57 protein-coding genes, 2 tRNA genes, 1 pseudogene and 1 riboswitch (2 of these 61 only partly in view) are annotated in these 53,572 nt (G+C 67.7%); of the genes and pseudogenes, 22 read left to right on the top strand and 38 right to left on the bottom strand.

Translation table 11 applies throughout. From position 1 onward, the window contains the following. A protein-coding gene (gene rpiA, locus QY917_RS04530) for a ribose-5-phosphate isomerase RpiA (RefSeq protein WP_123676316.1) crosses the window boundary here: on the bottom strand, positions 1–181 show its 5' end (the start). 509 nt of this gene lie to the left of the window's left edge; the window shows 181 of its 690 coding nt (coding positions 1–181); it begins with the start codon at positions 179–181; its stop codon lies beyond the left edge, outside the window. A 35-nt stretch (positions 182–216) separates the two neighbouring features. On the opposite strand from rpiA, the gene QY917_RS04525 reads away from it, so the two are divergent. Continuing rightward, positions 217–1,272 carry a quinone-dependent dihydroorotate dehydrogenase gene (locus QY917_RS04525; protein ID WP_123676317.1) on the top strand — a complete coding sequence of 352 codons (1,056 nt, stop codon included), beginning with the start codon at positions 217–219 and terminating at the stop codon, positions 1,270–1,272. A gap of 57 nt (positions 1,273–1,329) precedes the next feature. Here the strand turns inward: QY917_RS04525 and QY917_RS04520 are convergent, their stop codons facing one another. The 16 genes from QY917_RS04520 to uvrB form a co-directional block, all read right to left on the bottom strand. Beyond that, positions 1,330–1,653, bottom strand: coding sequence for a hypothetical protein (locus QY917_RS04520; protein ID WP_015913198.1), 324 nt, complete (start codon positions 1,651–1,653; stop codon positions 1,330–1,332). Further along, positions 1,650–2,045, bottom strand: coding sequence for a phage holin family protein (locus QY917_RS04515; protein WP_123676318.1), 396 nt, complete (start codon positions 2,043–2,045; stop codon positions 1,650–1,652). The genes QY917_RS04520 and QY917_RS04515 overlap by 4 nt, the downstream gene beginning before the upstream one ends. Positions 2,046–2,112: 67 nt before the next feature. Next, on the bottom strand, positions 2,113–2,421 hold the full coding sequence (locus tag QY917_RS04510) for a DUF883 domain-containing protein (RefSeq protein ID WP_015913196.1): 309 nt from the start codon (positions 2,419–2,421) through the stop codon (positions 2,113–2,115). A gap of 130 nt (positions 2,422–2,551) precedes the next feature. Further along, on the bottom strand, positions 2,552–3,667 hold the full coding sequence (locus tag QY917_RS04505) for an NAD(P)/FAD-dependent oxidoreductase (protein ID WP_123676319.1): 1,116 nt from the start codon (positions 3,665–3,667) through the stop codon (positions 2,552–2,554). A gap of 17 nt (positions 3,668–3,684) precedes the next feature. Next, positions 3,685–4,722, bottom strand: a complete 1,038-nt coding sequence (locus QY917_RS04500) for a histone deacetylase family protein (RefSeq protein ID WP_123676320.1) — start codon at positions 4,720–4,722, stop codon at positions 3,685–3,687. A gap of 117 nt (positions 4,723–4,839) precedes the next feature. Next, positions 4,840–4,914 (bottom strand) — tRNA-Val (locus QY917_RS04495). Positions 4,915–4,954: 40 nt separating this feature from the next. Continuing rightward, positions 4,955–5,029, bottom strand: a tRNA-Val gene (locus tag QY917_RS04490). A 41-nt stretch (positions 5,030–5,070) separates the two neighbouring features. Continuing rightward, positions 5,071–5,784: a DNA polymerase III subunit epsilon gene (gene dnaQ, locus QY917_RS04485; RefSeq protein WP_011805369.1), complete on the bottom strand. Its 714-nt coding sequence runs from the start codon at positions 5,782–5,784 to the stop codon at positions 5,071–5,073. Then, positions 5,784–6,122 carry an ISC system 2Fe-2S type ferredoxin gene (gene fdx / locus QY917_RS04480; protein ID WP_011805370.1) on the bottom strand — a complete coding sequence of 113 codons (339 nt, stop codon included), beginning with the start codon at positions 6,120–6,122 and terminating at the stop codon, positions 5,784–5,786. Before fdx ends, dnaQ begins: the two co-directional genes overlap by 1 nt. 33 nt (positions 6,123–6,155) lie before the next feature. After that, entirely contained in the window at positions 6,156–8,024 is a 1,869-nt protein-coding gene (gene hscA, locus QY917_RS04475; RefSeq protein WP_123676321.1) for a Fe-S protein assembly chaperone HscA, read from the bottom strand. A gap of 66 nt (positions 8,025–8,090) precedes the next feature. Continuing rightward, positions 8,091–8,609 carry a Fe-S protein assembly co-chaperone HscB gene (hscB, locus tag QY917_RS04470; protein ID WP_123676322.1) on the bottom strand — a complete coding sequence of 173 codons (519 nt, stop codon included), beginning with the start codon at positions 8,607–8,609 and terminating at the stop codon, positions 8,091–8,093. A gap of 67 nt (positions 8,610–8,676) precedes the next feature. Beyond that, positions 8,677–9,000, bottom strand: coding sequence for an iron-sulfur cluster assembly protein IscA (iscA, locus tag QY917_RS04465; RefSeq protein ID WP_011805373.1), 324 nt, complete (start codon positions 8,998–9,000; stop codon positions 8,677–8,679). A 5-nt stretch (positions 9,001–9,005) separates the two neighbouring features. Further along, complete coding sequence (gene iscU / locus QY917_RS04460; RefSeq protein ID WP_011805374.1) at positions 9,006–9,407, bottom strand: Fe-S cluster assembly scaffold IscU; 402 nt, start codon at positions 9,405–9,407, stop codon at positions 9,006–9,008. A 37-nt stretch (positions 9,408–9,444) separates the two neighbouring features. Next, positions 9,445–10,665 (bottom strand): IscS subfamily cysteine desulfurase, encoded by a 1,221-nt coding sequence (locus QY917_RS04455; protein WP_015913190.1) that lies wholly within the window; start codon positions 10,663–10,665, stop codon positions 9,445–9,447. Positions 10,666–10,769: 104 nt separating this feature from the next. Continuing rightward, on the bottom strand, positions 10,770–11,306 hold the full coding sequence (iscR, locus tag QY917_RS04450) for a Fe-S cluster assembly transcriptional regulator IscR (RefSeq protein WP_011805376.1): 537 nt from the start codon (positions 11,304–11,306) through the stop codon (positions 10,770–10,772). Between the two features lie 235 nt (positions 11,307–11,541). After that, on the bottom strand, positions 11,542–13,638 hold the full coding sequence (gene uvrB, locus QY917_RS04445; protein WP_123676323.1) for an excinuclease ABC subunit UvrB: 2,097 nt from the start codon (positions 13,636–13,638) through the stop codon (positions 11,542–11,544). 108 nt (positions 13,639–13,746) lie between these two features. Here uvrB and QY917_RS04440 point away from each other — a divergent pair, with 108 nt between their 5' ends. Next, positions 13,747–14,943, top strand: coding sequence for an amino acid aminotransferase (locus QY917_RS04440; protein ID WP_123676324.1), 1,197 nt, complete (start codon positions 13,747–13,749; stop codon positions 14,941–14,943). A gap of 107 nt (positions 14,944–15,050) precedes the next feature. Here the strand turns inward: QY917_RS04440 and ygiD are convergent, their stop codons facing one another. Then, positions 15,051–15,905, bottom strand: a complete 855-nt coding sequence (gene ygiD, locus QY917_RS04435) for a 4,5-DOPA dioxygenase extradiol (RefSeq protein WP_302079265.1) — start codon at positions 15,903–15,905, stop codon at positions 15,051–15,053. A gap of 324 nt (positions 15,906–16,229) precedes the next feature. On the opposite strand from ygiD, the gene QY917_RS04430 reads away from it, so the two are divergent. Together QY917_RS04430 and QY917_RS04425 are read left to right on the top strand one after the other, a co-directional pair. Next, positions 16,230–16,940: a cold shock and DUF1294 domain-containing protein gene (locus tag QY917_RS04430; RefSeq protein ID WP_123676326.1), complete on the top strand. Its 711-nt coding sequence runs from the start codon at positions 16,230–16,232 to the stop codon at positions 16,938–16,940. A 161-nt stretch (positions 16,941–17,101) separates the two neighbouring features. Further along, positions 17,102–17,524 (top strand): hypothetical protein, encoded by a 423-nt coding sequence (locus QY917_RS04425; protein WP_123676446.1) that lies wholly within the window; start codon positions 17,102–17,104, stop codon positions 17,522–17,524. Positions 17,525–17,542: 18 nt separating this feature from the next. On the opposite strand, the gene QY917_RS04420 is transcribed toward QY917_RS04425, so the two are convergent. Continuing rightward, on the bottom strand, positions 17,543–20,083 hold the full coding sequence (locus QY917_RS04420; RefSeq protein WP_123676327.1) for a YgiQ family radical SAM protein: 2,541 nt from the start codon (positions 20,081–20,083) through the stop codon (positions 17,543–17,545). A 114-nt stretch (positions 20,084–20,197) separates the two neighbouring features. Between QY917_RS04420 and QY917_RS04415 the strand changes: the two genes are divergently transcribed. The 3 genes from QY917_RS04415 (at position 20,198) to QY917_RS04405 (ending at position 22,675) form a co-directional block, all read left to right on the top strand. Further along, positions 20,198–20,791, top strand: a complete 594-nt coding sequence (locus tag QY917_RS04415) for a YigZ family protein (protein ID WP_123676328.1) — start codon at positions 20,198–20,200, stop codon at positions 20,789–20,791. 111 nt (positions 20,792–20,902) lie between these two features. Then, the gene (locus tag QY917_RS04410; RefSeq protein ID WP_123676329.1) at positions 20,903–22,315 is read left to right on the top strand and encodes a dihydrolipoyl dehydrogenase; all 1,413 of its coding nucleotides are present in this window, start codon (positions 20,903–20,905) and stop codon (positions 22,313–22,315) included. A 156-nt stretch (positions 22,316–22,471) separates the two neighbouring features. Further along, entirely contained in the window at positions 22,472–22,675 is a 204-nt protein-coding gene (locus QY917_RS04405; RefSeq protein WP_123676330.1) for a YjfB family protein, read from the top strand. Between the two features lie 59 nt (positions 22,676–22,734). Here the strand turns inward: QY917_RS04405 and QY917_RS04400 are convergent, their stop codons facing one another. From QY917_RS04400 to QY917_RS04385, 4 genes are all read right to left on the bottom strand, one after another. Further along, positions 22,735–23,862, bottom strand: coding sequence for an FAD-binding oxidoreductase (locus tag QY917_RS04400; RefSeq protein ID WP_103738694.1), 1,128 nt, complete (start codon positions 23,860–23,862; stop codon positions 22,735–22,737). 21 nt (positions 23,863–23,883) lie between these two features. Further along, positions 23,884–25,434, bottom strand: a complete 1,551-nt coding sequence (locus tag QY917_RS04395) for an amidase (protein WP_123676331.1) — start codon at positions 25,432–25,434, stop codon at positions 23,884–23,886. Between the two features lie 43 nt (positions 25,435–25,477). After that, on the bottom strand, positions 25,478–26,455 hold the full coding sequence (locus QY917_RS04390; protein ID WP_011805457.1) for a tripartite tricarboxylate transporter substrate binding protein: 978 nt from the start codon (positions 26,453–26,455) through the stop codon (positions 25,478–25,480). A 69-nt stretch (positions 26,456–26,524) separates the two neighbouring features. Next, positions 26,525–27,880 carry a D-serine ammonia-lyase gene (locus QY917_RS04385; protein ID WP_123676332.1) on the bottom strand — a complete coding sequence of 452 codons (1,356 nt, stop codon included), beginning with the start codon at positions 27,878–27,880 and terminating at the stop codon, positions 26,525–26,527. A gap of 96 nt (positions 27,881–27,976) precedes the next feature. On the opposite strand from QY917_RS04385, the gene QY917_RS04380 reads away from it, so the two are divergent. The 3 genes from QY917_RS04380 to QY917_RS04370 are packed head-to-tail and all read left to right on the top strand — an operon-like array spanning position 27,977 to position 30,610. Beyond that, positions 27,977–28,930 carry a LysR family transcriptional regulator gene (locus tag QY917_RS04380; protein WP_123676333.1) on the top strand — a complete coding sequence of 318 codons (954 nt, stop codon included), beginning with the start codon at positions 27,977–27,979 and terminating at the stop codon, positions 28,928–28,930. Positions 28,931–28,981: 51 nt separating this feature from the next. Further along, a complete protein-coding gene (locus QY917_RS04375) occupies positions 28,982–29,284 on the top strand; it encodes a helix-turn-helix transcriptional regulator (protein ID WP_011805460.1) in 303 nt (100 codons plus the stop codon). A 12-nt stretch (positions 29,285–29,296) separates the two neighbouring features. Beyond that, positions 29,297–30,610 carry a type II toxin-antitoxin system HipA family toxin gene (locus QY917_RS04370; RefSeq protein ID WP_123676334.1) on the top strand — a complete coding sequence of 438 codons (1,314 nt, stop codon included), beginning with the start codon at positions 29,297–29,299 and terminating at the stop codon, positions 30,608–30,610. Between the two features lie 251 nt (positions 30,611–30,861). Here the strand turns inward: QY917_RS04370 and QY917_RS04365 are convergent, their stop codons facing one another. Next, a complete protein-coding gene (locus QY917_RS04365; protein ID WP_123676335.1) occupies positions 30,862–31,761 on the bottom strand; it encodes a LysR family transcriptional regulator in 900 nt (299 codons plus the stop codon). Positions 31,762–31,856: 95 nt separating this feature from the next. Between QY917_RS04365 and QY917_RS04360 the strand changes: the two genes are divergently transcribed. Then, positions 31,857–32,924, top strand: a complete 1,068-nt coding sequence (locus QY917_RS04360; protein WP_123676336.1) for a sodium-dependent bicarbonate transport family permease — start codon at positions 31,857–31,859, stop codon at positions 32,922–32,924. Positions 32,925–33,048: 124 nt separating this feature from the next. On the opposite strand, the gene QY917_RS04355 is transcribed toward QY917_RS04360, so the two are convergent. The 3 genes from QY917_RS04355 to QY917_RS04345 form a co-directional block, all read right to left on the bottom strand. Beyond that, on the bottom strand, positions 33,049–33,579 hold the full coding sequence (locus QY917_RS04355; protein WP_302078782.1) for an ankyrin repeat domain-containing protein: 531 nt from the start codon (positions 33,577–33,579) through the stop codon (positions 33,049–33,051). A gap of 100 nt (positions 33,580–33,679) precedes the next feature. Further along, positions 33,680–34,012: an SMR family transporter gene (locus QY917_RS04350; protein ID WP_047350324.1), complete on the bottom strand. Its 333-nt coding sequence runs from the start codon at positions 34,010–34,012 to the stop codon at positions 33,680–33,682. Positions 34,013–34,117: 105 nt separating this feature from the next. Beyond that, on the bottom strand, positions 34,118–34,963 hold the full coding sequence (locus QY917_RS04345; RefSeq protein ID WP_123676447.1) for a fumarylacetoacetate hydrolase family protein: 846 nt from the start codon (positions 34,961–34,963) through the stop codon (positions 34,118–34,120). 151 nt (positions 34,964–35,114) lie between these two features. Here QY917_RS04345 and QY917_RS04340 point away from each other — a divergent pair, with 151 nt between their 5' ends. Further along, on the top strand, positions 35,115–35,723 hold the full coding sequence (locus QY917_RS04340) for a chromate transporter (RefSeq protein ID WP_103738715.1): 609 nt from the start codon (positions 35,115–35,117) through the stop codon (positions 35,721–35,723). Between the two features lie 7 nt (positions 35,724–35,730). Continuing rightward, the gene (locus QY917_RS04335; RefSeq protein WP_011805468.1) at positions 35,731–36,333 is read left to right on the top strand and encodes a chromate transporter; all 603 of its coding nucleotides are present in this window, start codon (positions 35,731–35,733) and stop codon (positions 36,331–36,333) included. Positions 36,334–36,340: 7 nt separating this feature from the next. Here the strand turns inward: QY917_RS04335 and ribB are convergent, their stop codons facing one another. From ribB to QY917_RS04320, 3 genes are all read right to left on the bottom strand, one after another. Further along, positions 36,341–37,012 carry a 3,4-dihydroxy-2-butanone-4-phosphate synthase gene (gene ribB, locus QY917_RS04330; RefSeq protein WP_123676338.1) on the bottom strand — a complete coding sequence of 224 codons (672 nt, stop codon included), beginning with the start codon at positions 37,010–37,012 and terminating at the stop codon, positions 36,341–36,343. 127 nt (positions 37,013–37,139) lie between these two features. Beyond that, a riboswitch (FMN riboswitch) is annotated at positions 37,140–37,329 on the bottom strand. A 3-nt stretch (positions 37,330–37,332) separates the two neighbouring features. After that, entirely contained in the window at positions 37,333–38,115 is a 783-nt protein-coding gene (locus tag QY917_RS04325; RefSeq protein ID WP_123676339.1) for an NAD-dependent protein deacylase, read from the bottom strand. Next, complete coding sequence (locus tag QY917_RS04320; RefSeq protein ID WP_123676340.1) at positions 38,112–38,780, bottom strand: TetR/AcrR family transcriptional regulator; 669 nt, start codon at positions 38,778–38,780, stop codon at positions 38,112–38,114. The genes QY917_RS04325 and QY917_RS04320 overlap by 4 nt, the downstream gene beginning before the upstream one ends. Positions 38,781–38,867: 87 nt before the next feature. On the opposite strand from QY917_RS04320, the pseudogene QY917_RS04315 reads away from it, so the two are divergent. From QY917_RS04315 to QY917_RS04300, 4 genes and pseudogenes are all read left to right on the top strand, one after another. Next, a pseudogene (locus QY917_RS04315) lies at positions 38,868–39,204 on the top strand (DUF1428 domain-containing protein). Positions 39,205–39,259: 55 nt separating this feature from the next. Next, positions 39,260–39,712: a VOC family protein gene (locus QY917_RS04310; RefSeq protein WP_123676341.1), complete on the top strand. Its 453-nt coding sequence runs from the start codon at positions 39,260–39,262 to the stop codon at positions 39,710–39,712. A 23-nt stretch (positions 39,713–39,735) separates the two neighbouring features. Next, positions 39,736–40,182, top strand: a complete 447-nt coding sequence (locus tag QY917_RS04305) for an SRPBCC family protein (RefSeq protein WP_123676342.1) — start codon at positions 39,736–39,738, stop codon at positions 40,180–40,182. Between the two features lie 34 nt (positions 40,183–40,216). Next, positions 40,217–40,702, top strand: a complete 486-nt coding sequence (locus QY917_RS04300) for a VOC family protein (RefSeq protein WP_123676343.1) — start codon at positions 40,217–40,219, stop codon at positions 40,700–40,702. A gap of 20 nt (positions 40,703–40,722) precedes the next feature. Here QY917_RS04300 and rlmB read toward each other — a convergent pair whose 3' ends face one another. After that, entirely contained in the window at positions 40,723–41,469 is a 747-nt protein-coding gene (gene rlmB / locus QY917_RS04295) for a 23S rRNA (guanosine(2251)-2'-O)-methyltransferase RlmB (protein ID WP_015913162.1), read from the bottom strand. Positions 41,470–41,697: 228 nt separating this feature from the next. Between rlmB and sstT the strand changes: the two genes are divergently transcribed. Next, on the top strand, positions 41,698–42,918 hold the full coding sequence (sstT, locus tag QY917_RS04290; RefSeq protein ID WP_123676344.1) for a serine/threonine transporter SstT: 1,221 nt from the start codon (positions 41,698–41,700) through the stop codon (positions 42,916–42,918). Positions 42,919–43,028: 110 nt separating this feature from the next. Here the strand turns inward: sstT and QY917_RS04285 are convergent, their stop codons facing one another. Continuing rightward, positions 43,029–43,757: an ABC transporter ATP-binding protein gene (locus tag QY917_RS04285; protein ID WP_088886914.1), complete on the bottom strand. Its 729-nt coding sequence runs from the start codon at positions 43,755–43,757 to the stop codon at positions 43,029–43,031. A gap of 24 nt (positions 43,758–43,781) precedes the next feature. Between QY917_RS04285 and QY917_RS04280 the strand changes: the two genes are divergently transcribed. After that, positions 43,782–44,429: an arylesterase gene (locus QY917_RS04280; protein WP_123676345.1), complete on the top strand. Its 648-nt coding sequence runs from the start codon at positions 43,782–43,784 to the stop codon at positions 44,427–44,429. 15 nt (positions 44,430–44,444) lie between these two features. On the opposite strand, the gene QY917_RS04275 is transcribed toward QY917_RS04280, so the two are convergent. The 3 genes from QY917_RS04275 to QY917_RS04265 form a co-directional block, all read right to left on the bottom strand. Then, entirely contained in the window at positions 44,445–45,269 is an 825-nt protein-coding gene (locus tag QY917_RS04275; protein ID WP_302078768.1) for a DUF2189 domain-containing protein, read from the bottom strand. Between the two features lie 106 nt (positions 45,270–45,375). Then, positions 45,376–46,623 (bottom strand): PLP-dependent transferase, encoded by a 1,248-nt coding sequence (locus QY917_RS04270; RefSeq protein ID WP_123676347.1) that lies wholly within the window; start codon positions 46,621–46,623, stop codon positions 45,376–45,378. 33 nt (positions 46,624–46,656) lie between these two features. Beyond that, a complete protein-coding gene (locus QY917_RS04265; RefSeq protein ID WP_123676448.1) occupies positions 46,657–47,109 on the bottom strand; it encodes a BON domain-containing protein in 453 nt (150 codons plus the stop codon). A gap of 137 nt (positions 47,110–47,246) precedes the next feature. Between QY917_RS04265 and QY917_RS04260 the strand changes: the two genes are divergently transcribed. From QY917_RS04260 to QY917_RS04250, 3 genes are read left to right on the top strand one after another with little or no spacing between them, the layout of a single operon-like run. Then, positions 47,247–48,989, top strand: a complete 1,743-nt coding sequence (locus QY917_RS04260) for a SulP family inorganic anion transporter (RefSeq protein ID WP_123676348.1) — start codon at positions 47,247–47,249, stop codon at positions 48,987–48,989. A gap of 34 nt (positions 48,990–49,023) precedes the next feature. Then, positions 49,024–49,797 carry a GGDEF domain-containing protein gene (locus QY917_RS04255; RefSeq protein ID WP_088886919.1) on the top strand — a complete coding sequence of 258 codons (774 nt, stop codon included), beginning with the start codon at positions 49,024–49,026 and terminating at the stop codon, positions 49,795–49,797. Positions 49,798–49,807: 10 nt separating this feature from the next. Continuing rightward, positions 49,808–50,695 (top strand): MinD/ParA family protein, encoded by an 888-nt coding sequence (locus tag QY917_RS04250; protein WP_103738727.1) that lies wholly within the window; start codon positions 49,808–49,810, stop codon positions 50,693–50,695. A 58-nt stretch (positions 50,696–50,753) separates the two neighbouring features. Here the strand turns inward: QY917_RS04250 and QY917_RS04245 are convergent, their stop codons facing one another. The 3 genes from QY917_RS04245 to QY917_RS04235 all read right to left on the bottom strand — a co-directional run. After that, positions 50,754–51,659: a pirin family protein gene (locus QY917_RS04245; RefSeq protein WP_123676349.1), complete on the bottom strand. Its 906-nt coding sequence runs from the start codon at positions 51,657–51,659 to the stop codon at positions 50,754–50,756. Further along, positions 51,656–52,060 carry an OsmC family protein gene (locus tag QY917_RS04240; RefSeq protein ID WP_103738729.1) on the bottom strand — a complete coding sequence of 135 codons (405 nt, stop codon included), beginning with the start codon at positions 52,058–52,060 and terminating at the stop codon, positions 51,656–51,658. The genes QY917_RS04245 and QY917_RS04240 overlap by 4 nt, the downstream gene beginning before the upstream one ends. 81 nt (positions 52,061–52,141) lie before the next feature. Then, positions 52,142–53,572, bottom strand: the 3' portion of a protein-coding gene (locus QY917_RS04235; RefSeq protein ID WP_123676350.1) for a penicillin acylase family protein. 1,080 nt of this gene lie beyond the right edge of the window; 1,431 of the gene's 2,511 nt are visible here — the last part of the coding sequence; the start codon falls outside the window, past its right edge — the gene reads right to left on this strand; the stop codon is at positions 52,142–52,144.

Raw genomic sequence — 53,572 nt, 5'->3', positions numbered from 1 at the left:
CTTCGGAGCTGGAAACCGCGCCGCGGATGGTGTCCTTGATAGATGCCAGCGCGTCAATGAACTTGTTGACGGTAGAGCCGGTCCCCACGCCTACCAGTTCGCCCGGCACCACATATTGCAGTGCAGCTTGGCCGACCAGGGTCTTGAGTTCGTCTTGGGAAAGGGATGTGGGTGCAGTCATGGGGGAAAATCCGGAAAGATCATTGAATTATCCCCATGTCTCTGCTGCCCTACGCCCTCGCCCGCTCCTTTCTCTTCGGCATGGACGCCGAAGCCGCCCACGAACTCACCATGGACATGCTGGCGCGCGGCCAGCGCACGCCGCTGCAATGGGCCTGGTGCAATGAAACCGTGAGCGACCCCATCGAACTGGCAGGCCTGCGCTTTCCCAACCGCGTAGGCCTCGCGGCGGGGCTCGACAAGAACGCCCGCTGTATCGACGCGCTGGCCGCCATGGGCTTCGGCTTCGTGGAGGTGGGCACCGTCACGCCCCGTGCGCAGCCCGGCAACCCCAAGCCACGCATGTTCCGCCTGCCCGAGGCGCGTGCGCTCATCAATCGCCTGGGCTTCAACAATGAAGGGCTGGATGCCTTCGTGGCCAACGTGCAGCGCTCGCAGGTCCGCACACAGGGCCGCGGCCAGAGCAAACTGCTGCTGGGTCTGAACATCGGCAAGAACGCCACCACGCCCATCGAAGACGCCACGCGCGACTACCTCACCTGCCTGGAGGGCGTGTACCCGCATGCCGACTACGTTACGGTGAATATCAGTTCGCCCAACACGCAGAACCTGCGCGCTCTGCAGAGCGATGCGGCGCTTGACGGCCTGCTGGGCGCCATTGCCGAGCACCGCGAACAGCTCGCCGCCGCCCAGGGCCGCCGCGTGCCCATCTTCGTGAAAATTGCGCCGGATTTGGACGAGGCCCAAGTGGCCGTGATTGCCACCACACTTCAGCGCCACGGCATGGATGGCGTGGTTGCCACCAACACCACCATCCGCCGGGACGCCGTGCAGGGCCTGCGCCATGCCGGCGAGACTGGAGGCCTGAGCGGTACACCCGTGCTGGAAGCCAGCAACGCCGTGATCCGCCAGTTGCGTGCCGCGCTGGGCCCGGCTTTCCCGATCATCGGTGTCGGCGGCATCCTGAGCGCCGAAGATGCTGTGAGCAAAATCCGCGCAGGCGCCGATGTCGTGCAGATCTACACCGGCCTGATCTATGAAGGCCCTGCCCTCGTGGGCCGTGCGGCCAAGGCGATCCGCGATCTGCATTGAAAACGAACCAAGAAAAAAGGCCGCGATGCGGCCTGATAGAGACGGCGGAACAGGGCCTTAGCCACGCCGCATGCGCATGACCAGCGGCATCACCAGGGTGGCCCAGCGCACCAGCCGTTGAGGCCCCGCCAGCACCGCAGCGCCCGCCACCGCTGCCACCGCAACGGGATGCAGGCGCGCAAACGCCACCAGCCGTGCCGCCAGCGGCGCATCGGGTTCCACCCGAACTTCCGCGCCTGCGGCCACGGCGCGCGCCTGGCGCAGGGCCGCGCGCCGAGCACGCAGCCGCTCACGCTGCACCAGAATGCGGTCCAGCACCTTCTGCTGCTGCGGGGTGGGCACGCGCGTCGGCTGCCCAGAGTCCAGGGAAGAGGGGCTCATAACTGCTCCTTGATGGTGCGCCAGTCCTGCTGCAGCTCCCGCCGCGTAAGGGCAAAGGCATTACCCGCCTGTCGTCCGATGGACACCAGGGCCACCGCCACTGCCACCCAGGCCAGCAACCAGCCGCCAGCCAGCAACCATGCCACCAGCACGCGCTGCGGTGAATCCCAGAACTGGACCAGCACAGCCAGTGACAACAGCAGCAGGGCGATCACGGCCACGCCTCCGAAGAGAACCAGCAGCACCACCAGCTGGGCCATACGGCGCTTCTGGTCGGCCCATTCGAGCCGTGCGAGTTCGATACGGTCTTCCGCCGCGATCGCGCCTTCGATGATGGCGGCCCGCCAGCGTGCAACCCAGCCTTCCAGGCCGAGCAGGGACAACCAGTTCATGCAAGCCCCTCCCAGGCGCTGGAGCGCGCCGCAGCGTTGACGATTCGCCCTGCCATTGCGCTACCGGTCAGCGGCGGGCCAGCATGAAGCCCACCAGCGCCCCTACGGCCAGCGCAGCGCCGGCAACGCGCCAGGGCTCATCGTGGGCATAACGGTCGGCGGCGCGCGCGGCATCTTTGGCCTGCAGGGCTGCCTCCTGAGCGGCACGCACGGCGGAATCGCGCACCGAATGGATGCCGTCATCCAGGCGCTGGCGCAGTTGCTTGATCTCGGGAATACCGTCCAGATCCTTGCTGGCCAGCAGACCGCGCAGGTCGCCCACCAGCTTTTCGAGTTCTGCCTGGGTGGAGGAAATGGTTTCGGATACGGTGGTCATACGCGAGCCTTTCATAGCAGGAAACAACGGTAATACGCCGTGCATGGCAAACCATGTAGGCGGGTATCTCATCTTAGCCCAGTGCTCGCGCCGCAGGGCATGGCCGCTATCACAAAATGACCGCGTTGCATCAAGACACGGCGTCTTGGTGCAGCAGACCGGCCACGTGCGCACCGATTGCCAACGCGCTGGTCAGCCCAGGTGATTCGATGCCAAACAGATTGACCAGCCCCGAGACTCCGTGGTCGCGCGGCCCCTGGATCAGGAAGTCCGCCGCGGGCTCATGGGGGCCGTGAATCTTCGGGCGTATGCCGGCGTAGCCCGCCGCCAGTGCGCCGTCGCGCAAGCCGGGCCAGTACTTGCGCACCTCGGCATAAAAGGCCTCGGAGCGGCTCGCATCCACCACCAGGTCCTCGGGGCCTTCCACCCATTGCACGTCGGGGCCGAACTTGGCCTGCCCCCCCAGGTCGAGCGTCAGGTGCACGCCCAGCCCCGCCGCCTCCGGTACGGGATAGATGAGATGGCTGAAGGGTGCCCGGCCGGACAACGTGAAATAGTTGCCTTTGGCATAGGCCGCCTGCGGTACATGCACCGCGGACAACCCCTCGAACTGGCGCGCGAGGACTGGCGCATGCAAACCGGCCGCGTTGACCACGGTGCGCGCACTGATGCACGTGCCATCCATTGCTTCCAAATGTATAGCTTGTGGCGTGCAATGGGCCTTGGCCAGAGGCGAATTCAATGCCAGAACACCACCCGCGTTCTCCAGGTCGCCCAGCAACGCCAGCATGAGGGCATGGCTGTCCACGATGCCGGTACTGGGCGAGAGCAGCGCAGCCACACATTCCAGTTCGGGCTCCAGCGCACGTGCTTCCTCCCGCGAGAGCCATTGCAGGTCATCCACGCCATTGGCCTGCGCGCGCGCCCTGATGCCCGTCAGCGCGTTCTGCTGTTCGGTCGACGTGGCGACGATGAGCTTGCCGCAGCGACTATGGGGCACGCCGCGCTCGCTGCAGTAGTCGTACAGCATGGCCTTGCCTTGTACGCACAAGCGCGCTTTGAGCGAACCCTGCGGGTAATAGATGCCGGCGTGGATCACCTCGCTGTTGCGCGAACTCGTCTCGGTGCCAATGGCATTGGCCGCCTCCAGCAGCCAGACCTCGCGCCCTTGCAGCGCCAATGCGCGCGCCACCGCCAGCCCCACCACCCCCGCGCCCACCACGACGCAATCGACCGTCTCACTCATCGCTCATGCCTCCGTTGTCATGCCTGCTCGAAACCCTCGAGCACATTCACCGCATTCGTTCCCAGCGCCGCCGCTGCGTAGCCGCCTTCCAGCACCAGCACGGTGGGCAGTCCCACACCACGCAGCCGCGCACCCAGCCGCAGAAAATCCGTCGTCGCCAGCCGAAAGCGCGAGATCGGATCGCCCTCATAGGTATCCAGTCCCAGCGAGACCACCAGGGCATCCGCTCCAAAAGCGGCGATGCGCGCGCAGGCCTGCTCCAGGGCCGCAAACCAAGTGGCAGCATCGGTGCCGGCCGGCAGAGGCAGGTTCAGGTTGCAGCCCGCACCGAGGCCTGCGCCGGTTTCACCGGCATGTCCCAGATAGAAGGGGTATTCGGTGCGGGGATCGCCATGGATGCTGACGAAGAGCACGTCCGCACGGTCATAGAAGATGCTCTGCGTGCCATTGCCGTGGTGGTAATCCACGTCCAACACGGCCACACGGGCCGCGCCGTGGTCGCGCAGCCATTGGGCCGCCACGGCCGCGTTATTCAAGAAGCAGTACCCGCCCATGAAATCGGGACCTGCATGGTGCCCCGGCGGGCGTGTGCTGCAGAACGCGGCGCGCTCGCCAGCCGCCAGGCGCGCCGCGGCACTGGCCGCCGCGTCGGCGCCTGCTTTGGCTGCCGTCCAGGTGCCCGCTGCAAGCGGCGAGCCGTTGTCCATGGAGTACAGCCCCAGCTTGGCAATGAAATTGTCGGGCTCTATATCCGAGCGCAATGTGCGTACCGGCCATACCGACGGAAACGGCTGCACACGGTCCTGCCCTTCACCCAGCGACAGCCACTGCTGCCACGCCGAAGCCAGAAAAGCCAGGTAGCGCGGCGCATGGATCTTTGCCAGTACCTCCGTGCAATCCACATCCGGGGGGTGCAGTACATGACCCCGCGCAGTCAAAGCGGCTTCCACATAGGCCGCGCGCGTCGGGTTCTCGAAACAGGGTACACGCTCGCCGCGGAAAAATTCGTGCTCGGGAGCGTGGGTGTGCTGCAGCGGGTTATGGAAGGTGATCATCGACGGCGGCCAAGTCAATCGCGACTGCCGGATTGTCATCGACACCGGCAGTCCCTCACGACCTCAGCGCCAAGAAAAAAACCCCTTGCGGCCATACCGGCTGCAAGGGGTTCGGATTGGTGGGTGATACATGGATCGAACATGTGACCCCTGCCGTGTGAAGGCAGTGCTCTACCGCTGAGCTAATCACCCAAAGGACTGTATTTTTGCGAGTACGGGCCCTGACAAAACATGGTGGGTGATACATGGATCGAACATGTGACCCCTGCCGTGTGAAGGCAGTGCTCTACCGCTGAGCTAATCACCCGTGTCGTTGCTGCGACAGCCCGCGATTATGGCATAGCTTTCTCACGCCTCAGACAAAGTCCGCCAAATTGTTTTACCGCTGCTGGACTTGTCGATCTGCACGAGTACTTCCTCATGCTCGGCAAGCTCCTGCGCACTGGCGGTCAGCACCGTCAGTGCAATGCGGCTCAGATCTACCGCGGCCACGGTGGTGCCTCCTGCCCCGGCGGTGGCCTCATCCATGATCAGCAGGGCATCCTGCCCACGGGTCATGTTGATGTAGACATCCGCCAGCAACTCCGCGTCCAGCAAAGCGCCGTGCAGCGTACGGCTGGAATTGTCCACGCCCAGCCGGTCGCACAGCGAGTCCAGCGAGTTGCGCTTGCCCGGGAACATCTCCTTGGCCATGGCCAGGGTGTCGATCACGCCCCCGACATGCGCGGACAGCGGCGCCAGGCCGACCAGTTCCAACTCCTTGTCCAGGAAGCCCACGTCGAAGCTCGCGTTGTGGATGATGAGTTCCGCGCCCTGCAGGTATTGCAGGATGTCTTGCACCCGCTCGGCAAACTTGGGCTTGTCGCGCAGGAATTCATTGCTGATGCCGTGCACCTTCAGCGCGTCCTCATGGCTGTCGCGCTCGGGGTTCAGGTACAGATGCAGATTGTTGCCGGTGAGCTTGCGGTTGACGAGTTCCACGCAGCCCAGCTCGATGATGCGGTCGCCCCCTTCCGCCGACAGGCCGGTGGTCTCCGTGTCCAGAACAATCTGCCGGGACATCAGTGGTTCTCCTTGGCGTGGTTGATGGAGTACTTGGGAATCTCCACTGTCACATCGCTCTGCGCCAGGATGGCCTGGCACGACAGGCGCGATTGCGGCTCCAGGCCCCACGCGCGGTCCAGCAGGTCTTCCTCCTCCTCTTCCGCATCATTGAGCGATTCGAATCCTTTGCGCACGACCACATGGCAGGTCGTGCAGGCGCAGCTCATATCGCAGGCGTGCTCGATCTTGATGCCGTTGTCCAGCAGGGCCTCGCAGATCGAGGTGCCGGCCGGCGCGGTGATTTCCGCGCCCTCGGGACAGTATTCGTGATGAGGCAGGATCTTGATGACGGGCATGGGTGTTTGAATCAATGGATGAGGTTTGTGCGCTCAGAGGGCGCTGACGTTCTTGCCTGCCAGGGCTTGGCGGATACCGCGGTTCATGCGCTGCGCGGCAAATGCCTCGGTGCCCTTGGCCAGGGCCTGCGCTGCGGCCTCGACAGCCGCCGCGTCGGTGCTGGTCTCCAGCGTGGCGCGCAGTGCATGCATCAGGTCGTCGATCGCCGTGCGCTCCGCGGCCGCTAGTACATCGCCGTCCACGTCCAGTGCGCTCTGCGTGGCGATCAGCAGGCGGTCGGCATCCACACGGGCTTCAACCAATGCGCGCGTCTGCATGTCCTGCTGCGCGGTCGCAAAGCCCTCTTGCAGCATGCGCGCGATCTGCTCGTCGGTGAGCCCGTAGGATGGCTTGACGTCAATACGCGCCTCCACGCCGCTGGCCTGCTCGCGCGCAGCCACGCTGAGCAGGCCATCCGCATCGACCGTGAACGTGACGCGGATGCGCGCCGCGCCCGCCGCCATGGGGGGAATGCCCCGCAGCTCAAAGCGCGCAAGGCTGCGGCAGTCCTGCACCAGGTCGCGCTCGCCCTGCACCACGTGGATGGCGAGAGCGGTTTGGCCATCCTTGTAGGTGGTGAAGTCCTGCGCCTTGGCCGTGGGAATGGTCTCGTTGCGGCCGATGATGCGTTCGACCAGCCCACCCATGGTTTCGATGCCCAAAGACAGCGGAATCACGTCCAGCAGCAGCAGATCGCCGGCCGCATCGTTGCCGGCCAGTTGATTGGCCTGGATGGCCGCGCCGATGGCCACCACTTCGTCCGGGTTGAGGTTGGTCAACGGTTCACGGCCGAAGAATTCGGCCACCGCGGCGCGCACGACCGGCATGCGCGTGGAGCCGCCGACCAGCACCACGCCCTTGACCTCGTCGCGCTCGATCTGCGCATCGCGCAGGGTGCGGCGCACCGCCGCCAGGGAGCGCTGGGTGAGCTCCGCCGTCACTGCCGCAAAATCTTCACGCTTGACATCAAATTGCACTGTAGCGCCCGCCACATCTGCGGTAAAAGCTACATTATCAATAGCAGTCAGCGCTTCCTTGCAGGCGCGCGCGGCCAAGCGCACCGCCGTCTTGTCCTCGGGCGTACTCGCCCGAACACCTGTCTGCTGCATCACCCACTCGGCCAGGGCCGCGTCGTAATCGTCACCACCCAGGGCCGAGTCCCCGCCGGTGGCAATGACTTCGAACACCCCTTGCGCCAGGCGCAACACGGAGATATCGAACGTGCCACCGCCCAGGTCGTACACGGCATAGACGCCTTCGGCTCCGTTGTCCAGCCCGTAGGCAATCGCGGCGGCCGTCGGCTCGTTGATCAGGCGCAGCAGATTCAGGCCCGCGAGGTGGGCGGCATCCTTGGTCGCCTGGCGCTGCGCGTCGTCGAAATATGCAGGCACCGTGATCACGGCGCCGTAAAGGTCACTGTCAAAGCTGTCTTCGGCGCGGTAGCGCAGCGTGGCGAGGATCTCGGCACTGACTTCCACCGGCGATTTCACGCCTGCTGCGGTGGACAGCGAGAGCATTCCGCCACTGTCAGCCGCTGCAATGAAGTCATAGGGCAGCTTCTCGCGCCCCGTGATGTCGCCCAGGCCCCGGCCCATGAATCGCTTGACGGACGACACCGTGTTGGCCGGGTCCTGCATCTGTGCTGCAGCGGCCTCGTAGCCGATCTGCCGCCCGCCCCCGCCCAGGTAGCGAACGACGGAAGGCAAAAGCACCCTGCCCTGCGCATCGGGCAAGCACTCGGCGACCCCGTTGCGCACCGCCGCCACCAGCGAATGCGTGGTGCCCAGATCAATGCCGATGGCAACGCGCCGCTGGTGAGGATCGGGCGATTGCCCTGGTTCGGAAATCTGCAGAAGCGCCATGAAATGAGTGTGGAAAAGCCGGGGCCCGCAAGCGCACGCCCAGGCAGGAGTGACCGAATAAAGCGCCTATTGTCCCAGTTGCTCTCGGCGCAAATCGATGTCGTGCGCAAATCGCGCAATGAACATGAGGGCTCTGACCTCGCGGGCTGCGCCGGCATAGTCCTGCTGCTGGTCCAGCAATTCCGCACAACGGGCCAACGCCACTTGCCGCGCCATATGGGTGGTGTCGTCCAGCGCGTCAAGCTCCGCACCGCTGCGGGCCTCATCCAGGGCTTCGCGCCACTCCATCTGCTGCATCAGGAAGGCCGCAGGCATGGCGGTGTTGTCCTCGGCGCGGATGGGCGAGCCGCCCAGCTCGCAAAGGTAAGCGGCCCGCTTCAAAGGATCCTTCAGGCGTTGGTATGCCTCGTTGATGCGCACCGACCATTGCATCGCCACACGCTGGGCGGCGGCGCCCTGCGCCGCAAACCGGTCGGGATGGGCTTCGCGCTGCAGGTCCTTCCACCGCGCGTCCAGGGCGTCGCGGTCCTGCGCAAAGCGGCGTGGCACGCCAAAAAGTTCGAAATCGTCGGATTGGAGGTTCATGGCAATAAAAAAACCGCCAGCGCAGCGGGCGATGGCGGTCCTGTGCAATAAGCGGCCTACGGCGTGCTCACACGCGGAAGCTCTCTCCACAACCACAGCGGTCGCGCTCGTTCGGGTTATTGAAGCGAAAGCCTTCATTGAGGCCTTCGCGCACAAAATCCAACTCGGTCCCGTCGATATAAGCAAGGCTCTTGGGATCGATCAGCACCTTGACGCCGTGATTTTCAAACACAACGTCTTCGGGTGCCTGCTCATCGACATATTCAAGCTTGTAAGCCAGGCCTGAGCATCCGGTGGTCTTAACACCCAGGCGCACGCCCACGCCCTTTCCCCGCCGGGCGAGGTAGCGCGTCACATGGCGCGCGGCAGCTTCGGTCAGCGTGATCGCCATGGTCTTCAGGCGGCCTCGACAGCCGCTCCGTGCTTGGCCTTGTAATCGTTGACGGCGGCCTTGATGGCGTCTTCCGCCAGGATGGAGCAGTGGATCTTCACCGGCGGCAGCGCCAGCTCTTCGGCGATCTGGCTGTTCTTGAGCGAGGCAGCCTCATCCAGCGTCTTGCCCTTGACCCATTCCGTCACCAGCGACGAGGACGCAATGGCGGAGCCGCAGCCGTAGGTCTTGAAGCGCGCATCCTCAATCACGCCCGTATCGGGGTTCACCTTGATCTGCAGCTTCATCACGTCGCCGCAAGCCGGCGCACCGACCATGCCGGTGCCCACCGAGTCGTCACCCTTGTCGAAGGAACCCACATTGCGGGGGTTCTCGTAATGGTCAATCACTTTGTCCGAGTAAGCCATGGTGTGTTTCTCCTGTATTCCGTCGTTCCGCGTGTGGTCAGTGAGCCGCCCATTGGATGGTGCTCAGGTCCACCCCATCCTGGTACATCTCCCAGAGGGGGCTCAACTCACGCAACTTGGCGACGTTGTGCCGGATGGTGCTGATCGCGTAGTCAATTTCCTCTTCCGTCGTGAAACGGCCAATGGTCATGCGCAGGCTGCTGTGGGCCAGCTCATCGCTGCGACCCAGGGCGCGCAGCACATAGCTGGGTTCCAGGCTCGCCGAAGTGCAAGCCGACCCGGAAGACACTGCCAGTCCCTTGATGCCCATGATCAGGGATTCGCCTTCCACGAAGTTGAAGCTCATGTTCAGGTTGTGGGGTACGCGCCGCTCCAGGTCGCCGTTGATAAAGACCTGCTCCACATCCTTCAGACCGTCCAGCAGACGCTTTTGCAGCGCTTGGACCTTGCCCAAATCCTGGGCCATTTCCAGCTTGGCCAGGCGGAAAGCCTCGCCCATGCCCACAATCTGGTGGGTGGGCAACGTGCCCGAACGCATGCCACGCTCGTGCCCGCCACCATGCATCTGCGCTTCCAGGCGCACGCGCGGCTTGCGGCGCACGTAGAGGGCTCCGATGCCCTTGGGTCCGTAAGTCTTGTGCGAAGCCAGGCTCATCAAATCCACGGGCAATTGGTTCAGGTCGATTTCGACCTTGCCGGTGGCCTGCGCGGCATCCACATGAAAAATGATGCCCTTCTCGCGGCAAAGCGCACCCAGCTGGGGAATGTCCTGGATCACGCCGATTTCGTTGTTCACGAACATGACACTGGCCAGGATCGTGTCAGGGCGGATGGCGGCCTTGAACTTCTCGATGTCGAGCAGGCCGTTCTCCTGCACATCGAGGTAGGTCACTTCGAAGCCTTGGCGCTCCAGTTCACGCATCACGTCAAGGACGGCCTTGTGCTCCGTCTTCACGGTGATGAGATGCTTGCCCTTGCCTTGGTAGAAATGGGCAGCGCCCTTGATGGCGAGGTTGTTGGATTCAGTGGCGCCCGAGGTCCACACGATCTCGCGCGGGTCGGCGCCGATCAGATCGGCCACATGGCCGCGGGCTTGCTCCACGGCCTCTTCGGCCTCCCAGCCCCAGGCGTGGCTGCGCGACGCCGGGTTGCCGAAGTGTTCGCGCAACCAGGGAATCATCGCGTCGACGACCCGGCCGTCCACGGGGGTCGTGGCGCCGTAGTCAAGATAGATAGGGAAATGCGGAGTCATGTCCATGGCTGGCTCAGTGAAAAGTTCTGGCTGGCATCAGAAAGCAATAGGATCGACGTGGCGAGCCCGCCCCGCGCGCAGCCCGTGGCCGGCGCAGGTCAGCCTGCAGCTCAAGATTTGGCGAACGCGTTGCCGAGGGCAAACACCGAATTGGGTGCATTCACACGGATCGGCTTGACCACCGGCGTGGTGGAGATCGCGCGGCGCGTGACCGGCTTGTCTTCGATTTGCACGCCCTTGGCGAGCTGGTCGTCCACCAGTTTCTGCAACGTGACGGAATCCAGGAATTCCACCATGCGCTGGTTCAGAGAGGCCCACAGCTCGTGCGTCATGCAACGGCCCGCCTCGCCCAGGCAGTTTTCCTTGCCACCGCACTGCGTGGCATCAATGGGCTCGTCCACGGAAACGATGATGTCTGCCACGGTAATATCGCCCGCCTTGCGGGCGAGCGTATAACCGCCGCCAGGGCCGCGCGTGGATTCCACCAGTTCGTGGCGGCGCAGCTTTCCGAACAATTGTTCCAGATAGGACAGCGAAATCTGTTGGCGCTGGCTGATGGCCGCCAAGGTGACGGGCCCGTTGTTCTGGCGTAGGGCCAGATCGATCATGGCGGTGACCGCAAAACGGCCTTTGGTTGTGAGACGCATCGCAAGCTCCTTGTCTAGGCTTGATCGTTATAGAAACGCCGCGGCATGCGTATAGCCAACCGGGCACCGTCTCCACCCTTTCCCTGAAGCGCTACGGCTGCAGCCTCCAAGGCCCTTGTTTGTTGTGGGGCTCTTTCTTGAGTATTTGAGACAAGTATAGCACAAATCCCTATTAATTTTGTCGGGTAACTAGACTAAACAGTCGCGTTTTCTCCTGCAGGGTCGCAAAGCCTGGTCATGCGGCAGGGATTTGATCGCCGCCATGCGCTCCAAACACCCGGTCCTTGAGACGGGTCAATTGATCGCGCACCCGAGCAGCCTGCTCAAACTCCAGGTTGCGGGCGTGTTCCAGCATGAGCTTTTCCAGCCGCTTGATTTCGCGGGCAATGTCCTTTTCGGACATCTCCTCCAATTCGGCCTGCCGCGCCGCATCTTCGCGGAGTCGCTGGGCTTCCTGGCCTGCCTTCTCGCTATAAACGCCGTCAATCAGGTCTCGCACCTGCTTGACGATGCTGCGCGGCGTAATACCCCGGGCCTCGTTGTATGCGATCTGTTTGGCGCGGCGGCGTTCCGTTTCGCTGATCGCCTTGCGCATTGAGTCGGTGATCCGGTCGGCATACAGAATGGCCTTGCCGTGCAGGTTGCGCGCCGCCCGGCCGATGGTCTGGATCAGGCTGCGTTCGGCGCGCAGGAAACCCTCCTTGTCGGCATCCAGGATGGCCACCAGGGAGACCTCAGGAATGTCCAGCCCCTCACGCAGCAGGTTGATTCCCACCAGGACATCGAAGGCTCCCAGGCGCAGGTCGCGAATGATTTCCACGCGCTCCACGGTGTCGATATCGGAGTGCAGATAGCGCACCTTGACCCCGTTGTCGTTCAGGTAATCGGTCAGTTGCTCCGCCATGCGCTTCGTCAGCGTCGTAATGAGTACGCGTTGATTCTTTTGCGTGCAATTGCGTATTTCCTGCAGCACGTCATCCACCTGATGGGTAGCGGGACGCACCTCCACCTCCGGGTCCACCAAGCCGGTGGGCCGTACCACCTGGTCCACCACCTGGCCCGAGTGCTCCTTCTCATAATCAGCCGGAGTGGCAGAAACAAACACCACCTGCCGCATGCGCTGCTCGAATTCCTCGAACTTGAGCGGCCGGTTGTCCAATGCCGACGGCAGGCGAAAGCCGTACTCGACCAGCGTGGTCTTGCGCGCGCGGTCGCCGTTGTACATGGCGTTGAGTTGCCCGATCATCTGGTGGCTCTCATCCAGGAACATCAGCGCATCGGGCGGGAGGTAGTCGGTCAGCGTGCTCGGCGGCTCGCCAGGCGCAGAACCCGACAGGTGACGCGTGTAGTTCTCGATGCCCTTGCAGTGCCCCACTTCGCTGAGCATTTCCAGGTCGAAGCGCGTGCGCTGCTCCAGCCGTTGCGCCTCCACCAACTTGCCCTCGGCCACGAAGAACTTGAGCCGCTCGTCCAGTTCCTGCTTGATGGTCTCCACGGCCGCCAGCACCTTGTCGCGCGGCGTCACGTAATGACTGCTGGGGTACACCGTGAAGCGCGGAATTTTTTGCTGGATACGCCCCGTGAGCGGGTCGAACAGCTGCAGGCTTTCCACCTCGTCGTCGAACAGTTCGATGCGCACCGCCAGCTCGGAATGCTCGGCAGGGAACACATCGATGGTGTCGCCACGCACGCGGAACTTGCCCCGGCTGAAGTCCTGCTCGTTGCGCTGGTACTGCATGCGGATCAGCTGCGCGATCGCGTCACGCTGGCTCAGCTGGTCGCCCACGCGCAGCGTCATGATCATGCGGTGGTAGCTCTCGGGCTCACCAATGCCGTAGATGGCCGACACGGTGGCCACGATGACCACATCGCGCCGCTCCAGCAAGCTTTTGGTGCACGACAGGCGCATCTGCTCGATGTGCTCGTTGATGGCGCTGTCCTTCTCGATGAACAGGTCGCGCTGAGGCACGTAGGCCTCGGGCTGGTAGTAGTCGTAGTAGCTCACGAAGTACTCCACGGCGTTCTTGGGGAAGAACTCGCGGAACTCGCTGTACAACTGTGCGGCCAGCGTCTTGTTGGGCGCGAAGATGATGGCCGGCCGTCCCAGGCGGGCGATCACGTTCGCCATGGTGAAGGTCTTGCCCGAGCCCGTCACCCCCAGCAGGGTCTGGAACACCTCGCCGTCCTGCACGCCCTCCACCAGCTTGGCGATGGCCTCGGGCTGATCACCGGCGGGCGGGTATGGCTGGTACAACGAAAAGGGCGAACCTGGAAACTGGACGAACTGCCCGTCCGCCGCGCCAGCGGCCGGCTCAGAGGTGACTTCATGCATGGCGGAGGTAAACGGCGCGCGGGGGCGGCCGTTAAAATCAAGAGTGGACCGAAAGCCTACCGTAGGTGAGGTCCCGTCGTCAGATTTCCATCCCCTCAAGGACTTTTCATGTCTCTGTTCACCGCCGTCGAAATGGCTCCCCGCGACCCGATCCTGGGTCTCAACGAACAATACGCCGCCGACCCCAATCCAGCCAAGGTCAACCTGGGCGTGGGCGTGTACTTCGACGACAACGGCAAGCTACCCCTGCTGCAGTGCGTGCAGGCGGCCGAAAAGGCCATGATGGACAAGCCCGCTGCGCGCGGCTATCTGCCCATCGACGGCATCGCCGCCTATGACAACGCGGTCAAGGCCCTGGTGTTCGGCGCGGAGTCCGACGTCGTCAAGGCCGGCCGCGTGGCCACGGTGCAGGCCATTGGCGGCACGGGCGGCCTGAAGATCGGCGCAGACTTCCTCAAGAAGATCAGCCCGAACGCGAAGGTGCTGATCTCCGACCCGAGCTGGGAAAACCACCGCGCCATCTTCACCAATGCCGGCTTCGAGGTGGGCAGCTACCGCTACTACGACGCCGCCAACCGCAAGGTGGACTTCGACGGCATGCTGGCCGACCTGAACGCCGCCGCGCCCGGCACCATCGTGGTGCTGCATGCCTGCTGCCACAACCCCACGGGCTACGACATCACCGCCGCGCAGTGGGAGCAGGTGATCGCCGCCGTGAAGGCCAAGGGCCTGGTGGCCTTCCTCGACATGGCCTACCAGGGCTTCGGCCACGGTATTGCCGAGGACGGCGCCGTGATCGGCAAGTTCGTCGCGGCCGGCCTGAACATTTTTGTGTCCACCTCGTTCTCCAAGAGCTTCAGCCTGTACGGCGAGCGCGTGGGCGCGCTGTCCGTAGTGGCCAACGACAAGGACGAGGCCGCGCGCGTGCTCTCGCAGCTCAAGATCGTGATCCGCACCAACTACAGCAACCCGCCCACGCACGGCGGCGCCGTGGTGGCGGCGGTACTGAACAACCCCGAGCTGCGTGCCCTGTGGGAAAAGGAACTGGGCGAGATGCGCGTGCGCATCAAGGAAATGCGCCAGAAGCTGGTGGACGGCCTGAAGGCCGCCGGTGTGAAGCAGGACATGGGCTTCATCACCACGCAGATCGGCATGTTCAGCTACTCGGGCCTGTCCAAAGACCAGATGGTGCGCCTGCGCAATGAGTTCGGCGTGTACGGCACCGACACCGGCCGCATGTGCGTGGCCGCGCTCAACAGCAAGAACATCGACTACGTCTGCCAGGCCATCGCCAAGGTGATCTGAGCCGCAGCGATGCCCCAAAAAAGCAACCGCCTTCGGGCGGTTTTTTCATGTGTTTTCGGGCTCAAACACCCATCCAGCAAGCGCTAGCAGCTATCAATTTAGGTAGTTCAGCCCCAAAGCATGGAGCGCATGGAGATCGAGGCCGACTGAAAACCCGTGTTGAAAAAGCGCGGCATCTCCGTGGGCAGCGCGGCGCCTGCGGCATACAGCAGTGGCAGGTAATGCTCATGCGTGGGATGCGCCAGCGGCGCCATCGGGCCCCACTGCTGGAAGGCCACCAGCGCGTCCAGGCCGCCCGCCTTCACCAGTTCCTGCACCTTGACGTCGAATTCGTTCGCCCACTCGTAGGCTGCATTGATACCTGTGCCGCGCCGCGCGGCGCGCAGGTTGTGCACCACATTACCGCTGCCCACGATGAGCACCCCACGCTCGCGCAGCGCGCGCAGCTGCTGGCCCAGCGCGTAATGCTCGGCCGCCGGGCGCGCGTAGTCCATGCTGAGCTGCAGCACCGGAATGTCCGCTGCCGGGAACATGGGCTTGAGCACCGACCATGTGCCGTGGTCCAGGCCCCACTCCCCCGCGTCCACCTCCAGGGCGCGCGCCGTCGCGGGTGAGCGCAGCTCCTGCGCTAGGCTGCGCGCCACCTGCGGTGCGCCCGGCGCCGGGTACTGCTGCTCGAACAGCTCGCGCGGGAAACCGCCAAAGTCGTGGATGGTGCGGGGCGCGGCCATGCCCGTCAGCTGCCAGCCGCCGCGCGTGAGCCAATGGGCCGACACGCACAGGATGAGCTGCGGCCGCTGCCCGCGCGCCAGCAGTTCCGCCCCCATGTCCTGCCAGGTGCGGCGCCAGGCGTTGTCTTCGATGGCGTTCATGGGGCTGCCATGGCCCACGAACAGCACCGGCATGCGCGGCGAGGGGCGCAGCGCCTCCAGCAACGGGGCGGCTTCGGACAGGGGGCTCATGAAGACTCCGGGAAGGGTGGCGAGGCCCGCCAGCGCGGCCATGGTGCGACGGCGCTGCGGCAAGAGGAAGGCGTGAGAGGGCACGATATGATTTTCTGCCGGACAGCCGGGATCGGAGCGCGCACGGGCGCCGAAGTTCCAGCCGCGGCCCTCCGTTCACCGCCTCCGCTTTCCGCCCATGCCTCTCGCGCTCGATCCCCCTGCCCCGCTGGCATGCCGCCGGCTCAGTGCCCGCGCATGTCCTGGACCACAGGCCACCCCCCTGCCCCCTGATGGCCAGCCCATGGCCACACTTCCGCCGTCCAGTGCGGAGGATGTTTGAACATGCGCACACACGGCGTCGTCCGGCAATGGAACGCGGACAAAGGCTTTGGCTTCATCCAGGGCGCTGCCAGCACCCAGGTGTTCTTTCATGTACGGGACTTCCGGGGCACGGCGCCGCCCGCCCACGGGATGCCGGTGGAGTATGAAGAGATCCACGTGGGCGGCAAGGGACCGCGCGCGATGGATGTGCGTCCACGCAGCCAACCGAGCGGCTCCCCTTCCGCCCACCGGTCTCCGGCCCGCGCAGCATCCGCCCCGCCATCCACGCGACCCACCGCGCGGCCCACGCCGGCCACCGCCAGGCACACGCGCCCGCGCTCCGCGCCGCAGGCACCCGCAGGCGCGGGCATCGCCCTGGCGCTGATGCTGTTCTGGCTGGGCCTGTGGGGCTGGGGCGCCTGGGCGCAGCGGTTCCCGCTGTGGTGGCTGGGCGCGGCGGCGGCCCTGAACCTCCTGACCTTCTTCACCTACGCGCTGGACAAGAGCGCCGCCCAACGTGGCACGTGGCGCACCCGGGAGAGCCACCTGCACCTGCTCGCCCTGCTGGGCGGCTGGCCTGCCGCATGGTGGGCCCAGCAGTGGCTGCGCCATAAATCGCGCAAACAGGACTTCCGCACGGTGTATTGGGGCACTGTGGCGTTGAACTGCACCGCACTGGCGGTGTGGACGCTGCGGCCGCAGACGCTTCGCGAAGTGCTTTCTTTTTTATAGCTGCTAGCGTTTTCCAGCATTGCGGCGGGGCCGGTTTTTATCGGGATCTGCGGCATGCCTTGCGGCCACGTCCGACAGCGCGGCCTTCCATCGCCCGACAGCCAGGCGATGCTGCTGCGCCTCCAATGGGTCCAGTTTTTTCCGCATTGGAGAACGACGCCATGAAGCCTTTCGCCCTCGACCCGAGCATGACCACGGCGACCGGGACTTTCTACCCCACGGGCCATGTGTTCGCGCTGTTTGCGAACGAGGAGGCGGCGCGCTCCGCAGGCCAGGCGCTGCAGGCCCAGGGTCGCGATGACGTGGCGCACGCCACGCCGCCGATGATCCTGGAACATGTGGTGCGCACGCTGGGCAATGCCGATGCACCTCTGCCCTCGGTCGGTGCGGAGGGCGTGATCGTGCGCCGCATCGCGCAACTGGCCAGCGACGGCGCCCACGGCCTGTTGCTGCGTGCCACGGATTCCGACGCTCCGGAGACGCTGCGCGACCTGCTGCAGCCGCTGGGCCCGCTGGCGGCGTTCTACTACCGCCGCCTGGTCATTGAGGAGCTGGTGCCCGCTCCCGCCGGTCCCGCGCGCTGACGGCCGGGTGCCGCCCCGTCAGCGCCGCCGGCCCGTACCCTTGCCCGACGCCGGGGTGCCGGCCCCGCCCTGGCGACTCCCCGCCGCGCTCGCAGCGTTGCCGCCGGCATTGCCACGGCTGCCAGTGCGGGCACCGGTGCCCGCACGCGGCGGCAGGCCAGTGTTCTGCGTGAGCATGCGGCCCGGCTGCGGCGCGCTGCTACGAAAACGCACGTCGCCCTGCGGCTCCTCCAGCTCTTGCGGGCGGCGGCGCAGCGCCACGGCCTTGCCGTCCTTGTTGATGGTGTAGCCCACGCCCGCCCCGCCACCCTTGGGCCCGGTGCTGTTCTTCTTGCGGGCGCTCTGGTAGCTGCCGTCAACCAGCGGCTGGAAGGTGGGGATCAGGTGGTGCTTGCCGTTACCGATCAGGTCGGCCCGGCCCATGCTTTTCAGCGCCTCGCGCAGCAGTGGCCAGTTGTTGGGGTCGTGGTAGCGCAGGAAGGCCTTGTGCAGGCGGCGGCGCTTTTCGCCACGCACCACGTCCACCTGTTCCTCGGCCACGTCGCGCATCTGCCGGCGCACGCGCGTGAGCGGGTTGCGGCCCGAGTGGTACATGGCCGTGGCGCTGGCCATGGGGCTGGGGTAGAAGGCCTGCACCTGGTCGGCGCGAAAGCCGTTCTTCTTGAGCCAGATGGCCAGGTTCAGCATGTCCTCGTCGGTGGTGCCGGGGTGGGCGGCGATGAAGTACGGGATCAGGAACTGTTTCTTGCCCGCCTCTTCGGTGTACTGCTCGAACATCTGCTTGAAGCGGTCATAGTTGCCGATGCCTGGCTTCATCATCTTGGACAGCGGCCCCGCCTCGGTGTGCTCGGGCGCGATCTTGAGGTACCCGCCCACGTGGTGCTGTACCAGCTCCTTCACGTATTCGGGGGACTTCACCGCCAGGTCGTAGCGCAGGCCGGAGCCGATGAGGATCTTCTTGATGCCCGGCAGCTTGCGCGCGCGGCGGTAGATATTGACCAGCGGCGCATGGTCCGTGTGCAGGTTCTGGCAGATGCCGGGAAACACGCAGCTCGGCTTGCGGCAGGCGGCCTCGATCTCTGGGCTCTTGCAGCCCAGGCGGTACATGTTGGCCGTGGGGCCGCCCAGGTCGGAGATGGTGCCGGTGAAGCCCTTGACCTTGTCCCGGATGTCCTCCACCTCGGCAATGATGGAATCCTCCGAGCGGCTCTGGATGATGCGTCCCTCGTGCTCGGTGATGGAGCAGAAGGTGCAGCCGCCAAAGCAGCCGCGCATGATGTTGATCGACGCGCGGATCATCTCCCATGCCGGGATCTTGGTGGGCCCCTCGTAGCTGCCCTGCGCGTCCAGGTACTGCGGGTGCGGGTTGCGCGCATACGGCAGGCCGAACACCCAGTCCATCTCGGCCGTGGTGAGCGGGACGGGCGGCGGGTTCAGCCACACGTCGCGCGCCGTTGCGCCCTCGCCGTGCGCCTGCACCAGCGCGCGGGCGTTGCCGGGGTTGGTCTCCAGGTGCAGCACGCGGTTGGCGTGGGCGTAGAGCACCGGGTCGGCCTTCACCTGCTCGTAGCTGGGCAGGCGGATCACGGTGCGCTCGCGCGGCGGCAGCGCCCGACCGCTGCGCCCCTTGGAGGGCAGCGCCGGGTTGGGCACGATCTGCACGGTCTGCAAGGGTTTTTGGCCTGCAGCGCTTTGTGGATCAGCGCTGGCAGCTATTGAATTTGCAGCATCTTCCTGCGAACACGCCTGGCCCTGGGCTGCGGCCTGCTCGCTGGTGGTCATGTAGGGATTGATCAGCTCATCCACGCGGCCGGGCTCGTCCACCTCGGTGGAGTCGATCTCGAACCATCCGGGCTCGGACGCGCGCCGCACGAAGGCCGTGCCGCGCACGTCGGTGATGGTCTCCACCGGGTCGCGCCGCGCAATGCGGTGGGCCACCTCGACCAGGGCACGCTCGGCGTTGCCGAACAGCAGGATGTCGCACTTGCTGTCCACCACGATGGAGCGGCGCACCTTGTCGCTCCAGTAGTCATAGTGGGCGATGCGGCGCAGGCTGCCTTCGATGCCGCCCAGCACGATGGGCACGTCCTTGTACGCCTCGCGGCAGCGCTGGCTGTAGACCACTGCGGCGCGGTCGGGCCGCTTGCCACCCACGTCGCCCGGCGTGTAGGCGTCGTCGCTGCGGATCTTGCGGTCCGCCGTGTAGCGGTTGATCATCGAATCCATGTTGCCCGCGGTCACGCCCCAAAACAGGTTGGGCTTGCCCAGCACCTTGAACGCGTCGGCGCTCTGCCAGTCCGGCTGCGCGATGATCCCCACGCGAAAGCCCTGCGCCTCCAGCACCCGCCCGATCACCGCCATGCCGAAGCTCGGGTGGTCCACATAGGCGTCGCCCGTCACCAGCACCACGTCGCAGCTGTCCCAGCCCAACTGCTCCATCTCGGCACGGCTCATGGGCAGGTACGGCGCCACGCCAAAGCGCTTGGCCCAATACGGGCGGTAGCTGGTCAACGGCTTGGCGTTGCGCGGGAAGAAGGAGACATCGATCGGGGCGTTCATGGGCGGGCCTACAGGTGGGGGCCGGGCATTTTAGAAGCCATGCCCCCTTTGCGCCTAACCGCCCCCGCATGGCCCTTGCCGCCGTCGGCCCATGGGGTAAGCTCGGCCGCCCCCATGCCCTACACCCTCAGCGCCCCCGTTCACAGCGAACTCATCATCAAGAAAAGCCGCTTCATCGGCTGCGTGCAGCCCATGGCCGACCGCGCGAGCGCGCAGGCCGTGGTGGATGCGCTGTGGCGCGAACACCCGGGCGCGGCCCATGTGTGCTGGGCGCTGCTGGCGGGCGGCCAGTCCGCCGCAGTGGACGACGGCGAGCCCAGCGGCACCGCCGGGCGGCCCATGCTGGATGTGCTGCGCCACCAGGACCTGGAGGGCGTGCTGGCCACCGTGGTGCGCTATTTCGGCGGGGTGAAGCTGGGCGCGGGTGGCCTGGTGCGCGCCTATACCGATACCGTGGCCCAGGCGCTGCTGCAGGCCGACAAGGTGCCGCTTCAGCGCATGCGCACCCTGGAATGCAGCGTGCCCTACGCCCTGGAAGGACTGCTGCGCCGCATGATCGAGGGTGCTGGCGCGCAGTTGCTGCAGGTGCAGCATGCCACGCTGGTCACGCTGCAACTGCGCCTGCCCGAGGCCGAGGCCGAGGCCTTCGTCCACCAGGTGAACGAAGCAGGTCAGGGCCGCGTGGCCTGGGGCGAATCCACGGATTGAAGGCCGGGACCGGGGCCGCGCCCGAGCAAGCCCAACAATGCCTGCGCGCCTACATGCCGCGCTGGCGCGCGCGGCGACACTGGCGGGCCGCATTGACAAGGAACCCCCTCCATGAGCCAGCCGCTGGACGTGATCATCCTGGGCGCCGGGTCCGCCGGACTGGCGGCGCTGCGCGAGGTGCGCAAGCGCACCGACCACTGGCGCATCGTGAACGACGGCCCCTGGGGCACCACCTGCGCGCGCGTGGGGTGCATGCCGTCCAAGATGCTCATCGAGGCCGCCAACGCCTACCATGCGCGGCGCGCGCTGCACACCTTCGGCATCGAGGGCGCGGATGCGCTGCGGGTGGACCTGCCCGCCGTGCTGCGCCGCGTGCGCGCGCTGCGCGATGACTTCGTGGCCGGCACGCTGGCCGCCACCGACGCGGGCGAGCGCGCCATCAGCGGCCACGCCCGGCTGCTGGACGCGCAGCGCGTGGAAGTGAACGGCCAGGTGCACACCGCGCAGCGCATCATCATCGCCACGGGCTCGCGCCCCATCGTGCCGGAGGACTGGCTGGCTTTTGGTGACCGCATCCTGACCACCGACACGCTGTTCGAGCAGCCCACGCTCGGCCCGCGCGTGGCCGTCATCGGGCTGGGGCCGCTGGGGGTGGAAATCGCGCAGGCGCTCGCGCGGCTGGGGGTGGAGGTGATGGCCTTCGCGACGGGCAAGAGCGTGGCCGGCCTGAGCGACCCCGCCATCAACGACGCGCTGCTGGCGCGGCTGAAGGACGAATTCATCGTCAACGTGGGCGACAAGGCCGAGCTGCGCGAGGTGGCCGGCGGCATACAGGTCACCAACGGCAGCGCGACCGTGGTGGTGGACCAGGTGGTGGCCGCCATGGGCCGGCGCCCGAATCTGGAGCACCTGGGGCTGGACACGCTGGGCGTGGCGCTGGACGACAAGGGCCGCCCGCCCATCGATCCGTGCACCCTGCAGGTGGGCGATCTGCCCGTCTTCATCGCGGGCGATGCCGATGGCGACCGCCCTCTGCTGCATGAGGCCGCGGACGAGGGCCACATTGCGGGGTTGAACGCCCTGGCGCCCACGCCGCGCGGCTTCGCCCGGCGCACGCCGCTGGCCATCACCTTCAGCCAGCCCCATGCCGCCGTGGTGGGGCAGCGCCATGCCGATCTGCCCGAGGGGCAATGGGTGGGGGGCACGGTAGACTTTGCACGCCAGGGCCGCGCGCGCGTGGCGCAGTGCAACCACGGGCGCCTGAACGTGTACGCCGAGCACGGCAGCGGCCGTCTGCTAGGCGCCGAGCTGTGCACGCCTGCGGGCGAACACATGGCCCACCTGCTGGCGCTGGCCGTCGAGCAGCGGCTGACGGTGCACGACCTGCTGCGCATGCCCTTCTACCATCCGGTGCTGGAGGAAGGCCTGCGCACGGCGCTGCGCGACGCGGCCTCGCGCCTGCCCAAGGCCAGCGATTCCGACCTCGCCGCCTGCGAGGCCTACGGCGCCAGCGCGCTGGACTGATACAAAAACAATAGCTGTTCGCGCTTGCCAAGAGGGATTTTTAACACCAAAACAGCTTGAAATGCTTACCCATCAAGCGCCAACAGCTATGTTTATAGAAGCACCCTTGAGTCCGCGGTGAACTGGCCGATAACAAGAGGTACACCGGAGATCACCATGGACGTTGCCCTCACCCAATCCATCGTCAGCACCGCCAGCGCCCTCGCCAGCCGCGAGACGGCCGATGCCGTCCAGGTCACCGTGCTGAAGAAGGCCCTGGACACGCAGAAAACGGCCGCCGCCACCCTGCTCGCCGCCCTGCCCCAGCCACCGCTGGCGACCGAGGGCCCGCTGGGCACGCAGCTCAACACCTACGCCTGACGCGCACGGCGCGCTGGCTTTTTTTCGCCGGCTCAGGCCGGCTTCAGCCCTGGCCTTGCTCAGCGCAGCCGCGCAGGCGACAGGCCCGCCACGTCCACACCCTCGCGCGCCAACTCGGGGGCCAGCGGCTCGCCCAGTGCCAACTGCCGCGTCAGCAGCGCCGCGCCCGCCGCGCTCTGGATGCCATAGCCGCCTTGCGCGGCCAGCCAGAAGAAGCCGGGCACATGGTTGTCCCAGCCAATGACCAGGTCGCCATCGGCCACGAACGAGCGCAGCCCCGCCCAGGTGTGCGAGGGGCGGCGGATCTGAAAGCACGTCACCTGCTCGATGCGGTGGATGCCCAGGGCCACGTCCAGTTCCTCAGGCACCACGTCGTGCGGCGCCACGGCGTCGGCATTGGCGGGGGAGCCCAGCATCTGCCCCGCGTCGGGCTTGAAGTAATAGTCCTCGGCAATGCCGATGACAGCCGGCCAGTGGGCCGCTTGCATGCCGGCCGGCACGGGGAAGGTGAAGGCCGTGCGCCGGCGCGGCTCCAGCCCGATGGGCGGCACGCCCGCCTGGGCTGCCACCACGTCGGCCCAGGCGCCTGCGGCATTGACCACGGCGCGCGCGTGCAGCACCTCGCCATCGGCCAAGGTGATGTGCCAGCCCTCCTCGCCCCGCTGCAGGGCCGTCACCTCGGCATGGGTGCGGATCTCGCCGCCACGCTGGCGCAGGCCGCGCAGGTAGCCCTGGTGCAGCGCATGCACGTCGATGTCGGCGGCGCCGGGCTCGCTCATGCCCGCGGCCACGGCCTCGGGGCGCAGGCACGGGGCCTGCTCCAGCAGCTCCTCGCGCGTCAGGCGGCGCACCTGCGGGTTGCGCGGCAGCGCCTCGGCGTAGGCGGCTTCCAGCAGGTCGAGCTGGTCGGGCCCCGCCAGGTACACCACGCCGCGCGGCGTGAGGATGGGGGCGCTGCCGAATTCGGGCGGCGGCGCATCGTAGAACGCGCGGCTGGCCCGTGTGAGTGCGCAGATGTTGGGCGTGCCATAGGTGGCCGAGTACAGCGCAGCCGACCGGCCGGTGGTGTGGTAGCCGGGCTGGGCCTCCCGCTCCAGCAGCAGCACGCGGCGGTGCGCGGCCAGTTCCCAACCGGCGGAGGCGCCGGCAATGCCCGCGCCGATGATCACAAAGTCATAGGGTTGCATGGGTTCCCTCGCCAATCACTGTCAGACCGCCGACGCCTGCGCCGCGGCACCGCGCGCGCCCTGCCGCGGCACACCGCGTGCGTCATCGGGGTCCGGCGCGTGGGTGACGATGGAGGTGAGCGCGGGTTGCACCGGCCCCAGCCGGGCCTGGTCGGGCCGCGGGCGCTGCAGGCCATCGATGCCGGCGAAGGCCTGCTCCAGCCCCAGGCCGATGGACAGCAGGCGATGGTCGTCGCGAAAGCGCCCCACCACCTGCAGGCCGAACGGCATGCCGGCAGTGTCGCGCCCGCAGGGCACGCTGAGCGCGGGGTGCGTGGTCAGCGTGGTCACATAGGTCAGCGCCAGCCAGCGGTAATAGTTGGCCTGGGGTTCCCCGTTGATGTGACTCGCGTACAGCGCGGTCCACGGGAAGGGCGAGACCGGCGTGGTGGGTGCCAGGATCACGTCGAAGTTGGCAAACGCCTCCTGGAAGCGCGCCAGGATGCGCGTCTGCTCGGCCTGTGCCCAGGCGCTGTCCAGCAGCGACATGGCCGCACCCATCTCGTAGTTGGCGCGCGTGTTGGGCCCCAGGCTGGCGGGGTCGCGCTCGTAGGCCTCGCGCATGCCGGCCACGAAGCTCTCGGCCCGCAGCACGTCGAAGCAGCGGTGCACGTCGCCCAGATCCAGCCGGACTTCCTCGCAGGAGCGGAACAGGTGGCGCATGGCGCCGATCTTGGCGCGGAACACCGCGCGGATGCCGTCGTCCACCGCGCAGGCGCCGAAGTCTTCGGTGTAGCCCACGCGCAGGCCGCCCAGGTCGGCCGGCTCCAGGTGCAGGAAGCTGTGGGGGTCCAGCGGGTAAGTGAGCGGGTCGCCCGCCGACAGGCCGGCCGATGCGGCCAGCTGCAGGCAGGCCTCGGCCATCGTGCGGCCCATGGGGCCGACCACGGAGATCGGCGTCCAGCCGAGCAGCTTGCGCGAGCTGGGCACCACGCCGGGCGACGGCCGAAAGCCCACCACGCCGCACTTGGCCGCGGGGATGCGCAGCGAGCCACCCGTGTCCGAGCCCGTGCACACCGGCAACATGTCGCAGGCCAGCGCCGCGGCCGACCCGCCGGACGAGCCGCCCGCGTTCAGGCGCGGATCGAACGGGTTGCCCGTGGCGCCCCAGACCACGTTGCGCGAATTGGCGCCCGCGCCCATCTCGGGAATATTGGTCTTGCCCGTGACGATGGCGCCGGCCGCGCGCAGGCGCGCCACCAGCACGTTGTCCTGCGCGGGGATGTTCTCGCGGTAGATGGGCGACCCGTAGGTGGTCAGCAGGCCGGCGGTGGCCTCCAGATCCTTCACGCCCATGGGCAGCCCGTGCAGCAGGCCGAGGGGCTCGCCGGCGCGCACCGCCCGCTCGGCGGCCTGCGCCTCGGCGCGGGCGCGGTCGTAGCAGGTGGCGGTGACGGCGTTCACATACGGATTCACCGCCTCGATGCGGTCGATGCAGGCTTGCAGCAGCTCGACGGGCGAGATTTCGCCCGTGCCGATGCGGTGGCGCAGTTCATTGGCGGACAGTTCCACCAGCGTGGGATCAGCAGTCATGGTCGTGAAGAAGGTCCAGGGGCCATTGTGGATGAGCAGCGCCTCAGTCGGCGGTGATGCCCGCGCGCTGTGCAATGGCACGCATCAGCGGCAGCTCCCGCTCGATCAGGGCAGCCAGCTCGGCCGACGAGGCGAATGCGGGCTCAAACCCCAGCGCGAGCAGGCGCTCGCGCGTGTCGGGGTCGGCCACCACCTCGGCCAGCGTCTTCTCCAGCCGCGTCTTTACCGCGGCGGGCAGGCCCGCGGGCGCCACCATGGCCAGCCAGGTGTCCATGTTCAGGCCGGGGTAACCGCTCTCGGCCAGCGAGGGTACCTGGGGCAGCAGGGTCGAGCGCTTCTCGGTGGTGACGGCAATCGCCTTGACCTTGCCCTCCTTGAGCTGGGGCAGCGCGGCCGACACCGTGTCCACGGTGAACGGAATCTGCCCGCCGATCAGGTCCACCATGGCCGGCGCGCTGCCTTTGTAGGGCACGTGCTGGATCTTCAGGCCCGCGGCATGAAAGAACATCTCGCCCGCGAACTGCGAGGTCGTGCCCGCGCCGAAGGAGCCGTAGGAATACTTGTCGGGCGCGGCCTTCACGGCGCTGACGAACTGCTTCACATCGTTGACCGGCACGCTCTTGCTGGCCAGCAGGATCAGCCCCGTGCGCCCGGTGATGCCGATGGGATCGAAGCTCTTGACGGGGTCATACGGCAGCCGGGGCCGCACCGCCGGGTTCACCGTGAAGGTGGTGCCTGAGCTCAGCAGCAGCGTGTAGCCGTCCGGCGCGGCCTTGGCCACGTAGCTCGCGCCGATCACCGTGCCCGCGCCAGCGCGGTTGTCGATGACCACGCTTTGCCCCAGCTTGTCGCCCAGCTTCTTGCCGATCAAGCGGCCCAGCACGTCGGTGGCGCCGCCCGCGGGAAACGGAATCACCAGCGTGATGGGCCGGGAGGGAAACGCTTCCTGCGCATGCGCGGGGGCGAAAGCGGCGGCGCCCAGTGCGCAGGCCAGCATGGACAACATCGTCTTGCGGTTCATGGCGTTCTCTCCAGTCAAGCCAGTCAAAAAACAGATCCTTCCGCGGGGCCAGGACTCGGCGAAGGCGCGTCAACCCAGGGCCCGGCCACGTTCCTCGAAGCGCGCGTAGGCCTCGGGCGGCACGTACAGCCCGCCGGTGGTCCACACCAGGTGCGTGGCCTGCGCCAGGTGGGGCCACAGCCCTTGCGCGTGCAGCCAGGTGCGGCCCGTCTCGGTGCCCGTCAGGAAACCCGGGCCGCTCAGGCCCGCCGCTGCGGACGGCTCGATGCGCTCGCCCGTGGCATCCAGCACCTGTACCAATTGGCGAAACAGGGTGTCGTCGCACACGGTGAAGCAGCCCGCCAGCAACGGCTCCATCAGCTCGGCCGCGGGCAGGGACGCGCGTGGCACGGCCAGGCCGTCGGCTTCCGTCCGGTTGGTGAGGCCCCAGTCGTACACCGAGGGGTGTGCGCCCTGTCCGGCCATCATTTGCACCATGAAACACGGCGACTGCACGGGCTCCGCGAAGAAGCAGTGCACATGCGCCCCCAGCACCTGCCGCAGGCCGAAGGTGATGCCCGCCGGCGCCCCCCCCACCCCGCAGGGCAGGTAGACGAACAGGGGGTGCTGCGCGTCCACGGCGATGCCCGCGTCCTGCAACTGCTGGCGCAGGTGCAGCGCCGCGGCGCTGTAACCCAGCAGCAGCGACAGCGAGCGTTCGTCGTCCACGAAATGGCTGAACGGGTCCTGCGCCGCCTGCGCACGCCCCGCGGCCACAGCGCCCTCGTAGTCACCCGCGTGCTCCACCACCTGCACGCCGCGCTGGCGCAGGCGTTGTTTCTTCCATTCCTTGGCATCGGCCGACATGTGCACCACGGCGTGAAAACCCAGCGCCGATGCCGCCACACCGATGCTCAGGCCCAGGTTGCCCGTGGAGCCCACGGCCACGGTGTAGCGCGCAAACACGGCGCGCGCAGCGGGGTTTGCCAGGGCGCGGTAGTCGTCGGCACCGGACCGCGGCGTCAGCAGGCCGTGCTGCAGTGCCAGGCGCTCGGCCAACTCCAGCACCTCATGGATGCCTCCGCGTGCCTTGATGGACCCGGCCACAGGCAACCGGTGGTCCGCCTTGATCCACAGCGCGCCCTGGCCCGCGGCCAGCCCCGCCGCGGCATGCAGGCTGGACGCTGGTAACAGGGGCGACTCGATCACGCCACCCGTCGCCTGCAATTCGGGGAACACGCTCTCCAGCAGCGGCGCAAAGCGCACGAAGCGCGCCGCTGCCTTCTCCGTATCATCCAGACTAATGTGATCACCGGCCACGGCCTGCCGTGCGGCGGGTATGGACTGCCTGTGGGGGTTGAGCCATAGGCAGGGCTCGGCGCGGCGCAGCTGTGCGGCCGGGGCGTCGTCCTGCAAGCAATCCTGTGGGGAAACAACGGAGGGCATGGGCTGCGTCGGTGGAAGGTGGGTACAGACGGCATTCTTGGCATGCCCCGGCACCGATACAACTCATTTATATTGACGAGTGCATTAGTTTGAATAATGAATTCACGGCTTTTTCCTTCCCTGCTCGCGTGGCTGCGCTGCTTTGAAGCGGCCGCACGCCACGGCAGCTTCACGCGCGCGGCGGCGGAGTTGTGCATCACCCAGGGCGCAGTGAGCCAGCAGGTCAAGCAACTGGAAACCTGGCTGGGGCGCCCCCTCTTCGTGCGCACGCCCCGCACCCTCATGCCCACGCCCGAGGGCAAATGGCTGGCCGTGGTGCTGCGTGAGAGCTTCGGCGCCGTCGAGGACGCCCTGTCGCAGATGCGTGTGACCGGCGATACGCCCGTGGCCACGCTGAGCTGCTCCCCCTCGTTTGCCATGCAGTGGCTCACGCCGCGGCTGGGGGAATTCTTTCGTGAACACCCAGACGTGGGCCTGCGCGTGTTTGGCGAGTTCCACCGGCTGGACCGCACCCGCATGGTGCGCGACGGGGTCGAGGCGGCAGTTCGCTTCGACCTGGGCGGCTACACCGACCTGCGCGCCAGTGTGTTCCTAGATGAGTGGCTAATTCCCGTGGCCAGCCCCGCCTTCCTGGCCGCCCATCCTGACCTGCAGTCACCCTCGCAATTGCGCGGTGAATGGCTGCTGCACGACAGCAGTGCCTGGGAGGGAGCCGAGCCGTTTGAGGAATGGCAACACTGGTGCGCCTGCACGGACACAGCGCCGCCCGCCTGGGGCGCCGGGCAGCAGTTCAACCTGTCGCAATTGGCGCTGAGCGCCGCCCTGGCGGGCCAAGGCATTGCCATCGGGCGCGCGGCCCTCGTGCTGGAAGACGTACGGCACGGGCGGCTGGTGCCGCTGTTCGGGTGCAGCGTGCGCTCGCGGGCGTCGTACTCTTTCGTCACCACGGCGCAACCCAGCCCGCCGATGCTGCTGGTAAAGGAATGGCTGGCGCTGCAGGCGCAGCGCTTTGCTGAGTTGCGCGGGGCTCTGCTGCCGTGTCCCGCTTAAAAAAAGAAACTTATAAAGCGCTTTTTAATAAAAAAGCGTATAAAGGGTGGCATGACGCATTCGTTGATCACCACATTGGCAGAAGTGCGCAAAGCCCGGCGCATCACGCAGGCCGACCTGGCCGCACAAGCCGGCCTGTCGCGCATGGCCGTGCAGCGCACCGAGACGGGGGACGTGGACCCGCGCTTTTCCACCCTGGCCGAGATGGCCCGCGTGCTCGGCATGGAACTGATTGCCGTGCCGGCCGAACTGGGCCCCGCGCTGCAGGCCTTCATCCAGTCGGGGGGCAAGTTCCTGGGCCAGCCCTCGGGAGCGGACGCCCCCCCCTCGGTGGTGGAGAGCCTAGGTCGCTGAGCGAGACGCACGATGAGCACCGCTATCCGCTACCTGCGCCTGTACCTGCACCGCCCTGCAGCGCAGGGGGGCGGGCGGCGCGGTATCGGCTACCTGACCCAGTACGGCGACATCCTGCGCGTGTCTTTCGATGAGGACTACATCGCCGACCCGCAGCGCCCCACCCTGTCGCTGAGCTACCGCGGCGCGAACGAGGCGGACACGCAGCAGATCCTGCGCTCGGCGCGTGACGCCCGCTTGGTGCGCACCGACGGGCGTTGGCCGGCGTACTTCCAGAATCTGCTGCCCGAGGGCCACAACCGCGACCGCCTGGCGCGCGAACGCGGCTGCGCGCCCGACGACGAGTTCGAGCTGCTGGCCGCCGCCGGCCACGACCTGATGGGCGCGCTGGAGGTCGAACCCGTGCCCGCCCAGGAGGGCGTGCCCGACGTGGTGCGCTACTGGCACACCACGCAGGGCCTGGACGTGCTGGAGCCCGGGTTTGTCGAATACCCGGTGGAAGACGCCGCCTCACTGCCCGGTGTGGTCACCAAGTTCAGTGCCGTGCAGGACGGGCGCCGCTACCTCGTCAAGCGCCGCGGCGCCGCCGGCAGCGTGATCCTCAAGTTGCCCACCACGGCCCACCCGGACCTGGTGGCCAACGAGTTCACCTGCTACCAGCTGGCCGGTAGCCTGGGCCTGCATTGCGCCCAGGCGCGCATCATCACCCGCGCCGAGGCGGAACTGCCCGAGGCCGTGCCGTTCGACGACATCCTGGCTGTGCAACGCTTCGACCATCTGGCCGACGGCACCCGCGTGCACATGGAGGAGTTCAACCAGGCCCTGGGCTACGCGCCGCGCCAGAAGTACGGCAAGGGCCTGTTGCAGGACTGGGCCACCATGCTGCGCGTGGTCGATCGCCTGAGCGACCAGCCCGTGCAGGACACCCGCGAGTTCCTGGCGCGCATGGTGGCGTTCATCCTCATGGGCAACACCGACGCGCACCTGAAGAACTGGGCACTGGTCTACCCCGACGGGCAAACGCCGCGCCTGGCGCCGCTGTACGACCCGGTGTGCGTGGCTGCGTTCTTCGAGGGAGCGACCGAACACCAGTACGCGGTGAATCGCGCCATCGACCGCAGCATGCGCGCGCTGGACTGGGACGCACTGCAGGCTCTCATCAAGACCGCCGGCCTGTTGCGCATACCGCGCCACCTGGCACTGCTGCGGGACCTGGTACGCCGCGCGCAGGCCGACTGGCCCGCACTGCTGGCTGACGCCCCCTCCACCCTGCAGCGCGCCGTACAGGCGCGACTGGCGGGTGGCGTCGCACTCACGCACCCATAACAGTCGGGCCCGGTACAGCCGGGTGCGGCACCCACCCCCGTCGGTGAAAAGCCTGTGGGGCCACGCCCCGCACGCGCATGAGCCGGCGCAGCAGCCCGTTGCCCGACAGCCTTTGCCACAGGGTGCTGACTTGATGTACGTGCAAACCGGTGCCTGCCCCGAGTCTGGCCACCATCGTCAGTCACAGCCATGAGGCGGCGACGACCGCGCCTTCATTGGTCAAGGGATAAGCCAAGCCCCGCCGCGGTCCCTCAGCGGCTCTGCATCCATCCAGCAGCCTCATCCATCAAATGCCCGCGAAACACTTCGGCAATGGGCGACAGCCGCTTGCCCTTGGGCCAGACCAGGTGCCACTGCGACTGGATGGGAAAACCCTGCACGTTCAGAATGGCCAGGCCATCGAGGTGCGGACCCAGCGCGTGCCGCGAAACGATGGAAACGCCCAGTTGCCCTTGCACCGACTCCTTGATGGCCTCGTTGCTGCCCAGCTCCAGTACCGCAGCGGGCGCAAAGCCCAACTGGCGCAGATGGGCGTCCGTCGCCATTCGTGTGCCTGAGCCTTTCTCGCGCAGGATGAACCGCTCGCTCTGCAACTGCGGCAAGGCCACCCGTTTCTTGGCGGCCAGCCGGTGCCCCGCGGGAGCGATGACCACCAGCGGGTTGGGCATGAGCACGTGGTCCTCCAGCGGCAGATCGCCCGGCGGCATGGACATCACGTAAAGGTCGTCCTGGTTGGCACGCAGACGGGTGATGACATGGTCGCGGTTGAGAACTTCCAGCGAAATATCGATCTGCGGGTGCAGCTTGCAAAAGCTGCCCAGCAGGCGGGGAACGAAGTACTTGGCGGTGCTCACCACCGCCACCTTGAGCCGGCCGCTGGTCAGGCCCTTGGCGCCCAAAATGCCCTGCTCAAACGCATCCCACTCGCTGGCGATGGCGCGGGCGGTGCGGGCCAGGGCCTGGCCCGCCTCGGTCAGGTACACGCGGCGCGACACCACCTCGTACAGCGGCACGCCCACCGCTTGCGCCACCTCGCGCAACTGCATCGAAGCCGTGGGCTGGGTCACGTGCATGAGCTTGGCGGCGGCGCTCACGCTGCCGGTCTCGGCCAGCGCAAGAAACAGGCGCAGTTGGCGAAAAGTGATATTCATAGATTTTTATCTATAGATAACCGCATTCGAATCGATTTTACTTTGCCCCCTGCCCTCTCTAGCATCGCCTCCCATCACCCATGTGGAGTTGAAGAATGCAAAGTTTGCTGGACCCTGCGGTCCTTTTTTTTGCGCTGGGCGCTTTTGCGGGCCTAGTGCGGTCCAACCTGGAGATGCCTGCAGCCATCTCGAAGTTCTTGTCGATTTATCTGCTCACGGCGCTGGGCCTGAAGGGCGGCTTTGCGCTGGCGGCCTCGGGCTTCACGACCAGCGTGGCCAGCAGCCTGGGGCTGGCGGTGCTGCTGGCCGTGGTGGTGCCCCTGGTGGGTTACGCGCTGCTGCGGCGGGTGCTGTCGGGCTTCAACGCGGCGGCCGTGGCGGCCACGTATGGATCGGTCAGCGCGGTGACATTCGTGACCGCCACGCAGTACCTGGAATCGCAATCCATCTCCTACGGCGGCTACATGGCAGCGGCCATGGCGCTGATGGAGTCGCCCGCCATCCTCCTGGCCGTGATGCTGGCCAATGCGCTGCGCCAGCGCCAGGCGGTGCCCGCAGCCCATGCTGCGCCCGTGATGGCCGTTTCTCCTTCAGGCACCGCGGCCCTGGCCGGCCCCGGCGGGCTGGGTGCCGCGGGCCCCACCCCAGCGGGCAAGGGCGGTCCGGCCTTGTCGGTGGGGAAGATCCTGCGCGAATCGTTCACCGATGGCACCCAACTGCTGTTGCTGGGCGCCATGCTCATCGGCCTTGTCACGGGCGAGGCAGGCAAGGCTGCCATGCAGCCGTTTTCGGGTGACCTGTTCAAGGGCATGCTCTGCCTGTTCCTGCTGGACATGGGCCTGTCTGCCGCGCGCAATCTGCCCGCCGTGCGCAAACAGTCGCCCTGGCTGTTGGCCTACGCAGTGTGGGGTCCGCTGGTGCATGCCAGCGTGGCGGTCAGCCTGGCGTGGCTCGCCCAGGTGCCCGCGGGCGACGCCGTGCTGCTGATGGTGCTGGCCGCCAGTGCGTCGTATATCGCCGTGCCCGCCGTGGTGCGCTATGCGATACCCGAGGCAGATCCTTCGCTGTACGTCAGCCTGTCGCTGGGTGTGACGTTTCCGCTCAACATCCTGCTGGGCATCCCGCTGTATACGCAGGTGGTGTTGCAGTTGTGGGGTGGTTAACGGCTTGGGCACCAAAGCGCATTGCCCCGGCGGTGGCATCCGCTGCCGGGCATACGCCACCCATCTTGCTATCAATAAAATAGCTTCAACCGCTTATCCAACCCGCGCCAACTCGTCTTTTTACTCAAAAAATTTCGGCACCTGCCGAGCGCAGCAGGGCGGCTGCCGCGTCGGCTTTCATCGCGAGGGCGCAGCCCAAGGCGGTGTTGCCTTGCTGGTCGGCTGCGCGCGGGTTGGCGCCGCGTGACAGCAGCAGTTCCACCACGGCCGGATGGTTGAACAGGGCGGCGAACATCAGCGGCGTACGGCCATCGGGCGAAGGCCCGTCCACGGCCGCACCACCGTCCAGCAGCAGGCGCACCATGTCCACGTCGCCCTTGAAGGCGGCGCCGGCCAACGGTGTCTGCCCGCGGCCGTTCACCAGCCCCGCGTCGGCTCCGCGCGCCAGCAACAGCCGCGCGGCCTCGGCATGGCCGTGGTAGCTGGCCAGCATCAGCAGGCTGTCGCCCTGGGCATTGCGCAGGTCGGGCGGCAGACCGTTGTCCAGCCACAGCGCCAGACGCGCGGCGTCGCCCTGGCGCGCGGCGTCGAACACCTTCTCGGCAAAGGCCAGGGTGGCTTCATCCAGGGCGGGGCGTTCGGGCGTGGCGGTCATGGGGTTCTCCAGCGTCAAGGTGTGAGCCATTGTAGGAACGGGCCCCCTGCCCCGCCGCGCAATTGCGCTATGGCTTCGATAGCTTGACAGGCCGCACGGGTCAATGCCCCGTGGCCTTGGAGAGCAGCTGGATCACCAGCACGCCGCCCACGATCATGGCCATGCCGACGACGGCCGGCAGGTCCAGCTTCTGCCCATAGAGCAGCCAGCCGACCAGCGAGATCAGCACGATGCCCAGCCCCGACCACACGGCGTACACCACGCCCGTAGCCATGTGGTTCATCACCTTGGAGACGAGGTAGAACGCCACGCAGTAGCCCAGCACCGCCAGCGCGCTGGGCCCCAGCCGCGTGAGCCCCTGCGAGGACTTGAGCGCCGAGGTGGCCACCACCTCCGCCACGATGGAGATGCCGAGCAGAAGGTACGGATGCATGGGTAAGAAAGTGCGGTGCGTGCGAGATTTATCAAAATGATAGCTGCTCGCGCTTGATGGGAAAGCGCTCCAGGCATATTTGGCTTGAAATTCCCAGGCTACACCCTACCCGCCCGTGCAGACCAGCCGCTGCTCGCCCAGCCCCGTCGCGCCCAGCCGCATCACGTCGCCCGCGCGCAAGAAGCGCGGCGCGGGCTTCTGTCCCAGGCCCACGCCGGCGGGCGTGCCAGTGAGCACCAGATCGCCCGGCTCCAGCGTCATGAACTGGCTGATGTAGGCCAGCACCCGGGGCACGCCGAAGATGAAATTGCGCGTGTGGCCGTCCTGCATGCGCTGGCCGTTCACCTCCAGCCACAGCCCGATGGCGTGCGGGTCGGGAATCTCGTCGGTGGTCACCAGCCAGGGGCCCACGGGTGCGAAGGTGTCGCAGCCCTTGCCCTTGTCCCACTGCCCGCCACGCTCCATCTGGTAGCTGCGCTCGGACACGTCGTTGGCCAGCACGTAGCCCGCCACATGGGCCAGCGCATCGGCCTCGGCCACCTGCTGCATGCGCGTGCCGATGACGATGCCCAGCTCCACCTCCCAGTCGGTCTTGAGCGCGCCGGGCGGGATGCGCACGGCGTCCGTGGGGCCGCTGAGCGCGCTGGTCGCCTTCATGAACAGCACGGGCTCTGCCGGCGCGGGCAAGCCGGCCTCGGCCGCATGGTCGGCGTAGTTCAGGCCCACGCAGACGATCTTGCCGACACCGCCCACGGGGCAGCCCAGGCGTGTGCCGGGTACCACCGCGGGCAGGCGCGCGGCGTCGATGGCGGCCAGCGCGGCCAACGTGCGTGGCGCCAACTGCGTGGGGCCGATGTCCGGCAGCAGCATGGACAGGTCGCGCAGCACGCCCTGGGCGTCGATCAGGCCGGCGCGCTCCGCGCCGGGTTGTCCGTGGCGGACGAGTTTCATGGGTGTCTCCGTGGGTTTGATCGGGACGATCTTATGCACGCCATCCCGTTCATCCATCGCATCGACTGATGGCCGCATCGCGTTTGGCGATGGCGAGGCCGGCACGGCCGCCGCGCGGCACGCGTACGATGCGCAGCTTCGCCGCCCCGCCATGCACCCCCACATCCCCGAATCACCCGCCAGAACCGCCGAGGACGACCACCCACGCCCGCACAGCCTGCGGGAGCTGTTCTGGGCCTTCACCTGGCTGGCGCTGCAGGGCTTTGGCGGCGTGCTGGCCGTGGTGCAGCGCGAGCTGGTGGAACGCCGCCGCTGGATGAGCAACGAGCAGTTCGTCGAGGACTGGGCCGCCGCGCAGATCCTGCCGGGCCCGAATGTGGTGAACCTGTCCATCATGGTGGGCGACCGCTACTTCGGCCTGCGCGGCGCGCTGGTGGCCGTGGCGGGCATGCTGTTGCTGCCGATGCTGCTGGTGGTGGTGCTGGCCGTGGTCTATGCCGGCTTTGCCGACCAGCCCATGGTGGCCGGCGCTCTGCGCGGCATGGGCGCCGTGGCCGCAGGCCTGGTGGCGGGCGTGGGCTGCCGCCTGGCCGCATCGCTGCGCAAGCACCCGCTGGGGCCCTGGGCCTGCGGCGCCATCGCGGCCGCCACCTTCGTCGCCATGAGCGTGCTGCGCCTGCCGCTGGCCTGGGTGCTGCCCGTGGTGGGCGGCGCGGCCTGCGCCCTCACCTGGCGCAAGCTCGCTCCCGCGGGGCACTGACGCAGCCATGGCCGCACCGCTGACCTTGCACCTGCAGCCGCTGGACTGGCTGAACCTGTTCCTGTACTACCTGTCGCTGTCGCTGCTGGCCGTGGGCGGCGCCATCGCCACCGCACCGGACATGCACCGCTTCCTGGTGGAGCGCCAGGGTTGGCTGACCGAGGTGCAGTTCAACACCTCCATCGTCATCGCACAGTCGGCTCCCGGGCCCAACGTACTGTTCATCGCCCTGCTGGGCTGGAACGTGGGCCTGAACGCGGCCGGCACCGGCACGCATGCGGCCTGGGCCTTCGGCGCAGTGGGCGTGGCGGTCTGCATGCTGGGGGTGCTGCTGCCCAGCAGCCTGCTGACCTGGGCCGCCACGCGCTGGGCACACCGCAACCGCGAGCGCCGCTCGGTGCGCGCCTTCAAGCAAGGCATGGCACCACTGGTGATCGGCCTGCTGCTGGCCACGGCCTGGGTGCTGGGCAGCGCCCATGGCGAGCCCGCGCAAGACTGGCCACTGTGGCTGCTGAGCGCGGCCACCACCCTGCTGGTGTGGCGCACGCGCATCCACCTGCTATGGCTGCTGGGCGCGGGGGCGTTGCTGGGCGCGTTCGGCTGGGTCTAGCGCGGTGTCAGGGCTGGCGCGCGCGACGGTAGTCCGCCAGCGCCCGCACCGTGGTGCACAGCAAGCCATGCGCACGGGCAAAGCGGGCCACCTGTGCGCCGCGCGCCATGCTGCCGTCGGGGTTCATGAGCTCGCACAGCACGCCCGCAGGCGGCAGGCCGGCCAGCACGGCCAGGTCCACGGCCGACTCGGTATGGCCGTCACGCTCCAGCACCCCGCCCGCGCGTGCCACCAGTGGGAACACGTGGCCCGGGCTTACGACCTCGGGCGCGCACCCCGGCGCCGGAATGCGCAGGGCGCATCGCACGGTCTGCAGGCGGTCGGCCGCCGACACGCCGGTACTCACGCCATGCGCGGCCTCGATGGACTGGGTGAACGCGGTGGAGAACGCCGAGCGGTTCACCTCCACCATGGGCCGCAGCCCCAGCGCCTTGGCATGCGCGGACGTCAGGCACAGGCAAACGATGCCGCTGCCCTCACGGATCATGAGCGCCATGGTGGCCTCGGTCATGTTGGCGGCGGCGCAGACCAGGTCGGCTTCGTTTTCGCGGTCGGCGTCATCGAGCACCAGCACCGGGCGGCCGGCCGCGATCGCGGCGATCACCGCGGGCAGGGGCGCGAGCGTGACCTCCTGTGGGAGATCGCCAGGGGCGGACAAGAAAGTGGCGGGAAAAGACATGAAACGCTCCTCGGTTGAAATGAAGAAACGCCTCAAGGCATGCAAGAAGCACCCACGCGCGCATGGGCCCGGGGCCCGGCACGCGCGAAGCACACGGCCGCGCCCAGGGCGCTGGGCCCCGGTCGCGGCACGTCTTCTTTCATCCGGACTATGACCGTCGGCCCCGGACTGGGAGTGGCCTGCGCCGCCCCGCACCGGGTCTGCTGACCCCCGGTTGCACTGATGGCAACCGGGGCGCTCGCGGGCTCGCGGTGCAAGAAAACCTCCATGCGCCGCCTACCGCCGGTGGGGAATTCCACCCCGCCCTGAAGACCTGCCGATTATGGCGCCTCAACCATCGGCGGCCCGTCCAGCAGCAATGGCAGCAAACGCGCCGCCGAACCACGCAGCACGGCGTGGGCGATACCGTCCAGCTCGCTGGCCGCGGTGTTGACCACCACCACGCGCGCACCGGCATGGCGCGCCTGGTGCGCCAGCCCTGCGGCCGGGTACACGGCGCCCGCGGTGCCCACCACCAGCATCAGCTCGCAGGACTGCGCCGCCTGCTGCGCCGCGGCCAGCACCGGCAGCGGCAAGGCCTCGCCGAACCAGACCACGCCAGGGCGTACCAGGTTGCCGCAGGTGGGACAGCGCGGCGGGTGGCCGGGCGCGGCGTGGGCCAGATCGCAGCAGGCACGCGGACGGTCGAGCCAGCGGTCGGCCGTCAGGTCACCATGCAGGCACAGCACATCCGGGCTGCCGGAGCGCTGGTGCAGGCCGTCCACGTTCTGGGTGATGAGCGTCAGCCGCCCGCGCCCGTGCTGCGCAAACGCCGCCAGCGCCCGGTGGCCCGCGTTGGGCTGCACGCCCGCGAGCAAGCCGCGGCGGTGGGCGTACCAGTCCCACACCCGCGCGGGCTGGGCCCTGAAGCCGGTCTCGCTGGCCATCTCCATGGGGTTGAACTGCGCCCAATAGCCCGTCTGCGCATCCCGGAACGTGGGGACGCCCGACTCGGCGCTGATGCCTGCGCCTGTGAGCACCGCGATGCGGCGCGCATCGCGCACCCACGCCCGCACCTCGTCCAGCGGGGTGCAGGGGCCGGACGTTCCGGCATCGTCCGTCATGCCGCGGCCTCGGCCAGCAGGCCCTGCTCGACCATGGCGACCAGTCGCTCGGCCAGCGCCTGGCAGCCGGCCTCGTCCAGGCCGCGCAAGGGGCCGTCCAGCATCAGCATCGCCATGCCATGCACGGCGGACCAGGCCATGAACTCGGCGCCCGGGCGGCGTGCGGGTGGCAGCAGACCGGCCTGCACCATGCCGTCGAGTGTGTGCCCCAGCAGTTCGAACGGATCCATGCCGCTGGCCCCGCGCGCCGCACCATCGTCCGGCGCGCGCTCTTCCACATCAAAGGGCCGCGCCACGAAAGCGGTGCGGAACAGGCCCGGCTCGTGCCGCGCAAAGCGCAGATAGCCCAAGCCCACGCCGCGGAACGCGGCGCGTGCACGCTGGCGCGGATCGCGCAGCCGGCGCGTGGCATGGATCTCGGCCTCGATCGCGCGCGCCAGTTCCGACAGCGCCACCGCGCGCACGGCTTCCAGCAGCGCCTGGTGGTTCTGAAAGTGCCGGTACGCCGCATTGGGCACGACACCGGCACGGCGCGTGGCTTCGCGCAGCACTACCGCGGCAGGGCCGCCTTCGCGCGCCAGCGCCACACCGGCGTCCAGCAGCGCGCGCCTCAAATCCCCATGGCGGTACGTGGCACGCGCAGGGCTCAGGTCTTCATTCGGCATTTACGAGTTTTTACAGATACACCGTCCACATTTATCGACGCAGCCCGCATACACTGCAAGTGTACATTGTCCACAAAGGAGTGCGCCATGGAACCCGACAGCTACATCGACGGCTTCGTGCTTGCCGTCCCCACTGCCAACAAGGAGACCTTTCGCCAGCACGCCAGCGAGGCCGCGCAGATCTTCAAGAAGCACGGCGCCCTGGAGATCGTGGAATGCTGGGGCGACGACGTGCCCGAGGGCAAGCTCACCTCCATGCCCCTGGCCGTGCAGCGCAAGGACGACGAGACCGTGGTCTTTTCCTGGGTCGTGTGGCCCTCGCGCGCGGTACGCGATGCCGGCCGACCCGCTCTGCCCCAAGGACATGCCTTTCGATGGCCAGCGTGTGATTTATGGCGGGTTTCGCGTGCTGGTACACGCGTAAACGGCGCGCACCTCTTCCCCCTTCTACTCCACTCAAACCACCCCAAGGAGACACCATGCAGTTCACGCCCTACCTCAACTTCGACGGCAACTGTGCCGAGGCATTTGCCTTCTACGCCAAGCTGTTCGGCGGCACCATCGTCCACCAAAGCACCTTTGGGGAGATACCTCCCTCCGAAAACATGCCCCCGCTGCCCGAGGCAGCCAAGAGCCGCATCATGCATATGCAACTGCAGATCAAGGACCAGTCGTTGATGGGATCGGACGCCATGCCGACCATTCCCGGGCAGGACCCCAATGCCTGTGGTGGCGGCTACCAACTGCCGCAGGGTCTGTGGGTGTCGATCCAGGCCGCCGACGCGGCCGAGGGGCGCCGCCTGTTCGATGCGCTCAGCGCCGGCGGCGAGACCGTCATGCCATTTGCCGCGACCTTCTGGTCACCCGGCTTCGGCATGGCGCGCGACCGCTTCGGCACGCCGTGGATGGTCAACGTGACGGCACAGGCCTGATGCCCCACACCCAAGGAGGCCATATGTCTGACCGCACCGTTCGTTTGCACCGGGTGCTGCGCACCACGCCGCACAAGCTGTATCGCGCCTTCCTGGAGGGCGACGCCATGGCCAAATGGCTGCCACCCCACGGCTTTACCTGCAGGGTGCAAGAACTCGACGCCCGCGTGGGGGGCACCTTCCGCATGTCGTTCCACAACTTCGGCTCGGGCCAATCGCACGCCTTCGGCGGCGAATACCTGGAGCTGGTGCCGGGGGAGCTCATCCGCTACACCGACCGGTTCGACGACCCGCACCTGCCCGGCACGCTGGAGGTCACCGTCCGGCTCACGCCCGTGAGCTGCGGCACCGAGCTGAGCATCACCCAGGCCGGCATTCCGCAGGCCATTCCGCTGGAAATGTGCTACCTGGGCTGGCAGGAATCTCTCACCCAGCTGGCCGCGCTGGTGGAGCCCGACATCCCGGGTTAAAGGCCCAGCAGTCCCGACTCAGCAGGAGCACCCCATGACGCAACCCGCCAAAAACACCGTCTGCCTGTGGTTCGACGGCACTGCCGAAGAAGCCGCGCGGTTCTACGCGAAAACCTTTCCCGACTCATCCGTGAGCGCGCTGCACCGCGCGCCGGGGGACTTTCCGTCAGGCCACGAGGGCGATGTGCTGATGGTCGAGTTCACGGTGCTGGGCATCCCCTGCCTGGGGCTCAATGGCGGCCCGGCCTTCAAGCACAGCGAGGCTTTCTCGTTCCAGGTGGCGACCGCCGACCAGGCAGAAACCGACCGCTACTGGAATGCCATCGTGAACAACGGCGGCCAGGAAAGCGACTGCGGCTGGTGCAAGGACCGATGGGGCCTGTCCTGGCAGATCACGCCCGTGGCCCTGACCCGCGCGGTGACCGACCCCGACCGCGCCGCAGCCAAGCGCGCTTTCGACGCGATGATGCAGATGCGCAAGATCGACATTGCCGCCATCGAGGCGGCGCGCCGCGGCTAGGGGCCGGGCGCCTTCCGCGTTCAGGCGCGCTGGCGCAGCGCCTCGTACAGGCACACCGCGCTGGCCACCGACACGTTCAGGCTCTCGACAGCGCCCTGCATGGGGATGCCCACCAGTTCGTCGCAGGTCTTGCGCGTCAGTTGGCGCATGCCCGGGCCCTCGGCGCCCAGCACCAGGGCGACCGGGCCTTTCAGGTCCACTTGATACAGCGTCTTGTCGGCATCGCCACTGGTGCCGATGACCCAGATGTTGCGCTCCTTGAGCTCGTTCAGCGTGCGCGCCAGGTTCGTGACCATGAAGTACGGCACCGTCTCGGCCGCGCCGCTGGCCACCTTGGCCACGGTGGCGTTGATGCCTACCGCATGGTCCTTGGGGGCGATCACCGCATGCGCGCCCGCGCCATCGGCCACGCGCAAGCAGGCGCCCAGGTTGTGCGGGTCGGTCACGCCGTCCAGCACCAGCAGCAGCGGATTTTTCACGCCACGGGCCTCCAGCTCGTCCAGCAGCTCGTCCAGCGTGCGCACCTGCGCCACGGCCTCGACCCGCGCCGCCACGCCCTGGTGTCCATGGCTGCCGGCCAGCTTGGCCAGGCGCAGGCCGTCGGCTTCGATCAGGCGCGCCCCCGCCTCGCGTGCGCGCTCCAGGAACTGGCGCATGCGCGCGTCGCGGCGCGTGGGCTCGTAATAGATCTCGATGATGCTTTGCGGCGCGGTCTTCAGGCGCACGCCCACGGCGTGAAAGCCGAAGAGGACTTTGGGGGAGGACATGGGTGGCGATTATCCCGCCAGCGACCCCACTGGCACCGTGGCGCGGCGCAGGCCACCGCCGGGCAGCCGCTAAAATCCGCGTTTCTTCCCTTGACAAACGGGCCGCTGCCACAAGCGGCGCCGCTTGCCTGACCGCCTTCATGGCCGTCCCTGTGGCGGCCGCGCCTGCCACAAGGCGCCGCGCTGCGCGGCCTGCGCAGCGGCTCAGGCCCTCCTTCTGTTCAGATCATGATCCTCTCTCCCCTGTTGCGCTGGGTGCAGCGCACGAGCCTGGTCACCCAGATCGCCATCGCCGTGGTCATCGGCATTGTGCTGGCGGCTGTATGGCCCGCCGCAACGCCCCACTTGGCCATACTTGGCTCGTTGTTCATCTCGGCCCTGAAGGCGGTGGCGCCGGTGCTGGTGTTCGTGCTGGTGATGGCCGCCATCAGCAACCACACACCGGGCGAGACGACGCACATCCGCCCGGTGCTGGTGCTGTACGCGGTGGGCACGCTGGCCGCGGCTACCGTGGGTGTGGTGGCCAGCATGTGGTTTCCCAGCACGCTCACGCTGCAGGCGCCAGCACAGGCCGCCGCGGGGCCGGGGTCGGTGTCCGAGGTGCTGATGAACGTGCTCAAGAGCGTGGTCGAAAACCCAGTCAGGGCGCTGCTGGAGGCCAACTACATCGGCATCCTGGCCTGGGCCATTGCGCTGGGCCTGGCGCTGCGCCACGCCAGCGCGGGCACGCGCGCCATGCTGCAGGACGGCGCCGCGGCCGTGACGCAGGTGATCCAGTTGGTGATCCGCCTGGCGCCCCTGGGTATCCTGGGCCTGGTTGCCAGCACCTTTGCGGAAGCCGGCGCGCAGGCGCTGTGGGGTTATGCCCAACTGCTGGCCGTGCTGCTGGGCTGCATGCTGTTCGTGGCGCTGGTGGTCAACCCGCTGATCGTGTACGTGGCGATCCGCCGCAACCCCTATCCGCTGGTGCTGATGTGCCTGCGCGAGAGCGGCGTAACGGCGTTCTTCACGCGCAGCTCTGCCGCCAACATCCCGATCAACCTGGCCCTGGCCAAGCGCCTGCGCCTGAACGAGGACACCTACAGCATCGCCATTCCGCTGGGCGCCACCATCAACATGGCCGGCGCGGCCATCACCATCAGCGTGCTGTCGCTGGCCGCGGCCAACACCCTGGGCGTCCAGGTAGACCTGCCGACCGCGCTGCTGCTGTGCGTGGTTGCGTCGCTGTGCGCCTGCGGCGCATCGGGCGTGGCCGGCGGCTCGCTGCTCCTGATTCCGCTGGCGTGCAGCCTGTTCGGCATCGGCAACGACGTGGCGATGCAGGTAGTGGCCATCGGCTTCATCATTGGCATCCTGCAGGATTCGGCCGAGACGGCGCTGAATTCCTCCACCGACGTGATCTTCACCGCCGCCGCCTGCCTGGCACAGGAGCGCAAGGCGCAGGTCTGATTCACCACCAGCTCGCTATCGATACGAGAGCTGCCAGCGCTTGCTGCGCATGGATTTCAAGATGGAATTCATTGAAAACCACCTAGTAGCAAGCGCTGGCAGCTATTCTTTCAGGAGTTATCGACCAGCCGTCCGGCCTCAATGGTGATGCGCCGGTCGCAGCGCGCGGCAATGCCGCGGTCGTGCGTGACCAGCACCAGCGTGGTGCCCTGCTCGCGGTTGAGGGCCAGCATCAGTTCCATGATGGTCTCTCCCGTGGCGAAGTCCAGGCTGCCCGTGGGCTCGTCGGCCAGTAGCACGGCGGGCTCCACCACGAAGGCGCGTGCCAGCGCCACGCGCTGCTGCTCGCCGCCCGACAGCACCTTGGGATAGTGCGTCAGGCGCTGGCCCAGGCCGACGCGCTCCAGCATGTCGGTCGCGCGGCGGCGTGCATCGCGAATGCCCGCCAACTCGAGCGGCAGCATCACGTTCTCCAGCGCCGTGAGGTTACCCATGAGCTGAAAGCTCTGGAACACGAAGCCCACCTGCCGGGCGCGCAGTGCGGCGCGGTCGTCCTCGTCCAGTGCGAACAGGTCCTGCCCACCCAGCCGCACCGTGCCGCGCGTGGGCGTGTCCAGCCCGGCGATGATGGACAGCAGCGTGCTCTTGCCCGATCCCGAGGCGCCCACGATGGCCGCAGTCTCCCGCGGCGCCAGGCGGAAATCGATATCCCGCAAAATCTCCAGCGTACCCGTGGAGTCCGTGACGGACTTGGACACATGCTCCACCGCGATGATGGATTCGGGCGGCATGCGTTCGTTGGAGGCGGCAGGGGCCGCGGCGGCGGAGGTTTCGGACATGAAAGGTTCTCGGCAGTGAAGCATATGATTCGGCGTGACTTTATCGTGGCGGGCGCCCTGGCCCTGTCGGGCGCGGCGCCCGCCCTTGCGCAGTCCGGTGGCAAGAAGCCCACCCGCGCCCCCGTGATCCTGGTGGTGGGCGACTCGCTCAGCGCCGAATACGGCCTTCCGCGCGGCACCGGCTGGGTGGCGCTGCTGGACAAGCGGCTAGCGCAGGAGAAGATCCCCGCCACGGTGGTCAACGCCAGCGTGAGCGGCGACACCACCGCCGGCGGCCGTGCGCGGCTGGCCGCACTGCTCCAGCAGCACCGACCCACGCATGTGGTGATCGAACTCGGCGGCAACGACGCCTTGCGCGGCCTGCCGCTGGCCAGCACCCAGGGCAACCTGGCGTGGATGACCGAACAGGCCCAGGCCGCGGGCGCGCGCGTGCTGCTGGTGGGTGTGCAGGTGCCGCCTAACTACGGCGCCAACTACACCCGGCAGTTCGCCGAGGTCTTCGAGAACGTGGCCCAGGAGCGCAAGGCGGCGCTCGTGCCCTTCCTGCTCAAGGGCGTGGCCGATGGGCCCGATCCCACGGCGCTGTTCCAGCCCGACCGCATCCACCCCACGGCTCAGGCGCACCCGCGCATGCTGGACAACGTGTGGCCCGCGCTGCGCGCCTTGCTGTAAACCATCGTCAGAGAATCAGCCGGCGCTCTGCGGCGCCTGCGCGGACGCAGGGGGCGCAGTGGGCGCCGCCACCGCCGCGCGGTAGGCATGCCAACTGGCATGCCCCAGCACCGGCCCCACCACCAGCAAGCCCGCGCCCCAGGCGAACAGCGACAACGCCACCAGCGCCGTGATGAGCAGGCCCCACAGCAGCATCACGCCGGGGTTTTCCACCACCACCCGCATGCTCGCAATGCCGGCCGTGAGCGCATCGGTGTCGCGGTCCAGAATCATCGGAATGGACACCACCATGCTGGAGAACACCAGGGCCGCGAACACACTGCCCACCAGCAGGTACACGGCGACGAACTGCCAGTTGCCTGGGTTGAACACCGCCTGCACCACCCCCGTGGTGGACGGCATGCCGGTGTTGAAGAACACGGCAAACACCACGAGCGACGCGCGGCCCCACAGCAGCTCCAGCACCACAAGTACGAGTACCAGCATGCCCATGCTGCCCAGGTGGCGGTCCCAACAGGTCAGCGATTCGCCCAGATCGGGTGCCAATCCCTGTTCGCGCCGGCGGCTGGTGTCGTACAAACCCATGGCCAGGAAGGGGCCCACCAGCAGGCAGCCGCTGGCAAACGACATGGTGTATTCCGGCCGCGCCTGGAACACCCAGCCCAGCAGGAGTGCCATGCCCCAGAACCACGTACCGTAGAACAGCGCCACGCCGGGTGCGGCCATCATGTCGCGCGCCCCCAGCACGAGCCAACGCAGCGGGTCCGGCCAGCGCAAGGGGTTGAGAGTCACCGGTGCGGACACCGGCGTGGAGGTGACTGGCGCGGAAGAATCAGACATGGCGGTCGGCATCGCTGCGGCAGTGGCGTTGCTGCCACCTTAACCACCTGACTGCCTGACCACCATCAAGGAAACTACCACCCTCGCCGCACCAGCCGCCAACGCATCAGGCAGCTCCAAAGGCCTGGTGCATCGCCTGCGCCAGGTCGGCACGCAGGTCGTCCACGGCCTCCAGCCCCACGGAGAAGCGCACCACGGTGCCGGGCCGCAGATGCGCGGTGGCGCGCGTGCGCATGCTGGGCAGGTCGTAGGGCACCACCAGGCTCATCGGCCCGCCCCAGCTGTATCCCAGCTTGAACAGGCGCAGGCCGTCGCAAAAGGCATCCACCTGCGCCTGGCTGTGGCATGCGTCAATGACCACGCTGAACAGGCCGGCGGCAGCGCCCTGCCCGCCATTGGCTGCGCCGCACAGCGCCTTCCACTGCGCATGGCCGGGCGATCCGGGCAGCGCCGGGTGCAGCACCTGGGCCACCGCGGGCTGCAAGCCCATCCACTGCGCCAGGTCGCGCGCGGCCGCATCGTGCGCTTGGTAGCGCAGCGCCATGCTGGGCAGCGCCCGCAAGACCGCTTCCACGTCGTTCGCCCCCACCCCCAGCCCGAGCCGCATGTGCGTGAGCTTGATGCGCAGGTGCAAGCCCTCGTCGCGCGTGGTGATGCTGCCCATCAGCACGTCGCCGCCGCCGCTGGGGTACTTGGTGAGCGCATGCACGGATACGTCCACGCCCAGCGCGCCCTCGGCACCCGCGCCACGGCCCAGCAGGTCGAAGGGTGCGAAAGCCAGGCCCGCGCCCCAGGTGTTGTCCAGCACCGTGGCCACGGCGCGTGCGCGGCAGATGCGCACTTGCTCCACCAGGTCGGGGAACTCCAACGTCACGGAGCCCGGCGCCTCCAGCCACACCAGCCGCGTGGCGTCGGTGATCTTGGATGCGAGGTCCGCCGGGTCCAAGGGGTCATAGATACGGTGGCGGATGCCGTAGTGGCGCAGCTCCACCTCGGCCAGTGCCTTGTTGGGACCATAAGCGTTGTCCGGGATCAGCACCTCGTCGCCCTGGCGCAGCAGCGCCAGCGATACGGTGGAAATGGCGGCCAATCCGCTGGGCACCAGCAGGCACTGCAGCCCGCCTTCCAGCGTGGCCAGGCGCTCTTCCAGCTGGTAGGTCGTGGGCGTGCCGTGCAGCCCGTAGGTGTAGCTGCTCTTGTCCTTCCACTCGCGCGCGCGCATAGCGGCGACGTTGGGGAAGATGACGGTGGACGCCTTGTGCACCGCTGGCTGCGGGGCATGGAAACCCTGCGGCGGTGTGTACTCGTGGTGAATGAGGCGGGTGGACAGGTCGGGTGGGGAGGGCTGCTTCATGCGCCGATGGTAGAGCCTGTCCCCCGCCCATGCTCAGCCGCCGCTGGAGATGGTGAGGTTGTTGACCACCGAGGTCACGCCCGGTACGGCCTGTGCGATCTGGCTGGCGCGGTCACGGGCCTGCTCGCTTTTCACGGGGCCATTGAGCGTGACGACGCCCGCACGGGTGTCCACGTCGATCTTGATGGCGCTGAGGTCCGGGTCTTGCGCCAGGCCCGCGTTCACCTTGGTGGTGATGCCGGCATCGTCCATAAGGGCGGCTGCGTCGGCCGTGGCGTTGCGTGAAGCCTGCCCGGCTTCCTGCGCCGCGGATTCCATTTTTTGCTTGGCATCCTGGGCCGCCTGTTCGGTCTTGTTGATGGCGGAATCCAGGCGTTGCCCGGCCGTGGGTTCCTCGGCCTTGTTGCAAGCACTCAACCCGGCGGCCAGGGCAGCGGCAGCGGCGAAAACGGTCCAGCGCGACGTTCGAAAAAGAGGGGTTGTCATGGGCATATCTCCTTCCAGTGGGTACGGAGTCCACTGTAGAAAGCACTGGCTGCCGAGCCGGTCGGAGAGGACCGAAACCGCAGTAGGACAACAGCGGCTTTCAGGCACGTGCCGACGCAAGCTTGGACAATCGGCCCATGTCCTCATCCTTGCTGCATCGCTGGTTTCCCTTTCTCTCCTGGCCCCGCCCGACATCCGCGCTGCTGCAGGGCGAGTTCTGGGCCGGCATGACCGTCGGGCTGATGCTGGTGCCGCAGGGCGTGGCGTATGCCGCGCTGGCCGGCATGCCGCTAGTGACGGGGATCTACGCATCGCTGGTGCCGGCACTGGTAGCCGTGCTGTGGAGCTCATCCACCCGCCTGGGCGTCGGGCCCACGGCGCTCACCAGCCTGCTCATCGGCGCGTCGATCACCGGGCTGGCCGAGCCCGGCAGCGCCCATTGGGTCACGCTGGCGGTGTGGATGGCCCTGCTGTCGGGCCTGCTGCAGCTGCTGCTGGGCGTGGTGCGTTTCGGCTGGCTGCTCAACCTGGTGACCTCGCCGGTGCTGGGCGGCTTCACGCAGGCTGCGGCGTTGCTGATCCTGGCCTCGCAACTGCCCGACCTGTTGGGCCTTCGCACCAGCTGGAGCGCACTGGCGGTCAGCCCGTCGCTGCACCACTTCGACCTGCGCGCGCTGGCGTTCGGCCTGGGCAGCCTGGGCTGCCTGGTGCTGGCGCGGCGCTGGCGCTCCAGCTTCCCGGCCGCCATCGTGGTGATCGCGCTGGCGGCACTCATCAGCTGGGCCATGGGCTATGCCGATGCCGACGGCGCCGTGATCGGCCACTTGCCCTCCGGCCTGCCGACGCTGTACTGGCCGGGATGGCTCTCGTGGGAAGAAATGGGCGCGCTGGTGATGCCGGTGATGGTCGTCACGCTGGTCAGCTTCCTGGAGACCGCCTCCAGCGCCAAGGTGGAGCACCACCAGGGCGGCACCCGCTGGAACGAGAACCAGGACCTGATCGCCCATGGCATGGCCAAGATCAGTTCGGGCCTGTGTGGCAGCTTTGCCACCAGCGCGTCGTTCTCGCGCTCCGCCATCAATCTGTATGCGGGCGCCAAGAGCGGCTGGGCGACGCTGTTCGCGCTGGTGCTGGTGCTGGCAACGCTGCTGTGGCTCACGCCGGCCCTGTACCACGTACCACAGCCGGTGCTGGCCGCCGTGGTGGTGACAGCGGTCACCAGCCTCATCAAGCCCGCCGGCATGTTGCGCCTGTGGCGCGTCTCGCGCGTGGAGACGGCCATCGGCCTCGTTACCTTCGGCCTCACGCTGGCCACGGCACCGCGCATGTACTGGGGCGTGCTGGTGGGCCTGCTGATGAACCTGAGCCACTTTCTCTACCAACGGCTGCACCCGCGCATCATCGAGGTGGGCCTGCACCCCGACGGCAGCCTGCGCGACCGCCACCTGTGGCAGCTGCCCCCGCTGGCGCCAGAGCTGCTGGCCCTGCGCATGGATGCCGAGCTGGACTTCGCCTCCGCCAATGCGCTGGAGCGCCGCGTGACCGACGAGCTGGCCCAGCGCCCGTCCATCCGCCACCTGTGCCTGTTCGCGCTGCCCATCAACCGCATCGACGTGACGGGGGTGGAGGCCTTCATCCGCCTGCGCGCGCTGCTGCAAAGCCACGGCGGCACGCTGCATGTGACCGGCATCAAGCTGCCGGTACAGCACACGCTGGACAATGCAGGCGCGCTGGCGCCGGGACCCAACTTCGCGCTGTACCGCACCGACGCCGAGGCCATCGCGGCACTGCAGAGGCTGGCTCCCCCCGACGCCGGGAACCCTGTCTCGGCGCCGCAGTCCGACACAAGTGGCCCAGCTCAGTCGCTACCGAAGCTATAGCTGCTACACTGCCGATAGATATTTGTTTCTGGTTGTGACAAACACCGCGTCCCCCGCTTCCGTCTCTCTGCGCGACCTGCGTCTGGCCACGGCCCATGCCCTGGTGGCGCAGTCGTTGGGTTCCGAAGTGTCCCTGCAGGGCCAGACGCCGCTGCTGTACCTGCAGAACCTCATTGACGGCCTGTGCGAACTCTCGCTGAAGGACCCGCTCACCGGGCTGGCCAACCGCCGCCACGTGCGTGCGGTGCTGGAGCGCGAGATCGACCGGGTCGCGCGCTCGGGCGAAGCCGCGCTGCTGCTGATGCTGGACATCGACCATTTCAAGCAGGTCAACGACCGCCATGGCCACCTGGCCGGCGACATCGTGCTGCAGTCCGTCGCGCGTACGCTGGAGAGCTGCGTACGCCCCATGGACACCGTGGCCCGGTACGGCGGCGAGGAATTCGCCATCGTGCTGCCCGCCTGCCAGTTCGGCTTTGGCCGGGTGATCGCCGAACGCGTGCGCCGCGCGGTCGAAGCCACGCCCGTGCGCATCTCGCCATCGCTCACGTTGAACGTCACCGTGAGCATCGGCGGCGCCTTCGCGCTGCAATGGATCCGCAGCACCACCGCCCTGTGGGCCGACCGGGCCGATGCCGAGCTGTACAAGGCCAAGCTCGGCGGCCGCAACTGCATCAGCATCGAAGAACAACCCGACAGCACGGTCACTGCGGAAGAAAAGAGTTTGCTGTTCGGCCCGCTATACACTCCGTCGGGATGGGGCGACCTGCCCCCGCCTTTGGATCCATCCACAGGCAGCGCCTATTGAAAGCCCAGTGATGAACGACGCGCTGTCCCCAAACCCGACGACTCCACCGGCCGGCGCCGCTGCGCCGGCTTCTGCTTCCGTGCCCTCCGCCACACCCGCCAACGCACGCATCATCGCCATCACCAGCGGCAAGGGCGGCGTGGGCAAGACCTTCGTGTCCGCCAACCTGGCGGCCGCCCTCACCCGCCGCGGGCACCGCGTGCTGGTGCTGGATGCCGACCTGGGCCTGGCCAACCTGGACGTGGTGCTGAACCTGCACCCCAAGGTCACGCTGCACGACGTCTTTACCGGCAAGGCCCAATTGGAAGACGCCGTGATCAAGGCACCCGGCGGCTTTTCGGTCCTGCTGGCCGGCTCCGGCATGGTCGAGTACTCGCGCCTCACGCCCGAGGTGCGCAACGAATTCCTCAACGTCATCCACACGCTGGCACCCCGCTTTGACGTGGTGCTGCTGGACACCGGCGCGGGCATCTCGGACGTGGTGCTGTTTTCCGTCTCGCTGGCGCACGAGGTGCTCATCGTCGCGACGCCCGAGCCCACGTCGCTCACCGACGCCTACGCCGCCATCAAGGTGCTGGCCACCCAGCAAAAGCGCCAGCACGTGCGCATGGTGGTGAACCAGGCCGCACGTCCGGGGGACGGACGCGCCATCACCGGGCAGTTGCAGCAGGTGCTGGACCGCTTCGTGACCACCGACACCGGCCGCCCCATGCGGCTGATCCACGTGGGGGACATTCCCGCCGACACCTCGGTGCGCGACGCCGTGATGCGCCGCCAGTTACTGATGCTGCAGATGCCCGGCTGCCCGGCCGCGCTGGCCGTGGCCCAGTTGGCGAACAAGGTGGAGTCCACGATGCTCACGCCATCCCCCGAAGGACCGGGCGCAAATCGCTCCTGAAAAAATAGCTGCTAGCGCTTGCCCAACAAGCGTTACAGCCACTTTTGCCTTCAATAACTTACCCCAGAAACCTCCGCGGCGGCAGGGGAATGCGTTCGCTCTCGCCCGGGATGTGGCCCATGGCGTCGCGATCCCAGTCATCGGCGGCTTGCACGATGCGCTCCTTGCGGCTGGAAACGAAGTTCCACCAGATGTGGCGCGGGCCGTCCAGGGCGGCGCCGCCGATCACCACACACCGCGCCCCCGCCTTACCCGCGCGCACGCTGGTGGAGCGGCCGGGCTCCAGCAGCGCCAGCGTCTGCGCGGGCAACGCCTCGGCGTCCAGCCACAGCCCCTCGCTCACGGTGTAGAGCGCCATCTCGTCGGCCTGCGCGGGCAGGTCCAGCGCAGAACCCGGCTCCAGCTGCACATCCAGCAGCAGCGTGGGCGCAAACGTGGCCACGGGCGACTGGCAGCCGAAGGCCGCGCCAATCAGCACCCGCACCGCTGCGCCGCCATGCTGGTAGGCCGGGATCTGGTCCGCAGGGGTATGGGCGAAATGCGGCGCCGCTTCCTCATGCGCCTGCGGCAGCGCCGCCCAGAGCTGGATGCCGTGGTTCACATAAGTGCTGTGCGCCAGCGCGGGCGGGCGCCGCTCGGAATGCACGATGCCGCGCCCCGCCGTCATCCAGTTGATGGCGCCGGGCTCGATCTGCTGCAGCGAACCCAAACTGTCGCGGTGCAGGATCGCGCCCTCGAACAGGTAGGTGACCGTGGCCAGCCCGATGTGCGGGTGGGGCCGTACGTCATAGGCGGATGCAGGCGCCACCGTCGCGGGGCCGAAGTGGTCGAAGAACACGAAGGGCCCCACCGACCGGCGCTGCAGCGCCGGCAGCAGGCGGCGCACGGTGAAGCCGCCGCCCAGGTCCTTGAAGTGCCCGCTCAGGCGCAGAGGGCCCTGCGCAGGAATGGCGTCGGCGCTCATGCGCGCTCCACCACGGTGGTGATCTCGGTGGTCACCTGGGTCATGAGCTTGTGCACGGGGCATTTGCCGATCGCGGCCTGCAGCTCGGCGATCTGCGCATCGCTCAAGTCGCCCTGCACTTGCAGCCGTGTGGCCAGGCGATAGGTACCGCTGCGCTCCTGCGAGGCATCACGCTCCACCACGGTGCGCACGTCCTGCACGTCCCAGCCCTTGCGCCGCGCGTACCACAGCAGCGTGAGCGCCTTGCAGCCGCCCAGCGCGGCGTCGTACAGGTCGTGCGGGTTGGGGCCGGTGTCGTCGCCGCCTTCGGCGGCCGTGCCGTCCACCACCCATTCGTGGCTGCGGATGGCGAGGCGCTGGGCCATGGGGGTGCCCTCGATGCGCTGCAACTGGATGGTCATGGACGGCTCTCCTTCAGGGTTGTCCGTGCCACTGTAATGCGACAGGCGTGACAAGCACCGCGGCGTGCGCCCGCCCGGTGTCTAGGGGCGCAGCTGCAACTGGTGCACGTAGCGGCGCGGCTGGCGCTGCAGGGGGCGGTAGCCGCCGCCGGCCCAGGCCTGGGCCATGTCGGCGTAGCGCGGCGAGAACACCAGCCCGCTCTGACCCGTCTGGTAAATGAACAGCGAACGCTCCGGGTCTTGCAGGTCGTACAGCGCGCGCAGCGAGGGCGCGTGCCGGCTGGCGAAGGGCTCCACGGGCTGCGCAGCGTTGTACTGGCCCACGTTGACGCTGTACGCATCCCCCCCCGAGGGCACGCCCACGTTGAACCAGCGCGACAGCACGGGCACGCTGCCCAGCGGCTTGTGCACGGAAAGCGCCGGATGCGCCGCGCCCCACGCCCAGCGCTCGGGCTGGTTGCCATAGCGCGCGGCCAGGCGCTGCACGGTACGCTCCAGCGCCGCGCCGGCATGGGCGGCGCAGCCGTGGGGCGGGCACCACCAGGTGTCGCCGCGCTCCAGCATGCCTTCCAGGCCCGCACGGAAGTCCCGCCGGCCGTAGGTAGCGGCAAAGCGCTCCTCACCCACGCGGGGCACGACCAGTGCGCGCGTGAGCTCGTCGGCCCACACCGACAGGATGAGCGGCGCCGCGCGGTCGGCACGCATGTCGCCGTCAAAGCCGCGCAGTAGCGCCTGGGCCTGCCGCGCCAGCGGCTGCGAGACCGGAGCCGCCAGCAGATAGGGCAGCAGGCGCAGCGCGGCGGGGGACACCGTGTCGCCCTGCAGCGCGCGCAGGGACGGCAGGTCGTGCAGGCGCTGTGCCTCCAGCTGCTGCTCTATGCGCTGGTAGCGGTAGGGCAAGGCCCAGTCTTGCGTCAGGAAGTGCGGATAGCCCGGCGCCGTGATGCGCTGGTTGGCCGTGGCGATCCAGCCGCGCGCGCCGCCGTCGTCCTGCGGCGTCTGCGCCAGGGGCAGCCAGCCCTGCCAGTCGTAGCGCGCCTCCCAGCCCGGCGCGGGGGCCACGCCGCGCAGGTCGTTGTCGGCCGCACGCAGGGGCACGCGCCCAAAGGCCTGGAAGCGGATCGCGCCATGCACGTCCGCCGCCACCACGCTCTGCATGGGCGAGTGGTAGTGCGCCATGCCTGCGAAGAGTTCCTCCACCGAGCGCGCCTGGTTGCTCAGCAGGCCCGCCAGCACGGTGTGGTTGTCGGCATCCAGTGCGCTCCAGCGCAGCGCGATCACATGCCGGCGCAGGTCCAGCACGCTGCCGTGCAGCGCGGGCTGCGCATCGCTGATCACCGGCCCATGGCGCGTGCTGCGCACAGTGTGGCGCACGTCGGGGCGGCCCTTCACGCGGATCACGTGCTCGCGCTGCTCGAAGCCCTGCCAGCCCTCGGGCGTGCGGTAGCGCGTGGGGTCGTCGGGGTGGATGGCCTCGATGTACAGGTCCTGCACATCGGGCGCGGTGTTGGT

Origin of the sequence: Diaphorobacter sp. C33, assembly GCF_030503915.1 — a bacterium.
Classification (GTDB): domain Bacteria; phylum Pseudomonadota; class Gammaproteobacteria; order Burkholderiales; family Burkholderiaceae_C; genus Diaphorobacter; species Diaphorobacter nitroreducens.
The sequence above is the reverse complement of the archived record's forward strand: the minus strand, read 5'-3'. Positions and strand labels throughout refer to the sequence as shown.

What these genes read in the sequence shown, in the direction of transcription:
- QY917_RS04525 (WP_123676317.1), top strand. Translation starts at nt 217, where the DNA reads ATGTCTCTGCTGCCCTACGCCCTCGCCCGCTCCTTTCTCTTCGGCATG.
- QY917_RS04520 (WP_015913198.1), bottom strand. Translation starts at nt 1,653, where the DNA reads ATGAGCCCCTCTTCCCTGGACTCTGGGCAGCCGACGCGCGTGCCCACC.
- QY917_RS04515 (WP_123676318.1), bottom strand. Translation starts at nt 2,045, where the DNA reads ATGAACTGGTTGTCCCTGCTCGGCCTGGAAGGCTGGGTTGCACGCTGG.
- QY917_RS04510 (WP_015913196.1), bottom strand. Translation starts at nt 2,421, where the DNA reads ATGACCACCGTATCCGAAACCATTTCCTCCACCCAGGCAGAACTCGAA.
- QY917_RS04505 (WP_123676319.1), bottom strand. Translation starts at nt 3,667, where the DNA reads ATGAGTGAGACGGTCGATTGCGTCGTGGTGGGCGCGGGGGTGGTGGGG.
- QY917_RS04500 (WP_123676320.1), bottom strand. Translation starts at nt 4,722, where the DNA reads ATGATCACCTTCCATAACCCGCTGCAGCACACCCACGCTCCCGAGCAC.
- dnaQ (WP_011805369.1), bottom strand. Translation starts at nt 5,784, where the DNA reads ATGTCCCGGCAGATTGTTCTGGACACGGAGACCACCGGCCTGTCGGCG.
- fdx (WP_011805370.1), bottom strand. Translation starts at nt 6,122, where the DNA reads ATGCCCGTCATCAAGATCCTGCCTCATCACGAATACTGTCCCGAGGGC.
- hscA (WP_123676321.1), bottom strand. Translation starts at nt 8,024, where the DNA reads ATGGCGCTTCTGCAGATTTCCGAACCAGGGCAATCGCCCGATCCTCAC.
- hscB (WP_123676322.1), bottom strand. Translation starts at nt 8,609, where the DNA reads ATGAACCTCCAATCCGACGATTTCGAACTTTTTGGCGTGCCACGCCGC.
- iscA (WP_011805373.1), bottom strand. Translation starts at nt 9,000, where the DNA reads ATGGCGATCACGCTGACCGAAGCTGCCGCGCGCCATGTGACGCGCTAC.
- iscU (WP_011805374.1), bottom strand. Translation starts at nt 9,407, where the DNA reads ATGGCTTACTCGGACAAAGTGATTGACCATTACGAGAACCCCCGCAAT.
- QY917_RS04455 (WP_015913190.1), bottom strand. Translation starts at nt 10,665, where the DNA reads ATGGACATGACTCCGCATTTCCCTATCTATCTTGACTACGGCGCCACG.
- iscR (WP_011805376.1), bottom strand. Translation starts at nt 11,306, where the DNA reads ATGCGTCTCACAACCAAAGGCCGTTTTGCGGTCACCGCCATGATCGAT.
- uvrB (WP_123676323.1), bottom strand. Translation starts at nt 13,638, where the DNA reads ATGCATGAAGTCACCTCTGAGCCGGCCGCTGGCGCGGCGGACGGGCAG.
- QY917_RS04440 (WP_123676324.1), top strand. Translation starts at nt 13,747, where the DNA reads ATGTCTCTGTTCACCGCCGTCGAAATGGCTCCCCGCGACCCGATCCTG.
- ygiD (WP_302079265.1), bottom strand. Translation starts at nt 15,905, where the DNA reads ATGAGCCCCCTGTCCGAAGCCGCCCCGTTGCTGGAGGCGCTGCGCCCC.
- QY917_RS04430 (WP_123676326.1), top strand. Translation starts at nt 16,230, where the DNA reads ATGCGCACACACGGCGTCGTCCGGCAATGGAACGCGGACAAAGGCTTT.
- QY917_RS04425 (WP_123676446.1), top strand. Translation starts at nt 17,102, where the DNA reads ATGAAGCCTTTCGCCCTCGACCCGAGCATGACCACGGCGACCGGGACT.
- QY917_RS04420 (WP_123676327.1), bottom strand. Translation starts at nt 20,083, where the DNA reads ATGAACGCCCCGATCGATGTCTCCTTCTTCCCGCGCAACGCCAAGCCG.
- QY917_RS04415 (WP_123676328.1), top strand. Translation starts at nt 20,198, where the DNA reads ATGCCCTACACCCTCAGCGCCCCCGTTCACAGCGAACTCATCATCAAG.
- QY917_RS04410 (WP_123676329.1), top strand. Translation starts at nt 20,903, where the DNA reads ATGAGCCAGCCGCTGGACGTGATCATCCTGGGCGCCGGGTCCGCCGGA.
- QY917_RS04405 (WP_123676330.1), top strand. Translation starts at nt 22,472, where the DNA reads ATGGACGTTGCCCTCACCCAATCCATCGTCAGCACCGCCAGCGCCCTC.
- QY917_RS04400 (WP_103738694.1), bottom strand. Translation starts at nt 23,862, where the DNA reads ATGCAACCCTATGACTTTGTGATCATCGGCGCGGGCATTGCCGGCGCC.
- QY917_RS04395 (WP_123676331.1), bottom strand. Translation starts at nt 25,434, where the DNA reads ATGACTGCTGATCCCACGCTGGTGGAACTGTCCGCCAATGAACTGCGC.
- QY917_RS04390 (WP_011805457.1), bottom strand. Translation starts at nt 26,455, where the DNA reads ATGAACCGCAAGACGATGTTGTCCATGCTGGCCTGCGCACTGGGCGCC.
- QY917_RS04385 (WP_123676332.1), bottom strand. Translation starts at nt 27,880, where the DNA reads ATGCCCTCCGTTGTTTCCCCACAGGATTGCTTGCAGGACGACGCCCCG.
- QY917_RS04380 (WP_123676333.1), top strand. Translation starts at nt 27,977, where the DNA reads ATGAATTCACGGCTTTTTCCTTCCCTGCTCGCGTGGCTGCGCTGCTTT.
- QY917_RS04375 (WP_011805460.1), top strand. Translation starts at nt 28,982, where the DNA reads ATGACGCATTCGTTGATCACCACATTGGCAGAAGTGCGCAAAGCCCGG.
- QY917_RS04370 (WP_123676334.1), top strand. Translation starts at nt 29,297, where the DNA reads ATGAGCACCGCTATCCGCTACCTGCGCCTGTACCTGCACCGCCCTGCA.
- QY917_RS04365 (WP_123676335.1), bottom strand. Translation starts at nt 31,761, where the DNA reads ATGAATATCACTTTTCGCCAACTGCGCCTGTTTCTTGCGCTGGCCGAG.
- QY917_RS04360 (WP_123676336.1), top strand. Translation starts at nt 31,857, where the DNA reads ATGCAAAGTTTGCTGGACCCTGCGGTCCTTTTTTTTGCGCTGGGCGCT.
- QY917_RS04355 (WP_302078782.1), bottom strand. Translation starts at nt 33,579, where the DNA reads ATGACCGCCACGCCCGAACGCCCCGCCCTGGATGAAGCCACCCTGGCC.
- QY917_RS04350 (WP_047350324.1), bottom strand. Translation starts at nt 34,012, where the DNA reads ATGCATCCGTACCTTCTGCTCGGCATCTCCATCGTGGCGGAGGTGGTG.
- QY917_RS04345 (WP_123676447.1), bottom strand. Translation starts at nt 34,963, where the DNA reads ATGAAACTCGTCCGCCACGGACAACCCGGCGCGGAGCGCGCCGGCCTG.
- QY917_RS04340 (WP_103738715.1), top strand. Translation starts at nt 35,115, where the DNA reads ATGCACCCCCACATCCCCGAATCACCCGCCAGAACCGCCGAGGACGAC.
- QY917_RS04335 (WP_011805468.1), top strand. Translation starts at nt 35,731, where the DNA reads ATGGCCGCACCGCTGACCTTGCACCTGCAGCCGCTGGACTGGCTGAAC.
- ribB (WP_123676338.1), bottom strand. Translation starts at nt 37,012, where the DNA reads ATGTCTTTTCCCGCCACTTTCTTGTCCGCCCCTGGCGATCTCCCACAG.
- QY917_RS04325 (WP_123676339.1), bottom strand. Translation starts at nt 38,115, where the DNA reads ATGACGGACGATGCCGGAACGTCCGGCCCCTGCACCCCGCTGGACGAG.
- QY917_RS04320 (WP_123676340.1), bottom strand. Translation starts at nt 38,780, where the DNA reads ATGCCGAATGAAGACCTGAGCCCTGCGCGTGCCACGTACCGCCATGGG.
- QY917_RS04310 (WP_123676341.1), top strand. Translation starts at nt 39,260, where the DNA reads ATGCAGTTCACGCCCTACCTCAACTTCGACGGCAACTGTGCCGAGGCA.
- QY917_RS04305 (WP_123676342.1), top strand. Translation starts at nt 39,736, where the DNA reads ATGTCTGACCGCACCGTTCGTTTGCACCGGGTGCTGCGCACCACGCCG.
- QY917_RS04300 (WP_123676343.1), top strand. Translation starts at nt 40,217, where the DNA reads ATGACGCAACCCGCCAAAAACACCGTCTGCCTGTGGTTCGACGGCACT.
- rlmB (WP_015913162.1), bottom strand. Translation starts at nt 41,469, where the DNA reads ATGTCCTCCCCCAAAGTCCTCTTCGGCTTTCACGCCGTGGGCGTGCGC.
- sstT (WP_123676344.1), top strand. Translation starts at nt 41,698, where the DNA reads ATGATCCTCTCTCCCCTGTTGCGCTGGGTGCAGCGCACGAGCCTGGTC.
- QY917_RS04285 (WP_088886914.1), bottom strand. Translation starts at nt 43,757, where the DNA reads ATGTCCGAAACCTCCGCCGCCGCGGCCCCTGCCGCCTCCAACGAACGC.
- QY917_RS04280 (WP_123676345.1), top strand. Translation starts at nt 43,782, where the DNA reads ATGATTCGGCGTGACTTTATCGTGGCGGGCGCCCTGGCCCTGTCGGGC.
- QY917_RS04275 (WP_302078768.1), bottom strand. Translation starts at nt 45,269, where the DNA reads ATGTCTGATTCTTCCGCGCCAGTCACCTCCACGCCGGTGTCCGCACCG.
- QY917_RS04270 (WP_123676347.1), bottom strand. Translation starts at nt 46,623, where the DNA reads ATGAAGCAGCCCTCCCCACCCGACCTGTCCACCCGCCTCATTCACCAC.
- QY917_RS04265 (WP_123676448.1), bottom strand. Translation starts at nt 47,109, where the DNA reads ATGACAACCCCTCTTTTTCGAACGTCGCGCTGGACCGTTTTCGCCGCT.
- QY917_RS04260 (WP_123676348.1), top strand. Translation starts at nt 47,247, where the DNA reads ATGTCCTCATCCTTGCTGCATCGCTGGTTTCCCTTTCTCTCCTGGCCC.
- QY917_RS04250 (WP_103738727.1), top strand. Translation starts at nt 49,808, where the DNA reads ATGAACGACGCGCTGTCCCCAAACCCGACGACTCCACCGGCCGGCGCC.
- QY917_RS04245 (WP_123676349.1), bottom strand. Translation starts at nt 51,659, where the DNA reads ATGAGCGCCGACGCCATTCCTGCGCAGGGCCCTCTGCGCCTGAGCGGG.
- QY917_RS04240 (WP_103738729.1), bottom strand. Translation starts at nt 52,060, where the DNA reads ATGACCATCCAGTTGCAGCGCATCGAGGGCACCCCCATGGCCCAGCGC.